Source organism: Terriglobia bacterium (genome assembly GCA_020072845.1).
In the GTDB taxonomy this organism is placed as follows: domain Bacteria; phylum Acidobacteriota; class Terriglobia; order Terriglobales; family Acidobacteriaceae; genus JAIQGF01.
The window spans coordinates 401,192-458,018 of record JAIQGF010000011.1 but is presented as its reverse complement, the minus strand read 5'-3'; the positions used below and the strand labels follow the sequence as shown (position 1 = coordinate 458,018).

47 protein-coding genes and 3 tRNA genes are annotated in these 56,827 nt (G+C 61.7%); 29 read left to right on the top strand and 21 right to left on the bottom strand.

Annotation, left to right across the window (positions count from 1 at the left end):
• The first annotated feature begins 295 nt into the window (after nt 1-295).
• Nucleotides 296-877, top strand: a complete 582-nt coding sequence (locus LAN70_13590; GenBank protein MBZ5512184.1) for a hypothetical protein — start codon at nt 296-298, stop codon at nt 875-877.
• Here LAN70_13590 and LAN70_13585 read toward each other — a convergent pair.
• Both LAN70_13585 and chrA read right to left on the bottom strand, forming a co-directional pair.
• Nucleotides 874-1,785: an RHS repeat-associated core domain-containing protein gene (locus tag LAN70_13585; GenBank protein ID MBZ5512183.1), complete on the bottom strand. Its 912-nt coding sequence runs from the start codon at nt 1,783-1,785 to the stop codon at nt 874-876. The two genes, LAN70_13590 and LAN70_13585, sit on opposite strands and share 4 nt — an antisense overlap.
• 494 nt (nt 1,786-2,279) lie before the next feature.
• A complete protein-coding gene (chrA, locus tag LAN70_13580; GenBank protein ID MBZ5512182.1) occupies nt 2,280-3,440 on the bottom strand; it encodes a chromate efflux transporter in 1,161 nt (386 codons plus the stop codon).
• Nucleotides 3,441-3,982: 542 nt separating this feature from the next.
• Here chrA and LAN70_13575 point away from each other — a divergent pair.
• The 10 genes from LAN70_13575 (at nt 3,983) to LAN70_13530 (ending at nt 14,107) form a co-directional block, all read left to right on the top strand.
• Nucleotides 3,983-4,654 (top strand): glycine cleavage system protein H, encoded by a 672-nt coding sequence (locus LAN70_13575; GenBank protein MBZ5512181.1) that lies wholly within the window; start codon nt 3,983-3,985, stop codon nt 4,652-4,654.
• Nucleotides 4,655-5,099: 445 nt separating this feature from the next.
• Nucleotides 5,100-5,576, top strand: a complete 477-nt coding sequence (locus LAN70_13570) for a hypothetical protein (protein MBZ5512180.1) — start codon at nt 5,100-5,102, stop codon at nt 5,574-5,576.
• A gap of 70 nt (nt 5,577-5,646) precedes the next feature.
• Complete coding sequence (locus LAN70_13565) at nt 5,647-6,120, top strand: hypothetical protein (protein ID MBZ5512179.1); 474 nt, start codon at nt 5,647-5,649, stop codon at nt 6,118-6,120.
• On the top strand, nt 6,104-7,432 hold the full coding sequence (locus tag LAN70_13560; GenBank protein MBZ5512178.1) for a 4-hydroxybutyrate CoA-transferase: 1,329 nt from the start codon (nt 6,104-6,106) through the stop codon (nt 7,430-7,432). Before LAN70_13565 ends, LAN70_13560 begins: the two co-directional genes overlap by 17 nt.
• Before the next feature lie 153 nt (nt 7,433-7,585).
• Nucleotides 7,586-7,855 carry a 4Fe-4S dicluster domain-containing protein gene (locus LAN70_13555; GenBank protein ID MBZ5512177.1) on the top strand — a complete coding sequence of 90 codons (270 nt, stop codon included), beginning with the start codon at nt 7,586-7,588 and terminating at the stop codon, nt 7,853-7,855.
• The gene (locus LAN70_13550) at nt 7,839-8,891 is read left to right on the top strand and encodes a 3-methyl-2-oxobutanoate dehydrogenase subunit VorB (GenBank protein MBZ5512176.1); all 1,053 of its coding nucleotides are present in this window, start codon (nt 7,839-7,841) and stop codon (nt 8,889-8,891) included. The genes LAN70_13555 and LAN70_13550 overlap by 17 nt, the downstream gene beginning before the upstream one ends.
• Nucleotides 8,892-8,973: 82 nt before the next feature.
• On the top strand, nt 8,974-10,422 hold the full coding sequence (locus LAN70_13545) for a 2-oxoacid:acceptor oxidoreductase family protein (GenBank protein ID MBZ5512175.1): 1,449 nt from the start codon (nt 8,974-8,976) through the stop codon (nt 10,420-10,422).
• A 108-nt stretch (nt 10,423-10,530) separates the two neighbouring features.
• Nucleotides 10,531-11,265, top strand: a complete 735-nt coding sequence (locus LAN70_13540) for a ZIP family metal transporter (GenBank protein MBZ5512174.1) — start codon at nt 10,531-10,533, stop codon at nt 11,263-11,265.
• A 150-nt stretch (nt 11,266-11,415) separates the two neighbouring features.
• The gene (locus LAN70_13535) at nt 11,416-13,212 is read left to right on the top strand and encodes a gamma-glutamyltransferase family protein (protein ID MBZ5512173.1); all 1,797 of its coding nucleotides are present in this window, start codon (nt 11,416-11,418) and stop codon (nt 13,210-13,212) included.
• Nucleotides 13,213-13,600: 388 nt separating this feature from the next.
• Nucleotides 13,601-14,107: a response regulator gene (locus LAN70_13530; GenBank protein ID MBZ5512172.1), complete on the top strand. Its 507-nt coding sequence runs from the start codon at nt 13,601-13,603 to the stop codon at nt 14,105-14,107.
• 109 nt (nt 14,108-14,216) lie between these two features.
• Here LAN70_13530 and LAN70_13525 read toward each other — a convergent pair whose 3' ends face one another.
• From LAN70_13525 to LAN70_13505, 5 genes are all read right to left on the bottom strand, one after another.
• The gene (locus tag LAN70_13525) at nt 14,217-14,798 is read right to left on the bottom strand and encodes a hypothetical protein (GenBank protein MBZ5512171.1); all 582 of its coding nucleotides are present in this window, start codon (nt 14,796-14,798) and stop codon (nt 14,217-14,219) included.
• A gap of 269 nt (nt 14,799-15,067) precedes the next feature.
• On the bottom strand, nt 15,068-16,147 hold the full coding sequence (locus tag LAN70_13520; protein ID MBZ5512170.1) for a serine protease: 1,080 nt from the start codon (nt 16,145-16,147) through the stop codon (nt 15,068-15,070).
• A 156-nt stretch (nt 16,148-16,303) separates the two neighbouring features.
• Nucleotides 16,304-18,199, bottom strand: a complete 1,896-nt coding sequence (locus LAN70_13515; protein MBZ5512169.1) for a Na+:solute symporter — start codon at nt 18,197-18,199, stop codon at nt 16,304-16,306.
• A gap of 162 nt (nt 18,200-18,361) precedes the next feature.
• Nucleotides 18,362-18,435, bottom strand: a tRNA-Cys gene (locus LAN70_13510).
• Between the two features lie 86 nt (nt 18,436-18,521).
• Nucleotides 18,522-18,596 (bottom strand) — tRNA-Gly (locus LAN70_13505).
• A 276-nt stretch (nt 18,597-18,872) separates the two neighbouring features.
• Here LAN70_13505 and LAN70_13500 point away from each other — a divergent pair.
• Nucleotides 18,873-18,947 (top strand) — tRNA-Cys (locus LAN70_13500).
• A 406-nt stretch (nt 18,948-19,353) separates the two neighbouring features.
• Here LAN70_13500 and LAN70_13495 read toward each other — a convergent pair.
• Entirely contained in the window at nt 19,354-19,584 is a 231-nt protein-coding gene (locus tag LAN70_13495) for a hypothetical protein (GenBank protein MBZ5512168.1), read from the bottom strand.
• Nucleotides 19,585-20,032: 448 nt separating this feature from the next.
• Between LAN70_13495 and LAN70_13490 the strand changes: the two genes are divergently transcribed.
• Entirely contained in the window at nt 20,033-20,836 is an 804-nt protein-coding gene (locus tag LAN70_13490; protein ID MBZ5512167.1) for a helix-turn-helix domain-containing protein, read from the top strand.
• On the opposite strand, the gene LAN70_13485 is transcribed toward LAN70_13490, so the two are convergent.
• On the bottom strand, nt 20,766-21,218 hold the full coding sequence (locus LAN70_13485) for a hypothetical protein (GenBank protein ID MBZ5512166.1): 453 nt from the start codon (nt 21,216-21,218) through the stop codon (nt 20,766-20,768). The two genes, LAN70_13490 and LAN70_13485, sit on opposite strands and share 71 nt — an antisense overlap.
• Nucleotides 21,219-21,426: 208 nt before the next feature.
• On the opposite strand from LAN70_13485, the gene LAN70_13480 reads away from it, so the two are divergent.
• Both LAN70_13480 and LAN70_13475 read left to right on the top strand, forming a co-directional pair.
• Entirely contained in the window at nt 21,427-22,236 is an 810-nt protein-coding gene (locus LAN70_13480) for a hypothetical protein (protein MBZ5512165.1), read from the top strand.
• Nucleotides 22,236-22,757, top strand: coding sequence for a hypothetical protein (locus LAN70_13475; GenBank protein ID MBZ5512164.1), 522 nt, complete (start codon nt 22,236-22,238; stop codon nt 22,755-22,757). The genes LAN70_13480 and LAN70_13475 overlap by 1 nt, the downstream gene beginning before the upstream one ends.
• A gap of 35 nt (nt 22,758-22,792) precedes the next feature.
• Here the strand turns inward: LAN70_13475 and LAN70_13470 are convergent, their stop codons facing one another.
• On the bottom strand, nt 22,793-24,412 hold the full coding sequence (locus LAN70_13470; GenBank protein MBZ5512163.1) for an FHA domain-containing protein: 1,620 nt from the start codon (nt 24,410-24,412) through the stop codon (nt 22,793-22,795).
• A 333-nt stretch (nt 24,413-24,745) separates the two neighbouring features.
• On the opposite strand from LAN70_13470, the gene LAN70_13465 reads away from it, so the two are divergent.
• Complete coding sequence (locus LAN70_13465) at nt 24,746-25,657, top strand: hypothetical protein (protein ID MBZ5512162.1); 912 nt, start codon at nt 24,746-24,748, stop codon at nt 25,655-25,657.
• Between the two features lie 2 nt (nt 25,658-25,659).
• Entirely contained in the window at nt 25,660-26,535 is an 876-nt protein-coding gene (locus LAN70_13460; protein MBZ5512161.1) for a DUF3365 domain-containing protein, read from the top strand.
• A gap of 37 nt (nt 26,536-26,572) precedes the next feature.
• On the opposite strand, the gene LAN70_13455 is transcribed toward LAN70_13460, so the two are convergent.
• From LAN70_13455 to LAN70_13445, 3 genes are all read right to left on the bottom strand, one after another.
• Nucleotides 26,573-29,827: a protein kinase gene (locus LAN70_13455; GenBank protein MBZ5512160.1), complete on the bottom strand. Its 3,255-nt coding sequence runs from the start codon at nt 29,825-29,827 to the stop codon at nt 26,573-26,575.
• Between the two features lie 338 nt (nt 29,828-30,165).
• A complete protein-coding gene (locus LAN70_13450) occupies nt 30,166-30,360 on the bottom strand; it encodes a hypothetical protein (protein MBZ5512159.1) in 195 nt (64 codons plus the stop codon).
• Nucleotides 30,361-30,495: 135 nt separating this feature from the next.
• The gene (locus tag LAN70_13445; GenBank protein ID MBZ5512158.1) at nt 30,496-30,846 is read right to left on the bottom strand and encodes an STAS domain-containing protein; all 351 of its coding nucleotides are present in this window, start codon (nt 30,844-30,846) and stop codon (nt 30,496-30,498) included.
• A 237-nt stretch (nt 30,847-31,083) separates the two neighbouring features.
• Here LAN70_13445 and LAN70_13440 point away from each other — a divergent pair, with 237 nt between their 5' ends.
• The 5 genes from LAN70_13440 (at nt 31,084) to LAN70_13420 (ending at nt 37,133) form a co-directional block, all read left to right on the top strand.
• Nucleotides 31,084-31,995, top strand: coding sequence for a fatty acid desaturase (locus LAN70_13440; protein MBZ5512157.1), 912 nt, complete (start codon nt 31,084-31,086; stop codon nt 31,993-31,995).
• 15 nt (nt 31,996-32,010) lie between these two features.
• Nucleotides 32,011-32,946, top strand: a complete 936-nt coding sequence (locus LAN70_13435) for a fatty acid desaturase (GenBank protein ID MBZ5512156.1) — start codon at nt 32,011-32,013, stop codon at nt 32,944-32,946.
• A gap of 2,004 nt (nt 32,947-34,950) precedes the next feature.
• Complete coding sequence (locus tag LAN70_13430; GenBank protein MBZ5512155.1) at nt 34,951-35,856, top strand: HAMP domain-containing histidine kinase; 906 nt, start codon at nt 34,951-34,953, stop codon at nt 35,854-35,856.
• Entirely contained in the window at nt 35,853-36,578 is a 726-nt protein-coding gene (locus LAN70_13425) for a response regulator transcription factor (protein MBZ5512154.1), read from the top strand. Before LAN70_13430 ends, LAN70_13425 begins: the two co-directional genes overlap by 4 nt.
• Before the next feature lie 12 nt (nt 36,579-36,590).
• Nucleotides 36,591-37,133: a DUF2393 family protein gene (locus tag LAN70_13420; protein ID MBZ5512153.1), complete on the top strand. Its 543-nt coding sequence runs from the start codon at nt 36,591-36,593 to the stop codon at nt 37,131-37,133.
• 503 nt (nt 37,134-37,636) lie between these two features.
• On the opposite strand, the gene trmFO is transcribed toward LAN70_13420, so the two are convergent.
• From trmFO to LAN70_13400, 4 genes are all read right to left on the bottom strand, one after another.
• Nucleotides 37,637-39,028 carry a methylenetetrahydrofolate--tRNA-(uracil(54)-C(5))-methyltransferase (FADH(2)-oxidizing) TrmFO gene (gene trmFO, locus LAN70_13415; protein ID MBZ5512152.1) on the bottom strand — a complete coding sequence of 464 codons (1,392 nt, stop codon included), beginning with the start codon at nt 39,026-39,028 and terminating at the stop codon, nt 37,637-37,639.
• A 30-nt stretch (nt 39,029-39,058) separates the two neighbouring features.
• Nucleotides 39,059-39,586 carry a GNAT family N-acetyltransferase gene (locus tag LAN70_13410; protein MBZ5512151.1) on the bottom strand — a complete coding sequence of 176 codons (528 nt, stop codon included), beginning with the start codon at nt 39,584-39,586 and terminating at the stop codon, nt 39,059-39,061.
• Nucleotides 39,587-39,725: 139 nt separating this feature from the next.
• Entirely contained in the window at nt 39,726-41,984 is a 2,259-nt protein-coding gene (locus tag LAN70_13405; GenBank protein MBZ5512150.1) for an APC family permease, read from the bottom strand.
• A gap of 393 nt (nt 41,985-42,377) precedes the next feature.
• On the bottom strand, nt 42,378-43,445 hold the full coding sequence (locus tag LAN70_13400) for an RDD family protein (protein ID MBZ5512149.1): 1,068 nt from the start codon (nt 43,443-43,445) through the stop codon (nt 42,378-42,380).
• 19 nt (nt 43,446-43,464) lie between these two features.
• On the opposite strand from LAN70_13400, the gene LAN70_13395 reads away from it, so the two are divergent.
• The 3 genes from LAN70_13395 to LAN70_13385 all read left to right on the top strand — a co-directional run bounded on the left by LAN70_13395 (nt 43,465) and on the right by LAN70_13385 (nt 46,581).
• Nucleotides 43,465-43,653: a hypothetical protein gene (locus tag LAN70_13395; GenBank protein ID MBZ5512148.1), complete on the top strand. Its 189-nt coding sequence runs from the start codon at nt 43,465-43,467 to the stop codon at nt 43,651-43,653.
• A complete protein-coding gene (gene lptD, locus LAN70_13390; protein MBZ5512147.1) occupies nt 43,653-46,199 on the top strand; it encodes an LPS assembly protein LptD in 2,547 nt (848 codons plus the stop codon). Before LAN70_13395 ends, lptD begins: the two co-directional genes overlap by 1 nt.
• Before the next feature lie 139 nt (nt 46,200-46,338).
• Entirely contained in the window at nt 46,339-46,581 is a 243-nt protein-coding gene (locus LAN70_13385) for a hypothetical protein (protein ID MBZ5512146.1), read from the top strand.
• Between the two features lie 70 nt (nt 46,582-46,651).
• Here the strand turns inward: LAN70_13385 and LAN70_13380 are convergent, their stop codons facing one another.
• A complete protein-coding gene (locus LAN70_13380) occupies nt 46,652-47,128 on the bottom strand; it encodes a hypothetical protein (protein ID MBZ5512145.1) in 477 nt (158 codons plus the stop codon).
• Nucleotides 47,129-49,213, bottom strand: a complete 2,085-nt coding sequence (ligA, locus tag LAN70_13375; protein MBZ5512144.1) for an NAD-dependent DNA ligase LigA — start codon at nt 49,211-49,213, stop codon at nt 47,129-47,131.
• Nucleotides 49,214-49,336: 123 nt separating this feature from the next.
• Between ligA and LAN70_13370 the strand changes: the two genes are divergently transcribed.
• The 4 genes from LAN70_13370 to LAN70_13355 all read left to right on the top strand — a co-directional run bounded on the left by LAN70_13370 (nt 49,337) and on the right by LAN70_13355 (nt 54,104).
• A complete protein-coding gene (locus LAN70_13370; GenBank protein MBZ5512143.1) occupies nt 49,337-50,335 on the top strand; it encodes a hypothetical protein in 999 nt (332 codons plus the stop codon).
• 11 nt (nt 50,336-50,346) lie between these two features.
• Nucleotides 50,347-51,096, top strand: coding sequence for a tetratricopeptide repeat protein (locus LAN70_13365; protein MBZ5512142.1), 750 nt, complete (start codon nt 50,347-50,349; stop codon nt 51,094-51,096).
• Between the two features lie 71 nt (nt 51,097-51,167).
• Nucleotides 51,168-53,408: a tRNA uridine-5-carboxymethylaminomethyl(34) synthesis enzyme MnmG gene (gene mnmG, locus LAN70_13360; protein MBZ5512141.1), complete on the top strand. Its 2,241-nt coding sequence runs from the start codon at nt 51,168-51,170 to the stop codon at nt 53,406-53,408.
• 42 nt (nt 53,409-53,450) lie between these two features.
• Nucleotides 53,451-54,104 carry a metal-dependent hydrolase gene (locus LAN70_13355; protein ID MBZ5512140.1) on the top strand — a complete coding sequence of 218 codons (654 nt, stop codon included), beginning with the start codon at nt 53,451-53,453 and terminating at the stop codon, nt 54,102-54,104.
• Nucleotides 54,105-54,107: 3 nt separating this feature from the next.
• On the opposite strand, the gene LAN70_13350 is transcribed toward LAN70_13355, so the two are convergent.
• Nucleotides 54,108-54,599, bottom strand: a complete 492-nt coding sequence (locus tag LAN70_13350) for a hypothetical protein (protein ID MBZ5512139.1) — start codon at nt 54,597-54,599, stop codon at nt 54,108-54,110.
• Between the two features lie 163 nt (nt 54,600-54,762).
• Complete coding sequence (locus tag LAN70_13345) at nt 54,763-56,826, bottom strand: hypothetical protein (protein MBZ5512138.1); 2,064 nt, start codon at nt 56,824-56,826, stop codon at nt 54,763-54,765.
• Nucleotide 56,827: the final 1 nt, after the last annotated feature.

Below are 56,827 nucleotides of genomic sequence, written 5' to 3'. Positions count from 1 at the left end.
CAACGACCGCAAGGTGATTCGTAACGTGGAATCTGCCAGCGTCTGCAGACCCTCAGCCACGACCATCACCACGGTGCTTGCGCACCGTACCGGATGGGTGCGCCTTGACAACGCCTTCGCTCTTATCGAGGGGCACCCACCTTTCCGGTGGGGTTAATGGCTCAAGGGTGAGCCACCCGCCCCGGATGCCGTCGCGAGTGCAAAACCGATCAGGGACAGGATGGAGGGCACAGTTCGCGGTTGCGTGCGACTGAACCAACGCACCCAGATCATCAGGGCGGGAAGGCCGACGTAGGTGCTGATTGCAAACAGCACCAACACGCCGACTCTCCCGTCAGTCTTCGTCGGAGCACGGACCGGGTTTTTGGTCCTTCAGCTTCGTAGGGCAATGTTTTTCAACAAAGAAGCCCTGGGGGTCTACGATCAAGTAGCGAATCCAAGCCGCGTCCTGAAAGATGGCCCACCCTTGAAACGTTTCTTGGAAAGGCGGGTAGTCTGTCCCGACCCACCACCAACTGGACTGGAAGACGGTTTCCGGGACCTTAGTGAAATGCCAGCGATGATCTCCACATTTCAACTCAAGCTGCAGGGCATCATTCCGGGGAAGTGCCCTTACTTCCGATGGGACCTGGAAGCCGGAAGCGAACTGGCCCTCCATGATGACTCGGCCCTCAACCTTCGCCCTCAGATGGAATTGCTCGCACGTGACTGCTTTCTCGCCCAGAGCGAATCTTACCTCGATTCGGTTGGGACCGGGGTCAGGCAGTTTCCTGCCTATTTCTGGCGGACGCCGCTGCGCCTCGGCCGTAGCCGTCACGAGCAGAAGAATAACCAGACTGACTATGCCTTTCATGTTCTTCGTGCTCCGAATCCTTAGTGGCAGTTGTTACCGTTCTCGCACCTAGGAAACGCGTTCAGCGGGACCCTTGCCTGCGTGCCGTTCTGATTATAGAAGCGCACCGTGTTGTCTCCCGCACCTGCGACGATATGCATGGCCCCAGGTGCGACCTCGTTGTCCTTGTTGACATTCTGAATATCCCCAGGCTTTCCGTTGTGCATGGTGGAGGGCTCTTGGTTGAAGTGCGTGCCTCCCATAACTACACTCGGGTCCGTTGTGCCGGCGGGATGCGTGTGCTCGATGATTATTGTGCCAGAATTGATAGTTAGGTTTATGTGCGCCTCGTCATCGCCAGGTCTGTAAGCTGGGCCGGGCGCAGCATTGTGCACACCGTTTGAGTCCACCGTGAATCCCTCTTCATGAAATCCTCCCTGTGTATCTGACCCCGTCCGTCCCAACGTCCTGCTAACTGAATCTTGAATCGCGTTGCCCACATGGCCCGAGATGTCGTACATCGGAATACCACTACCTGCCACATCGACAAGCGAATGATCGGAGCTGTAGCTCACCGCACTTGCGTTCTGAATTACGACTCGCCCATCGTTGACGCCGTCGGTGCCCAAGTGCCTACCGTTTGGGTCGTACCACTCTCCGTGCCCATCAGGATCGCCGGTTGTTGTCGGGTTGTTCTCAACGTAGCTGTAGAGATTCAAGCTCTGCGGATTGCCGAAGTTTGCATAGGGTACGGATGTTGGTTTGGCTGCCCAGTCGGGAGTCATAAAGCGACCCATCGAGGACGAGTAGTAGCGCGCGCCAAACTCGTCTAAGCCGCTCTCGCTATCCCGTTCTTTGCCGGTGAAGTGGCGTGGGCTCGGATCGCTTCCTGTGCAATTTTGCGCGTCGCCGAAAGGCAGATTCGTGCACCATTGGTGCAGGCCTCCATCCATTTGCGTGTGCGCGCGCTCGGTCCCCAACCAATCCGCATGGGTAAAGTAGGTGGTCGAGTCCGCGTACGTGCCAATATGGTGCCCGCCAGCGTAAATCTCGCCGCGAATCCACGATCCATCCGACGCGCTCAGCGTCGTTACGGCGCTGCCGCCGAGGTCGTACAGGTACTCCACGTTCTCTGTCCCGGTCCGCTTCACTCTGCGCCCCTGCGCGTCATAAACGTATGTGAAGCTGCCATTATCTCCCGAAACGATCCGGTTCTCGGCGTCGTAAACATAGGTATGCGTGCCGCCCGAAAGCAGGTTGCCCGCAGCATCGTAGCTGTAGCCGTCAATACGGTTGTTCTGCTGGGTGAAGCTGAATGTTGGCGTCGGGCACGAGCCGTTGTAGGCGTTTTGGTGCCAGCGGTTGCCGTAGCGGTCGTAGTCCCAACTGCATCCCCAGCCGGTGTTGGAGATCGCCGAAGAACTGTCGGACAGACCGATAGACCCTGTCAACGCTTCAGAACCAGCATCCCGAATATTCCTGCTGCCAGAATCAGCCACGCGGAGTTCAGACGCGTCCAGGTCAGGACGGCGAAGCTCACGAGAAAAATCAGGATGGCCGGCAGGTCGACGACGGCGGCCCGCCCGAGCTGAAGCGTGACCACCGCGATCAGCGCCACCGACCCGGCGATGACTCCGTCCAGGGCTGCGCCGGCAATGCGCGAGCGGCGCAGCACGCGCACCAGCGGCTCGCTGATCGCGACATAAACAAAGGCCGGGAGAAACATGGCAATCGTCGCCACCAGCGCGCCCAGCGGTCCCGCCAGGATGTAGCCGAGGAAGGTCGCGGCAGTGGAAATCGGACCCGGCGTCACCTGTCCGACGGCAATGGCGTCGAGCAATTGCGAGTTGGTCACCCAGTGCCAGCGGTCCACCAAGTCGGTGCGCAGGAAGGCGAACAGGACGTACCCGCTGCCGAACAGCACGGCGCCGACCTTCAGGAAATAGAAGAACAGCGGCGCCAGCCCGACCGCGGGAGCGGCGGCGGCTGGCGGCAGCAGAAGAAGAAGCCCGGCGCGCACATCGCGGATGGGGTGGCGCATGGCTTCCAACGCGGCGGCCACCAGCGCGGCGGCAGCCAGCAGCCCAAACGGGTGCGGGACGAAATACCCGACGACGGTAGCGGCAATGGCGATCGTCACCAGCACGGGCGTCTTGAGCGCCGTGACCGAGTAGCGCCACAGCGCGCGCGCGATGATGGCGACGATCACCGGCTTCACCGCATAAAGGAACGCGTTCATCTGCGGCAGGGCCCCGAAGCGCACATACGCCCAGGCGAGCGCGGTGACAAGAATGGCGGAAGGAACAATGAAGCAGGCCCCACCCAGGATGAGTCCGGCCCAGCCGCCTCGCACGTAACCGAGATAGATCGCCATTTCGGTGGAGTTCGGCCCGGGGAGGAGGTTGACGGCGCCGAGGAAATCGAGGAAGCGCTCGCGGGTGAGCCAGCGCCGGCGGTGGACGCACTCGTCTTCCATCATGGCGATGTGCGCGGGCGGCCCGCCGAACGCGGTGACGCCGATCTTCAGGAGCGCGAGCGCGACCTCGCGCAGAGGGTGGGGAGGCGGGATATCCGACTGCTTCGCCGTCGCGTTGTTACCTAACACCATTCCGAGAGAGCCCGGTTGCACGATCGCATGCGGACGATCACTGCAGGGTGTCCGGGCATGCTGGATTCTAACGGATGTTATCCCGTCTATAGCGATGTCGCCGGTGTCAAAGAGCGATCAGGCCACACTTCGCCGTTGACGCCGAGAACGTCGTTATAGACGGGATCACATTTATTTTCTGTGATTCGCAATGAATTACACGCTCGTGCTCTGCGTTGCGGAAGAATGCAACAGTCGCTGTAGAGGAAATCAGCAGGCGGCGGGACAAGCGTAAGTCATTGATTCGCCGTTACTGCTGGATGCGCGAAGGAGATTGTAGCCGAAATGGCCGCTGAAAAGCTCATCAAGGCGGCGTTGTAGAAATCATCAGCAGTAGTTCAATGCGCTCCCGTCCGCAGCGCGCAACTCATTCGTTTTACGGTACATAGACAAACGATGCGGAGGGTTCGGCAGGCCTGGTGTGTCGTGGCATGGCGATTGCCTTAATGAAAAGTGGCGAACGGCCCGTAGCGGAGCAAGAAAGGCCCGCCGGAGGCAAGCATATGACAGTCATCCTGGTTCTCTCGACCTTCATCATGTTCCTACTCATCGATCACTTCTTCAGCAAGAAGCCGGCGCTGCAGATTGCAGTGCAGCCGGCAGTAGCGCGCGAGATCGTGGCGCCGTTGCAGCCCAGCCTGGTAGGCGGGTTCAAGGTGCCGGACAACCTGCGCTATCACCCGGGACACACCTGGGCGCTGAGCGAGAGCCCGAGCCTGGTGCGGGTCGGGGTGGACGACTTCGCCAGCAAGCTGATGGGGAAGGTGGAGCGGCTGTCGCTCCCGCAGCGCGGGCAGTGGATCCGGCAGGGTCAGAAGCTGGCGAGCGTGTATCGCGACGGCGCCAAGGTGGACATGCTGTCGCCGATCGAGGGCAGCGTGGCGGACATCAACGATGCGCTGGTGCTGAAGCCGGAACTGGCGCGCCAGGACCCGTACGGCGAAGGCTGGCTGGTGACGGTGCAGTCGCCGGATGCGAAGACGAACTTCCGCAACCTGATGAGCGGGGCGCTGGCGCGGTGGTGGACGGAAGAAGCCGCCAGCCGGCTGCAGAAGCGGGTGCCGGCGGTGCTGGGCGCGCTGGCGCAGGACGGCGGCGTGGCCATGGACAACTTGACGGCACAGATGCCGGAGCAGAACTGGACCGAGCTGACGCGGGAATTCTTCTTGAGCTAGGGATGGAACGGGCCTTCGCCATGAGTTGCAAGTTCCCAGTCCCGAGTCCCGAATTGCGAGCCGAGGAGGCTCGCAATTTGTGTCTGGTGGGTGGTCGGCAATCGGTGATCGGTAGTCCCAGTAAGCAAGGGGGACGCCCCCGTCCCTTCGACAAGCTCAAGGCTGCCCCCCCCGGGCGCGGACTTGGGATCACGCCCATTTTGAGAAACACTGCAAGGACTGAAGATGACGATGTCTCGGGTCAGGGGCAGGGCCAAAAGTGAGCGTTGTCACGAGTACTTGTGATGAATATCACGGCCAAAAACGCGGTGTCAGCCCACACTTTGATGTTAAGGGATGTGGGCCCCAGAAACAGGAACGCTGGCACCCAAAATGAAAACCGTCTTGGTGAACCGGAAGGCAGCAGGTCCGCTCACCAGGCCTTTCTTGAAGCAAGGAGGCGGTTATGCTGCTGGCGTATCGCTTAGTCAGGCTGATTGAAACCCATGCCGACCGGCTGGCCAAGGGGCTGCTGGTCAAACTGCAGACTTCCAACAAGTGCCCCGACTTCACCAAGGTGCCGTCGCAGGAATTCGAGCAGCGAGTCTACGAATTGTACGACCACCTGGGCGAGTGGCTGTTGGGGAAAAAAGAAGAGGACATCGCGCGGCGCTACACCGAGATTGGGAAGCGGCGCCAGATGCAGGGTGTGCCGCTGAGCCAGTTGATGGAGGCCATCATGCTGACCCGCGAGCACCTGTGGGAGTACCTGAAACACGAAGCCAATATCGAGAAGCCGGTGGAAGTGTTCGGCGAGCTGGAAATGATGGAGCTGCTGGAACAGTTCTTCGACCGCGCCATGTACTACGCCGCGCTGGGGTACGAACAGGCGCAAGCCGCCGGCGAGTCGGCGCACAAGATGGAGCACGCGCTGTCCCGTTGATGGCCGGCGCACGCTGGAACACGGAGGCGGCGCAACGGCTGCTCTCCGGGGACGACGAAGGAGAGAAGTGATGTCGCTGGCAAAAAACCTGGTGCAACTGATTGAGAACCATTCCGACCGGCTGGCCGAAACCATGCTGATCAAACTGCAGAATTGCGAGAAGTGCGCCACCTTCAAGCGGGTGCCGCGCGAAGAATTTCGGCAACGGGTCTACGAAGTGTACGACCACCTGGGGGAATGGCTGCTGAGCAAGAAGGAAGAAGACGTGGCGCGCCGTTACGTCGAGATCGGCATGCAACGCGAGCGGCAGGGCGTGCTGCTGAGCGAGTTGATGTACGCCATCATCCTCACCCGGGAGCACCTGTGGGACTTCCTGAAGCACGAAGCGAACATCGAGAAGCCGAAGCAAGTGTTGGGCGAGCTGGAAATGATGGAGTTGCTGGAGCAGTTCTTCGACCGCGCGATGTACTACGCGGCCCAGGGTTACGAACAGTCCAGGGCAGCCAAAGAGGAAGCCGAGGTCGCACATGTCATGGTCCGTTAATTTCAAACGCAAGCTGATGAACGCGGGGGACGCGCTGCGCTGCGTCGAATCGGGGATGCGGGTGTACATCCACCCGGGATGCGCCGAGCCGGAAGTGCTGGTGGAAGCGCTGATGGAACGGGCCCCGTTTGTGCGCGACGTCGAGATCATCCACCTGATGACGATGGGAAGCGCGCCTTATGTCGCGCCGGAGATGGCGGGGCACTTCCGCCACAACGCCATGTTCATCGGGGGGAACGTGCGCGAGGCGGTCAACGACGGCCGCGCCGACTACACGCCGGTGTTCCTGAGCGAAATCGAGGGGCTGATCGACTGCGGCCAACTGCGGGTGGACGTGGCGCTGATCCAGGTCTCGCCGCCGGACCAGCATGGGTACTGCTCGCTGGGCGTGGGCGTGGACACCACCATGACGGCGGTGCGCTGCGCCAAATACTCCGTGGCGCAGGTCAACGACCAGATGCCGCGCACTTACGGCGACTGCTTTCTGCACATCGACCAGATCGATGCCTTCGTGGAAACGTCGCGCCCGCTGTGCGAGGCGCCGAAAGTCGAGATCACGCCCACGCACCGGGCGATCGCCAAGCACGTGGCAACGCTGATCGAGGATGGTTCGACGCTGCAAACCGGCATCGGCGGCATCCCCGACGCGGTGCTGGCCTACCTGACCGACCGCCAGGACCTGGGCGTGCACACCGAACTGGTGAGCGACGGAGTGATCGCGCTGATCGACTCGGGCGCCCTGACCGGCCGGCGCAAAACGCTGTTGCCGCGCAAGATCGTGGTGTCGTTCGTGCTGGGCAGCAAACGGCTGTTCGATTATGTCAACGAAAACCCGATTTTCGAATTCCGGCCGAATGCCTTCACTAATGACCCGATGCAGATCGCGCGCAACGACCAAATGATCGCCATCAACTCGGCGCTGCAGGTGGATTTGACGGGGCAGGTGTGCGCCGACTCCATCGGCACGCAGTTTTACAGCGGGATCGGCGGGCAGGTGGACTTCATCCGCGGGGCCTCGCGGTCCAAGGGCGGAAAGCCGATCATCGCGCTGCCGGCGACGGCGAAGGGTGATACCGTGTCGCGGATCACGCCCATGTTGGACCCGGGCGCGGGCGTGGTCACCTCGCGCGGCCTGACCAGGTACGTGGTGACCGAGTACGGCATCGCCTACCTGCACGGCAAGACGATCCGGCAGCGGGCTGAGGCGCTGATCTCGATTGCCCACCCGAAGTTCCGCAATTCGCTGTTCGAATACTGCGAGCGCACCAAGTGGCTGCACAGGAACCACGTGGCGCTGGCGGCGGTGACTTAGGCTTCGGGCTTCAGGAGTAAGCTGTCAGGACGCATTGAGTGATTTAGTGATTTGTGATTTAGCGATTGGCAGCGCCGCAGCGCCGCGGCGATGCGGCCCCATCGAAATCACTCCATCACAAATCACTAGATCAGCAGATTAACGGCGAGGTGAATGATGGCGGCTGTGTCGCGCGGCAAGGTGAAGATCAACATTGAAGAATGTAAGGGCTGCGGCTTGTGCGTGGATTCGTGCCCGCCGAAGTGCTTGTCGCTGGCGGCGGAGCTGAACGCCTACGGAGCGCATCCGGCGGCCTACGCCGGCGAGGGCTGCACCGGGTGCGGCATCTGCTTCTACTGCTGCCCGGAACCGGGCGCGATCACGGTGTACCGGATGCCGGCGCCTGCGCGCGCGGTGGAGGCCACCCATGCGGCATCTGTGTAAGGGCAACGTGGCGGTGGTCAAGGGCGCGGTGCTGGCGGGCTGCCGCGCCTATTACGGATATCCCATCACGCCGGCCAGCGAGATTGCCGAATACGCCGCGCTCTACATCCCGGAGGTCGGCGGGACCTTCGTGCAGGCGGAGAGCGAGGTCGCGTCCATCAACATGGTGTACGGGGCGGCTTCCGCGGGCGTGCGGGTGATGACCGCGTCCTCGGGACCGGGGCTGAGCCTGATGCAGGAGGGAATTTCCTACCTGTGCGGCTCCGAGCTGCCGTGCGTGATCGTGGACGTGGTGCGCGGTGGGCCGGGGTTGGGAAACATAGCGCCGGAGCAGAGCGATTACTTCGCCATGGTCAAGGGCGGCGGGCACGGAAATTATCACAACCTGGTGCTGGCGCCGGAGTCGGTTCAGGAGATGGCCGATTTGACGATGCTCGCCTTCGATCTCGCCGACCGCTATCGCAACCCGGTGATCGTGATGACCGACGGCTTTGTCGGGCAGATGATGGAGCCGATCGAGCTGGAAGAAATCGAGAGCACGGAGCGGGCAAAGCCGTGGGCGGTGAAGGGCACGCCGGAAACGCAGCACAACCTGATCTCATCCATCTATCTCGAGCCCGACGACCTGGAGAAACACGAGCGCAAGCTGGAACAGAAGTACAAGCTGGCGCAGCAGCTCGAGCCGCGGCATGAAACCTACCGCACTGACGACGCCGAGATCCTGGTAGTTGGATACGGGATCGTGTCCCGAGTGCTGCGCTCGGCGGTGGACGAGGCGCGTGCCCGCGGGGTCAGGGCGGGGTTGTTCCGTCCGATCACGCTGTGGCCGTTCCCCTCGCACGCGCTGCTGGAGACGGCGACGCGCTGCAAGACGGTGCTGACGGTAGAGATGAGCACCGGCCAGATGGTGGAGGACGTGAGGCTGGCGGTCAACGGCAAGGTGCCGGTCGAATTGTATTCGCGCATCGGCGGGAACGTGCCGTCGGTCGAGGAAGTACACGCGCGCATGCTGGAGTGCGTGGGAGCGGAAGTGTGAGAACAGTGGTCAGTGGTCAGTGGCTAGTGGTCAGTAAAAGCATTGCCGATTGTCGATTGCCGATTGAAGGCGGAGGCTAGCAGTGGCGGAATACGAGATTCTTCACGAGAAGTCGCCGGTCTTCTACGACCGCTATGATCGCAAGGGCGAACTGCAACACCAAACCCACTACTGCCCGGGCTGCGGGCACGGAGTGGCGCACAAGCTGATCGCCGAGGCGATTGAGCAACTGGGGCTGCAGGAGCGGACCATCTTTGTCAGCCCGGTGGGCTGCTCGGTCTTCGCCTACTACTACTTCAATACCGGCAACGTGCAGGCGGCGCACGGGCGGGCGCCGGCGGTGGCGACCGGCATCAAGCGCGCCTGCCCCGGCAAGATCGTGATCAGCTACCAGGGCGATGGCGACCTGGCGGCGATCGGAACGGCGGAGATCGTGCACGCCGCCAATCGCGGCGAGAAGATCACGGTGTTCTTCATCAACAACGCGATTTATGGGATGACCGGCGGGCAGATGGCGCCCACGACCATGGTGGGGCAGACCTCCACCACCAGCCCGTGGGGACGGCGCCCGTCGAACGAAGGCTTCCCCCTGCACGTTTCGGAATTACTGGCGACGCTGGAAGCGCCGGTGTACATCGAGCGGGTGGCGCTTTCCGACAACAAGAACATCATGCGGGCGCGCAAGGCGATCCGGAAGGCGCTGGAGTTGCAGCGCGATAACGCGGGATTTTCGCTGGTGGAAATCTTGTCACCGTGCCCGACGATCTGGAAACAGGACCCGGTGGAAGCCCGCAAGTTCGTGGCGGAAAAAATGATTCCGGTGTTTCCGCTGGGCGTGTTGCGCGACCGCAAAGTTGAGATCCCGAAGATCGACGTGCCGCAGAAGAGCGTCGCTGAAGCGCTGGAGCTGACAGAAGACGCAAGTCAGGGACCCGAGCCCCACCACCATGGCAAGGAGTGCACCATCAAGGTGGCCGGGTTCGGCGGCCAGGGCGTGCTGCTGCTGGGCGTCCTGCTGGCGGAGATGGGCATGCGCGAGCACATGGAGGTGAGCTGGCTGCCGTCATACGGGCCGGAGATGCGCTCGGGCAGCGCCCATTGTCACGTGTGCCTGTCGCAGGAGCGGATCGGATCGCCGCTGGTCACGCATCCGGAAGTGCTGGTGGCGATGACCGAGCAGTCGCTGCGCAAGTTCGCGCCCGCAGTGGCGCCCGGGGGACTGATCCTCTACAACCGCGACAGTCTCCCGGAAGATTTTGTGATCACGCACGCGCGGGTGGTCTGCGTGCCGGCGTCGGAGATTGCCGACCGGCTCGGGTCCGCAAAGGTGGCCAACGTGGTCATGCTGGGTGCGCTGCTGGAGGAAACCGAGTGCCTGTCGCCGGAGACCGCGATGGCGGTGATCGAGACGATGGTGAAAAAGCCGAACCTGGTGAAGATGAACGAAGAAGCGCTGCACGCCGGGCGGGTGTACATCGATCACCAGGTCAGGATCGGAGCCGTGAGCCAGCCGGATGGGTTTGCGTATTAGCTGTTAGCCATTAGCTATTAGCTATTAGCCATTAGCCAATGCGGAAGTAAGCCCGGCGAACAAAGCCGGGCGTTTTTGTCGAGGAGTGATTCTGAGGAATAGGGATTCATGAAAGCGGCGCTGGTAGCGAGTTTGCTGGCGGGCCTGGCGACGGGCCTGGGCGGCGTGATGATCGCGCTGCTGCCGCGCATTTCGCGCCGCCTGTACGACACCCTGCTGGGATTCTCGGCGGGGGTGATGCTGGCAGCCGGCTCGATCACGCTGCTGTGGCCGGCGCTGTCGCGCAAAGGGATCGTGCCGGCGGCACTGGGACTGCTGTGCGGTGCGTTGCTGGTGTACCTTCTGGAACTCGCCGTGCCACACTTGGAGCCGCACTTCGCGCCGCAAATCACCGGGCGCAGCAAACAGCTGGGAATACTGATGGCAGCGGCGCTCACGCTGCATCACGTGCCGGAAGGATTGGCCATCGGCGTCGCATTCGGTAGCGGGACGAAAGGCTTGGGCGCAATTGTGGCGATCGCGATCGCGCTGCAAAACATTCCCGAAGGATTGGCGGTGGCCATGCCGCTGCGCGCCGCCGGGTTCTCGCGAGCACGGGCGATCGCGTGGGCGTCGCTATCGGGATTGACCGAACCGCTGGCGGCCGCGGTGGGCGTGTGGTTCGCCAGCAAGCTCGACGGCATGCTGCCCTTCGGCATGGCGCTGGCGGCGGGTGCGATGATTTTTGTGGCGTCGGACCAGCTTATTCCGGAGAGCCACGCGCAGTCGGATTCGAAATCGCCGTCGCTGGGACTGATTTCCGGGTTCGTCCTGCTGGCAGTACTGACGAAGATCGCCTTCTAGCTCACATTCCAATTCACCACCGAGTCACCGAGGACACCGAGGGTCACCGAGAATTCTGTAGAAGTTTTCTCGGTGCGTCTCGGTGGTCCCGGTGTCTCGGTGGTAAAAGCGCATCGTGGTAAATTGAGATTTTTCTCAAGGAGTGGCGACATGACCGAGAAGGGCTCCTACACGCCGCACAGCTTTGTACCCACCACGCTGAAGCCGCAGGTGATGGGGCGGCGAGGCGTGGTGGTAGCGGGACATCCGCTGGTGGTCGAGGCCGGCATGCGCATGTTGCACCAGGGCGGCAACGCGGTGGATGCGGGCGTGGCGACGGTGTTCGCGGCCGGCGTGGTGGAGCAGGCCAGTTGCGGGCTGGGCGGCGAAGTTCCAATCCTGATCAAGCTCAAGGGCAAGCCGGTGGTGGCGGTCAACGGCACCGGCGTCGCGCCGGAACTGGCAACGGCGTCGTTCTATCTGAACCTGCCGGCCAACGACCCGCGCCGCGGGCCGTTTCCGGTGATGATCCAGGGACGCAACGGAATTATTCCCGCCTACGGGCCGCTGAGCGCGATCGTGCCAGGAATGATCGACGGGCTGCTGGTGGCGCTCGAGGAATTCGGCACGATGAGCTTCAGCGAGGTGATCGAGCCGGCGATCGAACTGGCGCAGGGATTTCCCGCCGACCAGCGCCTGGCCGGCACGCTGCAGCAGCACGAGCCGACGTACTCGAAGTGGAAGACGTCCGAGCGCGTGTACAAGCCGAAGGGGAAGGCAGTGGAACAGGGCGCGGTGTGGTCGCAGCCCGAGCTGGCAAAAACGCTGCAAGCCATGGCGGACGCGGAAAAAAAGGCCAAGCGGAGGAAGCGCGCGGCGGCGATTGATGCCGTGCGGGACTATTTCTATCGCGGGCCGATCGCGAAAAAGATCGCCAAGTACTGCGAGGAAGTGGGATGCCTGCTGCGCGAGCGCGATATCAATTCGTTTCGCGCGCAAGTCGAGCGTCCGCTGACCACCAGCTACCGCGGCGCAGACGTTTATAAGGTCAGCTACTGGAGCCAGAGCCCGGTGTTCCTGCAAAACCTGAACCTGCTGGAGGCCTTCGATCTGAGAAGCATGGGGCACAACTCGCCGCAGTACGTGCACACGGTGGTGGAGGCGATGAAGCTGGGGTACGCCGACCGCGACGCGTATTACGGCGACCCGCACGTCAGCAAAATTCCCGCGCAACTGATCTCGAAGGAATACGCGAATGTGCGGCGGGGGCTAATGAACGCGAAGCTGGCGTCGCCCGATCATCGCGTCGGCGATCCGCAGCGGATGAAGGCGGAGGCGCCGGCGGAGTTCGCCAAAGCCCGCTTGCGCATGCGCAACGCGGAGCATCAGGACACCACCTGCGTCAACGTGATGGATCAGGACGGAAACATGTTTTCGGCGACCCCGAGCGGCGCCTGGATTCCGGCGATGATGGCCGCCGACACCGGCATTCCGTTGACGCAGCGCGCGCAGGCATTTGTGCTCACGCCGGGACATCCCAACCAGATCGGGCCGCGCAAAAGGCCGCGCATCACGCTGACGCCGACCCTGGCGCTGAGAAACGGCAAGCCGTGGCTGGCATTTTCCACCCCCGGCGGCGACAGCCAGGACCAGACGCTGCTGCAAGTTTTCCTGAACGTGATGGAGTTTGGCATGCAGCCCCAGGAAGCGGTGGAGGCGCCGCGGTTCAACTCGGTGGCCATGTACAGCTCCTTCGACGACCACGGCGACAATCCGCTCGGCCTGCAGGTGGAGAGCCGCTTCCACGAATCAACGCTCGAAGAGCTGCGCGCGCTGGGTCACAAGCTGATCATGCAGGGCGACTGGCAAAACTCGAGTTCGCCAACCATGATCGAGTACGACACTCGTAGTAGAGTGATCAAGGCCGGGGCGGACGTGCGCGGGCACCGCTGGGCGGCGGGATGGTAGTTGCGAGTTCCGAGTGCCGAGTTGCATGCTTTAGCCACAGAGGTCACAGAGAAATAACAGGGCAGCATCACGAAGGAAACCTATCGGTCATCCAGCATTCCGGCTTGTCTGAGGTCACGCTTTCTCCGTCTCATGTTGCGATTTTCTTTGGCCTCAGTGTCCTCCGTGGCTAGCCCGCTTGCCGCCACAATTTTGCCAAATCAGGTAAAAATTCCCTGGAAGTTTCCCTCAGCCGCGCTCTAAGTAATTGAGCCTAATGCACCATTTATGTGGCACATGAGGTGCCATAGCACCCTATGTTCAATCGCTGCCCCCGTTCCCAGGGAGCAGTCTCCCCTCGGTTGGCGCGAATGCCGCTTTTGACGGGGCCCACGCCAAAGGAGATTACATGCGGCAACGGGAAGTCCTTTGCATTGACGATGATGAGCAGAGCTTGCAGGTGCGCAAGATTCTGCTCGAGACCTTCGATTTCCATGTGACCACCGCCAGCAGCGCGAAAGAAGGGCTGCGTTATTTCCGCTCGCACGACGTGGATGCGGTGGTGCTCGATTATGAAATGCCGGAAATGAACGGTGGCCAAGTGGCGCGGAAGATGAAAAACATGCGCGCCGATGTGCCGGTGCTGATCCTGACGGCATTGCCGTGGCTGCCGAAAGATGCGCCGCGCGAGTGCATCGACGTGTTCGTCACCAAGGGCGGGCCGACCGCGGATCTGGCACACCAGATCGAACAGATGATGGAGGCTGCGCCGGTGACGACCAGGGGCGGAGGCAGCATGCGGGTGGTGGGAGCGGTATCGGGCGTGATGGTGGAGAAGATGCGCGACCTGCTCGGCAAGCCCAAACCAGCGGGGTCGCCGAAGCCGCTGGCGCAGCAGCCGGCAAGAACTAACTAAGACAGTTTCAGTTTCGGGTTTCTAGTTTCTAGTTTTCAGGGTTTCAAAGATCATCTTGCGCTGCGCGGCGCCGGTGAGCTTTGAAACCCTGAAGCTTTTGTGATCACTTCTACTTCTGCTTCACCACCAGTTGGCTGTTCTCCACCCGCACCTCGCTGACGAAATCCGGGAGTTTCAGGCGCTCCTGCTGTTCCAGCATTTTCTTCTGTAGGGCGTCGTTGACCAGCGATACCGGCACCTTCAGGTCTCCCACTTTGAATTCCGTGGGCTCAAAAGTCGCATATCCGTTTTTCGATCCCAGATGGCCCGCCACGGTGACGTAAGTCTTCTTCCCGGCCACCTCGCTTACGAATTGGCCCCGGACTATGTCGCCTTCAAAACTGATAATCGGTTCGTCAACGTTAGCCATCTCAACGGCACTGGGCGCGACAGCAGCAGCGGTGTCTGCCGAGGGGGCGGCGAAGCCTGGGGCCTTGCCCTGCGCCGGCATTGCTCTTTCTGCCTGAGCGATGGCAGCCACAATTTCATCCGCCGTCAGGCGCACTTCAGACCCGGTTTGGCCTTGCGCCTGGGCCTGTTCCAACTGGCTCACTTTCGCTTGAAAGGATTGGGCGTTGGCGGCGATCGCAGCCGGTGACTGCGGCGGCGCCACCGGTTGCGGCTTCTTTAACGCAAGTACGAGGGCGGCCACTGCGATGAGCAGAGTCGCAATGCTCAAGATGCGGCCGAGCCGGATTTTCCCAGACCCGCCGGATTGTTCCCGAACAGCCATCTTCTTTCTCCGAACAGCGCTTCCCAGTATGCAAGCATTCCGGACCGGTTAATACGTGACAAAAGGGTGGGGACGTCTGGAGAGAAGTTGTTGGACTGCCTCCAGCATGAGCGCGGGCTGACACGGCAGGCCCGCGCCGTAACTAGTGATTGGCGATTTCACGCCAGCCAGAGAGACTCATGGCGGCGTTAGTTCGCCTTGGAGGCGGGTGCTACTCGACGAATTTTTGCCCAATTGCTGACCAGTTGCTTCGCTATCTTCCCGGCCGCGGAGTTCCCGTCGATGGCAGTAACCTTTCCTGAGTCAAGAACTAGTGAGGTTCTCGAATCGGCCACTGAATACGTGAAAGTGTACGTGAATGAGGGGCGGTCGATGGTGATGAGCAGGTCCGCAACACGCGGGTCTTTGACAAGCATTAGGCCAAGATTTTCGAAGTCCTTTTGCTGCACAAATTCACTTTCCAGTCTTGCAGGCGTGAAATACATGGTCCGGGTACTGATGCAGATTGTTTTTGCGGCACGAACAATCTCTTGCGGATTGGAGGAGGCAACGGCGGCGGACGACGGGGACTGTCGATTCGAGGGCAACTGTAATGCTGCGCCGCTCCCTAGTGCCAGGTTCACGTTCCCATCGGCCAGCCCGATTACGGCTTCGATGGGGACTGCGAATCCCACACCAGAAGCTGCTCCTCTGGTAATGATTCCGACGAGAGCACCTCCTGAATCGACGAGCGGCCCTCCGCTTGCGCCCCCACTTACTGGGGCGGTGAATTGCAATACTGTGAATCCCTGTCCCGCCCCCTTTATCTCATCGGCCAGCCTCGATGCCGCAAAAATACCTGCGCTGGCACTCCAAGCGAGGCCGTTGGAGTTGGAGACTACGTACGCGGCCCCACCGGGCTTAGCATCTGCACTCGACCCTACCGGCAGCGTCGGCAGGCCTGTGGCCGTAATCTTTAATGCTGCAACATCGCGGCGCTCATCGGCACCAAGTAACACAACTTGGTCGTAAACGTCACCCGTTCTCAAGCGTACTTGAACCTCTCGTGCCTCCTTGATTGCGTGATACGCCGTTAAGAACACACCGTTTGGTCGTACGATGACACCAGTGCTAATCGAACTGAGCCTTCCCCCTCCCTCGCCGGACAGGACGAGAACGGTGGCAGCACTGACGCGAGCAATAACCGCGGAGGGCTCAGAGGCCACCTGTGCGCTTGCAGTACAGGCAAACGAGAGAAAAACAATCATTGCGACAAGAATGCGATTCACGCCTGAGATTCTACTCTTAGTGAATCTGGCTTGTGCATGCGCCAAGGAGTTGAGTTAATGGATGCGGTGTCTGCTGCGGTCGGCGGGGTTTGGTCTCAGCACCAGTTGCGCGTTCTGCAGAACTTCAAGACAGAAGGCCGTGGCTGCTTTTTGCGATCATGCGGACCCTTGATCCTGTTCCGCTCCCCAACCGCGGCTCGACTGCTCTTTGTACAGCAGGAACGCGCACACCACTGAACTGATCAGCAGCGCAATGCCAAGTCCGGGCTGATTGAGAATCAGTTTTCCCAGGCCAAACAGCGCCAGGTAAACCATGGCGCAGCCCAGCAGCCACGCGATCAGGTTGCGGCCGAGGTCGCGATTGGCGGTAACGTCGGGCGTGAGGCGCGCGATCGGTCGCCAGCCGCGGACGTCGGGTCGAGTCTTGCGGTAGAAGGAAACCAGGACGCGCTCGGGTTCGGGTTTGGTCAGGAAAGTCACGACGATCCACGCCAGCGTGGTGATGATCGTCGTGGTCAGCGCGGTTTTCGCGAACACCACCGGGCCGCTGCCGACAAACAGAGATTCATTGCCGCTAACGCGCAGCCACAGACCCTTCCAATTCAGCAGCAGGCTGACGAGGAGCGAGGTAGCCATGGCGGAAATTTCGCTCCAGGCATTGATGCGCCACCAGTACCAGCGCAGCAGGTAAACCAGCCCGGTGCCGGCGCCGATTTCCAGCACCACCTGCCAGCCGCCGCCGATCGAGGTCAACTGCACCGAAACCCACGCCGAGGCGATCACCAAGAATACGGTGGCGAGACGGGAGGCGACTACGTAATGGCGCTCGGAGGCGTTGCGCTTGATGAAACGCCGGTAGAAATCGGCGACCAGGTAGGAAGCTCCCCAGTTCAGCTGCGTGGCCACGGTGGACATGAACGCGGCCAGGAACCCGGCGATGGCGATGCCGCGGAAGGCGTGCGGAAGGTGCTGATTGAGCACCATCATGTAGCCCTTCTCGGGTTCGGCGAGGCCGGGATACAGAACGACCACCGCCAGGCCGGTGACGATCCACGGCCACGGGCGCACGGCGTAGTGCGCGACATTGAACCAGAGGACGGAGAGCAGGCCATGGCGCTCGTCCTTGGCGCTGAAGATGCGCTGCGCGATATAGCCGCCACCACCGGGCTCGGCGCCCGGATACCAGAACGCCCACCACTGCAGCGCAATGTTCACCAGAAAAGTGATGACCGGGTACATCCAGATCACTTCGGCGGTCAGGCCGTGCGAAAAGTCGGGAAACAGAGCCGTGGGATTGGTGGAATTCGGCGTGGACGCCTGCATCGCGCGCAGGCGGGCGAGCATGACATCCATGCCGCCGATGGCATGCACCGCGTAATACGCCACCGCGATGACGATGGTCATCTTGAGGACAAACTGAAACAGGTCGGTCCAGAGCACGCCCCAAAGTCCGCCAAGCGCGACGTACAGTCCGGTAAACGGAATCAGGAAGAGCACGCAGATGGCGAGCGCGGCGCCGTCGGGGCCGGACCAGAGCGAGCCGAGGGGCGTGAGCGCGCGGCTCACCGAGTTCAGCAGCGGCGTGCCGCCCAGAGTGACGCTGACAATGGATGTCATCGCCTTGGTCACCCAGCCGAGGATGATGCAGTTCATCAGCAAGCCGAGATAGAGCGCGCGAAATCCGCGAAGAAAGGCGGCGGGACGTCCGCTGTAGCGAATCTCGGCGAATTGCACGTCGGTGAGCAGCCCGGAACGCCGCCACAGCCGGGCGAAGAGGAAGACAGTCATCATCCCGGAGAGCAGGAAGCTCCACCACAGCCAGTTGCCGCTGATGCCCTGGCGGTAGACCAGCCCGGTGACCACCAGCGGGGTGTCGGCGGCGAAGGTGGTGGCGACCATGGACGTGCCGGCGAGCCACCAATTCACGTTGCGCCCGGAGACGAAGTAGTCGTCCACGGTCTTGCCGGAGCGGCTGCGAAAGTAGAGTCCGAGCGCGAGGGTGATGCCGAGATAGGCGACGATGGCGGCCCAGTCGAGGAAGGTGAAGGTCATTGGTTTTGGGTTTTCGGTTCTCGATACAACGCGCTGGTGCGACAGTATGGCAGGTTTATGAGCAGGTCAGTAAGTCAGTTTTTCAGTTTGTCAGTAACGTGAGTACACCGGGCATCTTGACCTGGCGCCGAGGGACTTCGGTATGGAATTCAGGGTGGAAACTGGAGGCGCGGGCCGGAATCGAACCGGCGATGGAGGTTTTGCAGACCTCGGCCTTACCACTTGGCTACCGCGCCCCTGAACCTGCGATCCTAGATCCTGCGTCTACGGCGGGGTGCTCCATGCGCAAAACCCTCGCCAGCAGCGAGGGTCGGCGGAAAACTGGAGCGGGAGACGGGATTTGAACCCGCGACTTCGACCTTGGCAAGGTCGCACTCTACCGCTGAGTTACTCCCGCTCAACTTTTCAATTATAGCGAACCGCAGAAAACCGGGTCAACGCCGGTACCTCGGCCGGTGTGTCAGCATCTTGCTGTGCTCGGGATTTCGGCCTGCGGGAGGACACCTCGACTCCCGATCTGCCCACGCGTATTCTTGAAAGTACAACCCAGTGAGGGCGCGGTACCCAAGTTGAGCCGCTTTGCGAGCGTGAGCGACCCCGAGCGCAGCCGAGGGGGAGCGGGAGCCCGCAGGCGAAATCCTGAGCCGCACGGCGAAGGATCTGTCTTTGAGAGGGCGCGGTACCCAAGTGGTAAGGGAGAGGTCTGCAAAACCTTTATGCGTGAGTTCGATTCTCACCCGCGCCTCCAGTTTCTACCCTGAATTCCCTCGCACGAAAGATCCCTCGCTGCGCTCGGGATTTCGGCAGCGGGCTCTCCCCCTCGCTTCGCCACCCGCGCCTCCAGCCCACTGGCAGCCCGGTGTGCCAAATTCCGGGACTGCACGCCTTTCTTGTTCTAGAAATGGAACACAGCGGAACGATCGGCCAGGAGAGAATTGACCGGCCGTGGTCGCCTCGCCTCGAAGCCGCTGGGCATTAGACGTTGCGCGGTTATGCCGGACCGGCATGGTAGCGTGCGGCAGCGCTGCGGCGTTGGCAGCGCGCGGCGCAGCGTGGGCGGCGCGCCGCTTCAAGCTGTCGCGAGCGCAATGAGGGTGTTCCGGCGATTCGCCGTTGCATTCCGGTGCGTCCGCGCACTCAGGCCAACAAGCGCCTCACTCGTAGCCGGGATCGCTGCCTGTTGGCAAAGGCGGTGGTTGATCGAGTTCTTCTCGATCAAGTTCCCTGCACAGATGCAGCACCCTCGCCCCAGCCTGCCCAACGGCAGCATCCTTGCTGTCCTGAGGGACGGCGAACCCGAGCTCTTGCAATTGTTCCAAAGCCCGAATGGCGCGGTCGAGTGAGGCCCGTTGCTTGCGGAGAATTACCAGTGCGTTCTTGGCCACGATCTAGCCCTGCAACCTCACAGGAGATTACGGCCAGTTGCCGCACACTGCCGGACAAAACCAGAAGTTGTTCTGATTTTGGAACAACCGTCCTAGGCAGCCTTGGCGCGCCGCTTACGTTCCGCCCAGCGCTTCTTCATCATTTCCGACAGCCGCCTTCTGCCCTCAGGCGAGAGTCTCCTCCGCCGCGGTCTTCCGGGCGCCCGACCGCGCCGGCCTGGTTTCCCAGTGATTTGCTCAAGTGCGATGATGGCTTCATCGAGTCGCGCGCGTTCACTTCTCAATTGATCAAGAATCTTGCTAAGATCCAAAGTAGGCTCCTTTAAATTTTCCTGGGTGGGGAAATAGCTTAATACGAACGGGCGAGTTTTGAAAGAAATTGTGCGGTGTGGCAATTCCCTTGTAGAACCAAGCATACTATCGTCTAATAGGCCGCTCGGAGATGTCGATGAACGCCGGTCAGAGACTTAAAGCCGCTCGCGACAAACTTGGCTTGACCATTCGAGACGTGGAGGCCGCCAGCGTTCGCCTGGCTGCCAGGCATAAGAGTGAGGATTACACCATCCCTCTGAGCCGGCTCTCGGATATCGAGACCAAGGGCATCATCCCCAGCATCTTCAGGCTGTACACCTTATCCGTCATTTACCGCGTCCGTTTCGAGGAGCTGCTGTCATGGTACGGAGTTAACCTGGCCCAAACCGCCAATGATCTGAGCGTCTTCGACCCGCCGAAAACCCACCTCCTGCGCGCCACCATCGGTACCGCCAAAGTCGAGGTCCCGGTTCGCATGGACCCGGGCTTCGATATTCGGCGTACCACCAATCTCGGCCGCATGATCGACAAGTGGGGCGCCATCCCGTTCCTCTATTTACAGCAGCTCGCGGAATCCGCTTACACCTACGGGTACATCGGGATGGAGGATTTCACGATGTATCCCCTGTTGCTGCCGGGATCGTTCGTTCAGATCGATGAAACGAGGAACAAAGTCGCGGAGGGGATGTGGCGCTCGGAATATGAACGCCCCATTTACCTTGTCGAAACCAGGGATGGATTCACCTGCTGCTGGTGCGCCCTGAAGCAAAACCAGATCATGTTACAGCCGCATCCGCTGTCGCCGGTGCAACCGCGCATCTTAAAGGACCAGCAGGAGGCCGAGGTGCTCGGGCAAGTGGTGGGCGTCGCTATGCGGCTCTCTGATTGGGTTCCTTCGCCGCCTGCGAAAGCTGGGAAAGCGCCAAAAGAATTGAATTGAAGTGGCGCTTCGTTCCGCCGCTCATCTCGGGCGGCGTCAGCTTCTCTCCTTGTCCCCGCCAAGTCTCACTTCCCATCTCAAGATCTTGCGCGAACAGGGCCGGGAGGGGTGTGCGCAGCACTTCGAGCCAGGCCTCTGCATGCGCTTGGGCGAGTGCTTCCGACGTACGGGTTGGGCCGAATGTCCTCGACATTCCCCAGTGGCAGTAATCGCCGGCATCGTCACGCAGGCTTCCGAGATAAACCAGCCTGGCGAGTAAGCCTGGCAACGACGCCAGCGTCCTAACCACAAAATCCTCGTAAGCCGACAAAAAAGTCATACGTGTTCTAAGTTCGGAACATAGATCAAATTCCATTAAGAACAGGCCGATGGCGAAAAACACGGCACCTTCCACGGTGCGAACAGCGCAATGGAGGCTGCACCGTGAAATGCTGGATCAAGTTTGTCGCCGCTGTACTCCTTCTGTCAACAACTAGTCTAATCAACCCGCCCCCTCTCAAGGACTCGGACCCGGTTCCGCTGTGTGATCCGTCGACCCAGATCTGCAAGCCGCCCATTCTGGTACCTCCCGTATGATGACCAGAAATGTCTTGAACACCGACGGCGCGGGAGATATGCTGCCCCGCCGTCGGTATATGAACGCGCAGACACTCCTGAATTACTTGCTGTGGATTGCTCCGCAAGCGTTGCTGGCAATTCTGGTAACGCGTATGGTACGCAATCGAATTGCGGCCCAAACGCCGGTGTTCTTTGCTTATCTTCTCTTTTCGATCGCCAAGTTTCTCCTTCGTTTCGGTTTATACCACCTGATGGGCGGAGCGTCGTTCGAATATTTTTGTGTGTACTGGTCGCTCGCACTGATCGATGCCATGTTTGTTCTGCTGGTGATTCACGAAATTTACATCCTTGGGTTGGGCGCTTACGAGGGCCTGACGATGTTTGCCTCCATTCTTTTCAAGTGGTCGGCGGCGCTTCTGGTGCTGGTCGGTGCGGTCGCGGCAGCCTCCGCGCCGGGTTCCGATCTGAGTCGCCTCGCTGCGGGTATTGTGACCCTGGATCGTAGCGCGACCATTGTTCAACTCGGCCTGATTACTCTGCTCTTCGTCGCGACCTCATCCTTATGGCTGGTATGGCAGCGGCAGCTGTTCGGTATCGCAGCCGGCATGGCGGTTATCATCAGTATCGAAGTGGTTGCGTTGGCACTTTCCACCCGGTATGGAATTATCTTCGCCAATACCTATGGCTGGGTGAAAAGTGTTGCATACTTGTGTGGCGTACTCATCTGGACGATTCATTTCCTGCGCCGCGAGGTTTCCGTCCCGTTCACCGTGTACGGCGACGACCTCCGGCTGCAGGAGTGGAATACAGCTCTTACTAAGCTGCTGAGCAGGCGTGGATAATGTTTTTAATTGGCATTGTTCTTGCTTCCATTGCTTCACTGGTGATCGTATGGTGGGCGGTGCGCGGAAACATACGACCGGTCCACGACATCGAAGAAGTGCGCAAGTTTCTTCAGCCCATCGACCTGCAGTCGTTTCAGAATCTCATCGATCCTGCACAAGACATGTACTTGCGCCGGCGCCTGACGGGAAGAGCGTTTCGGATGGTGCAGCGTGCCCGGCGGGTCGCGGCCGCCGAATACCTCTGGCGCCTCGCGCAAAACGCCGGCATCCTGGTTCGGGCGGGTCAGTGCGCGAGAACGGCAGCCAACGCTCAAGTAGCTTCGGCGGGGCGAAGTCTGGCTTCCGTCGCTGTGATGACGCGCGTGTTGGCGCTGCTGGCGCTGGCAAGACTTTCCCTCGGTATCGCATTTCCCCAGACGACAGCGCGATGCAAACCGATCCTGGATCAGTATGACGTCATGACCACGATGTACATGCGCCTCGGACTCCTATGGCGTTCCCAACGCCCGGCTGCATAGTCGAGGTGCGCCAGCCGGGAGGTTGCGCCCGGCGATCAGCGTCCGGCGGCTGAACTGGCGCCACTCTGGTCGCGCCGCCGGGGCTTCAGGCCAAGAACGCGATAGGCGGCCAAATCGCCTTCGTGTTTGGTGGCAATCTTGGTGGCTTCCGCTTCCACCAGCCGCCAGACGCGCTCATGCAGATCAGGACTGATCAGAATCTGCTCGCCGGCGGCGCCGGCGGTATAGCGCGCCGTTCGGTTCACGACGTCGCCAATGACGGTAAATTCCATGCGGTCGGCGGTACCAACAAATCCCTGGACCACCTCTCCGCAGTGGACGCCGATGCCGACCTGGCAGATGCGCGCGCCCCGGGCGCCGCGGGTGTCATTCAACCACGCCAGTACGGCCTGCATCTCCAGGGCGGCTCTGACCGCGTGTTCATGATGCGCCGGATCCGGCTCCGGGCTTCCAAAGACGGCCAGGATCGCGTCGCCCATGAACTTGTCGATCATTCCATGGTTGGCGAAGATCACGGGAACGAGGTAGCCGAAGTACTCGTTCAAGGTCCCCAGGATTTCGTCCGGCTGCATCTGCGAGGACATGATGGTGAACCCGCGGATATCGGAGCAAAGCAGGGTCACTTCGCGGCGTTCGCCGCCGAGTTGCAACTGGCCGCGATGCGCCAGCAGCCGCTCGGCAAGGGCGGGTGAGAACTGGCGCAACAGATTGGCCTTGACGGCGGATTCGCGGCGCAGCGTTTCCTGCAGATCGTGGTTGGCCACCGTCATGGCGGCATACTGTGCCATCATCACCATCAGGCGCAGGTCGTCCTCGGTGAAGACCGCGTCCAGCTTGTGACTATCCGCACAGATCACTCCCAGCGCTTCCTCCTGCCAAACCAGCGGAGCATACATCCCGACTGCGATCGGCCCTTCCAGGAGGGTCCCGCTGAGGTCGCCCGCGGCGCTTCGTTTCCAGATGAAGGCCTTGCGGCTCTCCACGGCGCGGCGAGCCAGCGTCTCGCTCACCGAGCAGAACCTGTCAGAGTGAAACGCCTTGAGCAACAAGGCATCCGTCTTCGCATCCCGCAGCACCAGCCCAACGCTGGTGGCGTTGGGAAGCAGCTCGACCAGGCGGTCGACGATGACGCGCAGCAGAGCTTCCCGATCCGTCTTGCCCGCCAATTGCAAGGGAACGTCGCAGATCACCTTCAGGCGCCGCGCCGCCTCCTCGCCGACCACCTCGACCGGCACCGCATTGAGCAAGTTCGCGCTCACGTCGCGGGCAATCGCCACCTCGGCCTGCCGGGCGTCGGGGAGAAGGATGGATCCCTGTTCCAGGTATTTGGTTCGCGAGGGCGCGTCCGGCGGCCCCGACAGTCCGATCCGCAGTGTGGTATTGCCGGCGACGATCACATCGCCGATGCGGAGTTGGTGTTTCCCTCCGCCCTTGATCTCCAGACCATTGAGGCGAGTCCCCCACTTGCTGTTGAGGTCTTCGATCCAGTAGAAGCCGCCCTCTTCCCAGATTCGACCGTGCGACCGGGAGACTTTCTTGTCGGGAAAAAGGTTAAGGACGGCTTCCGACTGTTCCTCGGTTCGTCCGAACACGACGTCCGGTTCCCGAGTTTCCCAGGTTTTCTCGGTATCGCGATAGCAGGTTACGATTCTCATGAATTCAACGACAAGCCGCCGTCAACGAAAGCGGCGCACTACGAGCCTGGGTCGCAAACTTTGCAGTTTCCATGGGAGAGTACGAGAAATCGCGCCTTTCGATCAACTAATTCGGGGGTGCACAAGCAGGGTCGCATCGCGGAGTGCAACGATCTGCATTCTCATCCACGGCAGGCACGGTAGCAAAATGACGCTTGACACGCCGCACCCACCTTGTGGAAAATGCGCCGCAAGTCTGCTCAGTACGCACACCTACAATCCATCCTGGCGTTCGGGGTTAGGCCAGTTTGGATGCGGTGATGCGGTTGCCCTTCCCACGTAATGGGGTTCCAAATGAAGCGTGTGCTCGCATTGTTGGCGCTGTTTTTGTCGTTCCCGCTGTCCGCCCGCACACAAGAGGCCGGCACCCTTACCTTCGTGGAAGGTGCGCTGCGGGTGATCCGAGGCACGACTGTCCTGCAAGCAGTGGAAGGCATGCGATTTCGCCCGGGCGACATCTTTGAAAGCGCCGATCCCGGATTTGCGCAATTGGAGTTCCCCGGGGGCGCCATCGTGGCGCTTGGCTCATCGAGCCGCCTCTTCCTGTTAAGCGACCGGGCAGGGCGCGGCCCGGAGAAGACGGGAGGGGCCACCCCGGCGGTGGAACTGGTCTTGCTCAGCGGTTGGTTGAAAGGCGAAATCAACCCCAATGCCGGGGCGTACCGTTATGCCACGCCGGCGCTGGCAGCTACCTCCAGGGACGGCTCGGTCGTGCTGCATGCCGCGGCCGTCACCGAAATCTACGTCGAGTCCGGATCAGCCGCGATCGGCGTGGTCAACCCGGACGGCAATTTGGGCAGTTCGAGCAGCACCAAGGCAGGACAGTTTTTCTCCCGGCGCGCCGGCAAGAGTGTGACCACCAGCCCGCGCCCCGACCCCAGCTTCGTCAATGCCATGCCACGCCCGTTTCGAGACACGCTGCCCTCGCGTCTGCCCCGTTTTGCCGGCAAGCGACCGGCCGAGCCCCGGCGCGACCATGAGGTCACCTATCCCGAAATCCAACCGTGGCTCACGACTGGACATGCCTGGCGCCGCGGGTTTGTCCAGCGCTTTGAGCCGCGCCTGCACGACGCCGAATTCCGCAAGGGCATTGAAGCTCACCTGGGCGAACATCCCGAGTGGGACCGCATTCTGCACCCCGAGAAGTACGAGCCAAAAACGCCGCCGCCGGCTGACAACCCCAAGTCGCAACCTGGCAGGGAATGAACATGAAACTGATCATCAAATTCAACCTCGTACTGCTGCTTGTTTTCGCCATCGGCTTCGTGGTGGTGGGTTACTTCAGCAACCGCCTGCTACAGCGCAACGCCAAACAGGAAATCCTGGAGAACGCGCGCATCATGATGGAAGCCGCGCTGGCGGTTCGTGCCTACACCAGCAACCAGATCAAGCCGCTGCTGGATACGCAGCTCAAGTATTCGTTCCTGCCGCAATCCGTGCCGGCCTACTCGGCCAACGAGTACTTCAATCAACTGCGCAAGACGTTTCCTGATTACTCCTACAAAGAGGCGACCCTGAATCCCACCAATCCGGTCAACCGGGCGACCGACTGGGAAGCCGACATCATTCGCTATTTCCGCCAGACGCCCACCCAGACGGAAGAAGTCGGCGAACGCGATACACCCAACGGCAGGGTGCTGTACATAGCCCGCGCCTTGAAACTCAAGGATGCGAAATGCCTGGCCTGTCACGACACGCCCGAGTTAGCCCCTCGGACGCTGATCGAGCGCTATGGCAGCGCCAACGGCTTCGGCTGGAAACTGAATGACGTGATCACCGCGCAGATTGTGTCGGCGCCCATGCAATTGCCGGTGCAGCGCGCACGGACTGCCTTCACCGGATTCATGGTTTCGGTGGCGGCGGTCTTCACGGCCATCTTCCTGGCGCTCAACGCCATGCTCGTCCTGCTGGTCACGCGCCCGGTACAACGGTTGTCCCACATCGCCGACGAGGTCAGCCTGGGCAACATGGATGCGCCCAAGTTCCAGTTGTCCGGCAACGATGAAATCGCCAAGTTGTCGCAATCATTCGGCCGCATGCGCAAGAGCATGGCCGAGGCGCTCAAGATGTTGGAAACCCCGTAACTGTCCGAAGCAGGGATGGCGGGGAGCTGGGCGGCGGCTACGAACGCTCGGGCGCGCCGGCATCGCGCAGGAAGCGCGCACGATCGGCTTCCGTCTCCACATGTTGGGCGAGGAGCAGGTGAAGCGCGCGCGCGCTGTCGGCGCGCGGCGCCGTCCTTTTGGCCAAAACGCCCGCGATGGGGCCCACGTAACGCGCCAGGATGGCGGCGGCGCGGTCGATGACCTCGCGCGGAAGCGCAGTTTGAGGGGCGGGCGCAGCGCTGCGTGCCACGGGCTCGGCGGGCGATTCGCTCTTGAACTGAGCCCGGCTTTCAACTCTTCCCGCGAGAAATGTCTTCCGGTCTTCTTCTCGTTCCAGATTCTCGGCCAACAGCGCGTACAGCTCTTCGGCATTTCTCGCCCGTAATGCAGCCTTCCTGACGACGATCTTGGCGACGGGTCCCAGATAGGCAGCGAGCTGCTTCTCGACGACGTCCAGAATTGGTTCGCTTTGCCCAGCGACACCCTCACCGGCCGGAGCGCTTACCGGGACCGCTTCTGCAAGCGGTTGCATTGCCTGAGGAGCGCCCGCCCCCGCGGCATCCCCTTCGCCAGCCACGGGCGGGCCCTCGAGGAGGGCGTATTCCCGGGCGGGGGCTGCCGGTTCCGCTGCAACGTTGGTCAAAGGAGAGGCGGCGGCCGCTTTCCGGGCGGCCTCCAGGGCATCGGCGACCTGGTACAGACGAGGATCGAGAGCATGGAAATCGCCACTCCTGGCCATTTCGTCCAGGGTCGTCGCGGCTTTCTCGATTTTTCCGCCTTGAATCAGAGTTCGGATGGTTTCCAGTTGTTCTTGTTGGCGCCTCTTTTTTTCGCGCGCCTCGTACTCGACCTCGGCGGACGCCAGTAACTGGTTCACGTCGGTATCCGGACCGAGCGTGGTCAGCGCCTCGCGGGCCATCTCTTTGGCTTCGCTCAGCTCGCCACGGTTGATCTTGACCTTGATGTCCCGGACACGCCTCTCGATCAGTTTGCGGACGACTTCCTTCTTTTCGCGGGCCTGCGCTTGTTCCAGTAAAGCCGTGAATTGGGTATTACCCGGAAAGGCTTCGAGCGCGCTTTGAGCGGCCGCGGCGGCCTCCGGAAAACGATTGGCGTTCAGGTGTGCCTGGATTTCATCCAGGGCGGCCCGGAATCGCAACCCACTTTCGATTTGCGCCTGTTGTTTGCGGGCAAACTCCACGACCCGCATCAGGGCGGCATCCCCCGGGAACTGTTGCAGAAGGTTCTCGGCCCGGGTCACCACGTCGGGGTAGGCCCTTTCGCCGACAAGTTTCTTCAGAACCTCCCATTCGCGCCGAAGAATCTCGAACGAGGCCTGCTTTTCCTGTTCCCGCTGCACCAGGGTGCGGAGCTTCAGGACTGCCGAGTCCTTGGGATCGGTTGCCAGCACGGCGTCCAGCAGCGCCAGGGCATCGGCAAAGCGCTGCGCGGCCAGCAGTCTCCGCGCTGCGGCAACCTTGTCCTTCTTGCCGTGCTCGGCCTGATCCTCGCGCGCCGCCGCCAGCAAGCGGGTAATCTCGTCGTCGTCGACAAACTGCTGTTGCAGCGACACCAGGAGCGCGATGCATTCCTCGTGCTGCTGGGCGGCCAGCAGCTTGCGCGCGTCCGCCAGCCGGCGCTCTTTTTGCTGTTCGGCCTCTTCGGCGCGCGCTGCGTCCAACAGCCTCCGGATTTCCTCATCGCCAGGAAATTCCGCCTGGAGCTGCGCCAGTGCCGTGGCGCATTCCTCATACTGCTGCAGCGCCAGCAAGTTGCGCCCTTGCGATAACCTTTCCTGCTTGTTCTGCTCGGCTTGTTCCTCGCGCGCCGTCTCCAGCAGTCTCTCGATCTCTTCCTCGCCGGCAAAATCTTTCTGCAGCTCAGTGAGCACGGCGATGCACTCCTGGTAATTCTGCTGCGTCCAGTAAGCGCGCGCCTGCTGCATACCTTCCAGCAGCCGGGCTTGCCTCTGCCGGCGCTCCTGTTCGTCCAGGACCTGCTGCCGCAGCCCGGGCAGCTCGCGATTGGAAGGATCCGCTTCCGCTACCTTGGCCAGCAGTGCGTCCGCTTCGTCCGGCAGCCCCTCCGCGAGATGTTGTTTGGCCAGGTCCAGCCACTCGTTGATCGTTTGGGCGCGTCGAATCCGGTCCTGCACTTCGCGCTGGAGTGCCTTCGCGATTTCGAAGGAAGAATCCAACGCCAGGGCATTGCCGGCTTCGGTATCGGCTTCCTGAAGCCTGCCCTCCTGGAGGAGCGCGCGGGCCTTTTCGACACGCTCCTGCACCTGCGGGCGAACCGACATCCGCCGGAGCTCCACATTGACCTTCTCGGACAGCACCCTGACCTGCAGGTTGGTCGGGTCGACCCGCAGGGCTTGGCGCAACAGGTCTCGTGCTTGCGCGAATTCTCCCTGTTCGACGAGTTCCCGGCCTTGCGCGAGCAACTCGGCCACGTTCTCCGCCTGCAGCCGCCGGCAGATCGGGTCCAACTCAAGGAGCAGATCCTCCATGGACAAGAAGCGCTCCGCGTCGGATTTCCGCAAGGTCTTGTGCACCACCGCCTCGAGATCCGCGGGACAATGCGGCGCCGCCTCGCGCAGGGGAAGATGTTCTTGCTCGCAAATGCTCCTCATGAGCGCGGCGGGAGTTTCTTCGCAAAAGGGACGCCGGGACGCGATCAGTTCGTACAGCAGCACGCCAAAAGACCAGATATCGGACCGTTCGTTGGCGTGCTCGCCGTGAAACAGCTCGGGCGCCATATAGGAAAACGTGCCGATCAGCATGCCGGTCTGCGTCTTGGAGCTTTCCAGGACGCGGGCGATGCCGAAATCCACCACCTTGACAATCCCGTCTTTGTTGACCATCACGTTGCCGGGCTTGATGTCGCGGTGGATGATGCCGCGCTTGTGGGCGTAGTCGAAGGCGCGGCATGCCTGCACGGCGTACACCAGCTTCAGCGACAGGGGAACGGGAACGCGGCTGACGATGACGTCGTCGAGGGTTTGCCCGTCCACCAATTCCATGGCAATGAATGGGGTGCCATCTTGATCGCCCATGTCGAAGATGGTGACGATGTTGGGATGTTGCAGAGAACCGGCTGACTGGGCCTCGCGATAGAAGCGCTGCAGCAGGGCAGGATTGCCGGCGACGCTGTTGGTCATCGTTTTCAGGGCCACCATGCGGCTGATGATGGGATCCCGGGCGCGGTACACGATCCCGAAGGCGCCCCGTCCGAGTTCCCCCAGCAGCTCGTATTTGCCCAGATTACCCACGCGACACCCCAGCGAGCCCTGAAATCCACCGTGCTGGAAACGCGCGATGAAAGACAGTTATCCCGCTCATACGGTCCGATTGGGACCGTTTGGATCCGAAAAGTTGCTGTCTTGCAAACAGAATGAACGCTGGTATGAAGCGAACAAAACCCGAACGGAACTTCCCCCACAGCCATCCACGAGCACTCAAATAGTCCCAAAAACCATGCGGGCTGTCAACCAAAAGACCGCGACACTGCCGGCCGGGGCGCAGGCACACCACCCCGCTGGGCGGCTTGGGACCACCACCAGGGCTCGATGTCTGGTTGGTCAGGTAATAGCCTGGTTCGTTACTGCGATCACTGTTCTTGGGAGATCTTGGGCACACCTACAGAGATAAACGTGTATTGCCGGAGGCGGTCCAATTCTGAATTCTCCGCCAACCGGATTACGCGGTTGAGAAGTTCGTCGGCCTCTTCCTTGCGCATGTGATTCGTGGCTGCCCAGAATTTCGGCGGATGAAACCAAATCCGTTGGTCGGCATTGGCGGTCACAGAATCCTCCCTGAGGGGAACTTAAAACAGTCAATTATCCTACAAGTCAAGCCCGCACGGAGCCTGCGGCGCATCTTTTAACATGGCAGTAACAATTGAAGACCTGCGCCAAATTGCCCGGCCAGGCACGAATCTTCACTTTCCGGCGGCTTGTTCGGCTTCTGTCACGCTGGAAAAAATCGGAAAGAACTGTTCCACGTTGGCGACGCGCAGGGATGTGCGGACGCGCTCCGTGACTCCCACCAACGACAAGGTTTTGCCCGCATTCTGGTGCGAGACGTAGCCGTTCACCAGGCTGCCGATTCCCGCCGAGTCGATGTACGGCACGCCCGAAAGATCGATGATCAGGCTGGCGGCGTGGTCTGCCCGGACAAGGTTTTGGAACTCGAAGAAGTTCGAGAGGGTCAGCGGTCCATCCAGCTTGAGCACCCGACGGCCGGTGGTTGCACTGGGTAGGGTAGCAATGCGCAGCGGGAGATCGGGCATCCCTGAATTGTAGTGACCACATTTCCACCGCATTGTTAAAAACTTGTTAAAACGGCGCCGAGTCTGCCGCCGCACCGCATCCCGGGTTGAGGTCCGCACTCGCCGCGGCGGTGTTGGGGCACCAGCAGCGCCAGCCCCCGAATCGAGGTATTACACAAGTATTACAAAGCCGCGCCGCGCCGCTTGATACCTTCAATGCAAGGCAATAATCTCCACGGTTTCTTGAGGATGGCATAGATGAGCATTGGTGTGCGTGACCGCACGTTTCGTGAGCCCATTAGTTTCCTGACCACCTTTTTCATGGCGGCCTTCCACGTTGGCGCAATTGCTGCGCTGTTCATGTTCACCTGGAAAGGGCTGGCGGTGGCGGCGGTGTTGTGGTGGATGACGGGAAGCCTGGGCATCGGGATGGGCTACCACCGTCTGCTGACGCATCGCGGCTACAAGTGCCCGAAATGGGTGGAGTACTTCCTGACCACCTGCGGGGCGCTGGCGCTGGAAGGCGGACCGATGTTCTGGGTGGCGACCCACCGCGTCCATCATCAGAACTCGGACCAGGAGGGCGATCCGCACTCGCCGCGCGACGGCGGCTTCTGGTCGCACATGGGCTGGATCCTCACCGGCCGAGCCATCCATAACAACTCCGACGCCAACCTGCCCTACGTCCCCGACCTCCGGAAGGACAAATTCCACACCTGGATCAGCCAGTGGCACTGGGTTCCGATGGTCGTGCTCGGAGTGATCCTTCTCGCCGTGGGCGGCGTGAGCGTCTTGATGTGGGGAATTTTTTTCCGCACCGTCATGGGCCTGCACGCCACGTGGCTGGTGAATTCAGCGACGCACATGTGGGGACGCCAGCGTTTCCTGACCGGCGACACGTCGAAGAACAGCTTCTGGGTGGCCATGCTGACCTGGGGCGAAGGCTGGCACAACAATCACCACGCGCACGCGCAATCCGCGCGTCACGGGCTTGCCTGGTATGAGTTCGACATCAACTGGTACGGGATCTGCGCCCTGCGCACGCTCGGGTTGGCGTGGGACATCAAGCTGCCGCGGTTTATGACCGACGCGCAAACGACAGCCAAGCACATGCCCAAACAGACTCCGGCGGTCGAGAAAGAATTGCTGCCGGTCACATCCGGCGACTAGGAGAATTCCACTTTCATGAGAATGGTCGCACGTGACCGCACATTTACGCAGCCGCTGAACTGGACGATCGCATTCTTTCTCGGCCTTTGCCACGTCGGCGCCGTGGCCGCGTTGTTCTTCTTCACCTGGCAAGGGCTGGCGCTGTTCTTGTTTCTGTGGTGGCTGTCGGGGAGTCTTGGCATTGGCATGGGCTACCACCGCCTGCTCACCCACCGCGGCTACAAGTGTCCGAAGTGGGTGGAATATTTCCTGACGGTCTGCGCGACCCTATGTTTGCAAGGCGGACCAATCGGCTGGGTGGCGACGCATCGCATCCATCACCAGAACTCCGACCAGGAAGGCGATCCCCATACTCCCCACGACGGCGGTTTCTGGGCGCACATGGGATGGATCATCACCGGCGCGGCGAATCACAACCGGACCACCGAACTGCTGCCTTATGTTCCCGACCTGCGTAAAGACAAATTTCACCTCTGGATCAGCAAGTGGCATTGGGTGCCGCTGGCTGCCTTGGCAGCGGCTGTACTGCTGGTCGGCGGTCTGACGTTCGGATGGGCGGTGGGATGGTCGTGCCTGCTGTGGGGGATTTTCCTGCACATCGTTGTCGGCTCGCACGCCACCTACTTCGTGAATTCAGCCACCCACATGTGGGGCTCACAGCGTTTTCAGACTGGCGACGATTCCACCAACAACTTCTGGATTGCCATGATCACCTGGGGCGAAGGCTGGCACAACAACCATCATGCCCACCCGCAATCGGCGCGCCACGGCCTGGCCTGGTATGAATTCGACTTGAACTGGTACGGAATTTCGGTGCTGCGCATGCTCGGCCTGGCTTGGGATGTCAAGCTGCCGAAGCTCAAGACCGACGAGCAGCCGCAACCGTCACCATCGCAGCCCGCAGAGGCCCCTGTTGCTCACGACCTGGCGCAAGCCGCTTCCGGAGACTAGACAGCCAGATCGGTGGTAGGACTTTGTTCTGGACCCGAATCGGTGGTTCCCTCTTGGTCCTGGAAAGCCATCATGGAACCGGTCTGGGGCGCGGTTGAGGACGACCAGGTCGTTTAGGGAGGGCCCGTTCCCATTTGACCAGATATGTGGCCTTGAATGTCGTGGGGCTGCTTCCACCCACAGCAGATATGCTTACCTCCGCGCAGTCTCCATTAGCGAAGAACGTATGCGTAAGCGCGCTGCTGCTTGTGAATCGTGGATCCACGATTTCTTGGATTAATGGAGCAAGTTGAGTCACAGGGCCAGTGCGCGGCGATCGAGGGTCTGACAACCCCTCGGGGCAGATGCGCATTGCCGAATTTTGCGTCTGCCATGCGCGAGCGCAAACACTCATGGGCACCGCAACCGTTCTGCCACCCCAATACTCATATCCAGTTACCTCAGGCGGCTGGGTTCGGGTTGGCACAGGAAGTCTGGAAATGGAGTCGATGGGGTGAAGCTCGAGATAGCCCTCGTGACCGAGGAATCCTGCCTGCGACCAGCACCCGCTGCCATTGTCCGGTGGATGTCCTCCATCTTGCCACAGGGTACCCCCAACCTGAACGTAATCGCCGATTTTGAGTGGTCCAGCACCATCCGGGCTTTCTGGGTCAAACGGCCACCAGGTAGATGCTGCATCTGTAGTAAAGTCGCCAACCTGCCTGTTATAGAGGACTTCCTTCTCTACCCAGCCGCTAGGATGTGCCCCTCGCGCGTTATAAAGATTGTAAAAAACTTGGCCGCATAAGCCAAAAGGCAAGGAGCTACACCATTTCTTGCTGCCAGTTTCGTGCCAGGCGTTGAGTTCTATATGCAGGGTGCGCGGAAATACGGCATCAAATAACCACAAAGTATTGATCGTCGCGGTGTTCCCGGTTATTAGCGGGATCCTCCTGGTGGCCTGAGTCCGTGGGTTTCCGGGCAGACTTGCAGACAAAAGTCGATCCTGCATAGGCTGCGGAACTGGGATCCACGAAGGGTAGGCTGCCTCTACGGGAACGTCCGGATCCACCACTATGTTGAATATCAGATCCTCAACGCCCCTCTCGCGCACGTGGTTCACATATGGGACCTCCTGTATCCAGCCCCGGACTATCACGCCGCCCCGTAGGACAATAGATTCAGAGGGCTTATTGTTATTCGCTTCAAACTCCGCGCCAATCTTACCGTAGCACTGTCCTGGATCACAGAAGAAGACCTGACTTGGAAGTTGGCCGAACGCTGCAGTTGAGTAACAACAAAGAGCAATACCAACACAACAAAGTCTGCAAATGAGTCTTGTCATGTCTCTCCTCCACTAATTGGTGCTTCCATACTGTTAGCGAAGAACGGCCTGGAGGGTCGCTCGCCAGCAATGCATTTCAGTAGACTTGAGGTGGCTCCTTCGGCGCTGTGAATATGTCGTGGTCTTCAGGCCGCATGAATACTGCTGTGTCCGTGATCATAAGCGCAACCAGTCCGAGTTCAACAAGGAAATTCTGGCTTAAACCGCTCAAGTATGTTTCTTCCCGGCTAATCGACTGTAGGATTCGCTTATGCCGCAGAGCGGCCCCACACCATACACCCACCGGGACAGAAGCCAAGCTGCGAAAAGACTGATGATCGCGACGTACAGATGTGAAGAGCTAGTGATCAAAATGAAGTGGTCCGCCACAGTGAGATTTCGGGGAAAGTACGGAATATCAAAGATTGCCACAGCAGTGAATAAGAAGCTGACGATACGGGAAAGCGGGGCCCATAGAGCCCTGATTTCGCGCCCAGCGACCAAAGGAGGAGTACCGCGATGGCCACGGCCGCAATGTGGGAGTAAGCGAGGACCTCCCGGAGAGACGGTTTCACGTTTTCTCCTTTTCGCGGGTACGCGGTGCATTGTGTACTGCCGCAACTTCTCACATGCCAGCCATTCCAACCGGCGTGACGGAGGTCTTTTTCCGATCCGCGGTCCATCCACTACAATGTGGGCGAATGCGCATCGCCAGCCGCACCAAGACAATCGCCTTCTTCATTACCCTGGGCGTATGCCTCATCGGCGTGGCGATCGCGCTCAACGTCAGTTGGATCGTCCTGAAATGGCGCGAAGTTGGCGCCCTCGTCCTGGGAATCATTTTGTTCGCTTTCATTATCGCCGGCGTCGTCTTGAATACCGTCTTTCTGGTCCGCGAGATCCGCCGCAACGAGCAACAGGACAGCTTCCTGAACGCCGTCACGCACGAGTTGAAGACTCCGGTCACCTCCATCCGCCTGTACCTGCAGACCCTACAGCGGCGAGAGTTGGGCGACCTTGAACGCCGCGATTTTTACCGCATCATGCTGGAGGATACCGACCGCCTCCTGGGCACGGTGGAGCAGGTGCTCAAGGCTGGGGAGGCGCGCCACGGCACCGGCGAGAGCCATCGCGAAGCCATGGATCTGTGTGGCGTTGTCAGGGACTCGGTCGAAGTGGCCCACCTGCGCCATCAACTCCCGCCGGGTGCGCTAAGACTGGGCAACGTGCCTGCCGGCAGCATCGAGGTGATCGCCAACCGCGAGGAACTGCGCACCGTGCTGGCCAATCTTCTGGACAACGCGGTGAAGTACACGGGCACGGAAAAGGATATCGTCGTGGATGTGCTGACCCCCGACATCGACACCGCCGTGCTGCGTGTGCGCGACAATGGCGTCGGTATTCCGCGTTCCGAGCTGAAGCGTATTTTCAAGCGCTTCTACCGCATCCCCATGCAGGTGACCAGCGCAATCAGGGGAACCGGGTTGGGGTTGTTCATCGTGCGTTCCATCGTGCAACGTCACGGTGGAGAGGTGATCGCCGAAAGCGCAGGCGAGGGGCGCGGCAGCACCTTCAGTATCCGCCTCCCCAGGGTATATCGCACATGAGCCGAATCCTCATCGTCGAAGACGAACCCCACCTGGCCCAGGGGCTGCGCTTCAACCTGGAAGCCGAAGGGCACGCGGTGGAAATCGTCGAAAGCGGCGAGGGCGCGCTCCGGCTCCTGCTGGAGGATAAGAAGACCTTCGACGCCGTCATCCTCGACATCATGTTACCCGGCAAGGATGGGTTCACCGTGGCGCGCGAGCTGCGCGATGCGGAGAATTTCGTTCCTTTGCTGATGCTGACCGCCCGCGGCCGCCCCGAAGACGTGCTCAAAGGTTTCGAAGCCGGTGCCGACGATTATTTGCCGAAGCCGTTCAATCTTGACATCCTGCAGGCTCGCATCCGAAGCCTGCTGCGGCGCAAAGAGTGGCTGCAAGCCGCCGACAACGGGGAAAACGCGAAGCCCCGTGAGCCGGATGTTTTCAGGTTCGGCGATATCGTGGTTGATTTTGGCAAACTTCAGATTAATTCCGGCAAGCGCGTCTTCCAGCTGACCATGATGGAAGGCGACCTGTTGCGCTACCTGATCCAGAACAGCGGCCGCCCCGTTTCGCGCAAGGCGATGTTGGAGAACGTCTGGGATCTGAGCGAAGAGACGGAAACGCGCGCCATCGATAATTTTATCGTCCGCCTTCGCCGCTACATCGAAAAAGAGCCCGCCAAGCCCCGTCATCTGATCACGGTTCGCGGGCTGGGCTACCGGTTTGTGCCCGCTCCGGACTGAAGTTTGCATTTGGTGCCGCGCGCAAGCGACAATCCTTCGCGTATGGGCACAGGGGGCGTTTTCTCGCAGCCGCATGTCGAGCCAGAGGGACGGCGCTGGCTGCCGGTGGCGATTGGCGCGGTGATTATTGTCGTCGCGGTGGCGGCGATATGGATCTTCGGCCGGCCGGCCAAGCGGCCCGCGGCAGCCGCGATTGATCCCTACGCCGAGTACCTGCTCATCTCGGAGCTGAAGCTGAGCGCGGCGACCAACTTTGTCGGCGTCAGCGTCAGCTACCTCGACGGGAAGATTGCCAATGCCGGCAGCAAGACCGTGACCGGAGTGACCGTCGAGGTGGTCTTCCGCAATTCCCTGGGACAGATCGTCCAGCGCGAGACCCTGCCGCTGATGCTCTACCACACCGGGCTGGCAGGCATTCCCGACGTCGCCCCGCTCAGCGCCGCCCCGCTCACGCCCAACCAGACCCGCGACTTCCGGCTGACCTTCGAACACATCTCGGCAGACTGGGACCAGGGATACCCGGAGCTGCGGTTTGTGCGAATCCAGACGCAGTAAAACTCACCACGGAGACACCGAGGCACGGAGAAATGCAGCATTAAGAAGTCAGAATGCGCGATGACCGCAGACGCAGCCATTCTTCACCGGGGCCGGTGGTGCAATCTTTGTTCCGAGGAGAAGGCAAATGAAGCTCATAACCCGTGGATGGGTTTCAGCAAGGCGTAACATCCCGTTTTACTTAGGCTGGTTCGTCGTTGTAGTCCTTATCGGATGGACGCTTAGCGGTCCGTCTGAGCCTGTAACGACGCATGAGATCGTGTGGTTCATCATCCTGTTTTTCGGCCCTCCGATCCTCATCGGCACTGTTCAGATACTTCTGGCGTGGAACCGAGGGAGCCTGTATGTTAGGCGGTCAGGGCGACCGAGGCGGTCAGCCGACCGGGAGAAAAGCAAGTAGCCGCCGCGACTCGGCTACTGCTCGTGTAGCTCGGCAATTACCAATTCCAACATATCTCCAGTGGCCGGTGGGAGCCTCTGTAACTTGCTGAGGTGACCTCGAATCATCGTTGGGGGTTCATCCCGACGAGGGTCGGGCCCAAGGGGGTAGGAGATTCGGCGCGCTGCGGTAGAAATCGCTTCTCGACTTCATGCAGCCAGGTATCCAGCTCCGCCAGGGCGCGTTCGCATTGCAGGCGGTGACGGACGGCGCGGTCGCGGACTTTCTTTTCCAGCGACGGCAATAAATCGAAGGTGATATTGCCGGGCTGGAAGTCGCGCGCGTCGCTTTGCGTAAGGTAGTTCACCAGCGAACCCAACGCAGTCGGACGCGGCGGGGGCAGCGGATCGGCGCCGCGCGCCAGCGCGCCAGCGTGCAAGCCGGCCAGCAATCCCATGGCAATGGATTCGACGTAGCCTTCCACGCCTGAAATCTGTCCGGCGAAAAGCACCCTCGGGTGCGCCTTCATCTGCAGCGCCGGGGTAAGCAGCGCGGGCGCGTTCAGGTAGGTATTGCGGTGGATTTGCCCGTACCGCAGGAAACGGGCGTTTTCCAAGCCGGGGATCAGGCGGAAGACGCGGTCCTGCTCGGGAAAGCGCAAATGGTTCTGAAACCCGACGATGTTGTAGGAGTCGGCGCGCAGGTTTTCCTGGCGCAACTGCACCACGGCGTAGGAGCGTTGTCCGGTGCGCGGGTCGGCCAGGCCAACCGGTTTCATGGGGCCGAAGCGCAGCGTGTCGCGGCCACGGCGCGCAATCTCCTCGATCGGCAGGCAGGCTTCGAAATAGTTTAGCTTTTCCCAGTCGTGGCCCTCGACCGACTCGGCCGCGATGAGCGCGTCGTAGAAGCGGTCGTACTCCTCGCGCGACATGGGGCAATTGATGTAGTCAGCGGAGCCTTTGCCGTAGCGGGCGGCGAGATACACGCGCGACCGGTCAATCGAGTCGGCGTCAACAATGGGGCTGATCGAGTCATAAAAGAACAGGTGATCGCTGCCGCTGAGGCGGGCGATCTCGCGCGCCAGGGCGTCCGACGTCAGCGGGCCGGTGGCAACAATGGTCACGCCGGCGTTTTCGTCAACCGTAGTGACTTCCTCGCGGATGATCTTGATGTGCGGGTGGTGGGAGACGGCCTCGGTGACCTGCGCCGCGAAGAGGGCGCGGTCCACCGCGAGGGCGTGCCCGGCGGGGACGGCGGCATGCCGCGCGATCTCCATGAGCAGCGAGTCGGCGCGCCGCATTTCCTCCTTGAGCAGCCAGGGCGCGGTGAATTCCGAATTCGACTTGAGCGAGTTGGAGCAGACCAACTCCGCGAAATCGGCGGTCCGATGCGCGGGCGTGGTCCGTCGCGGGCGCATCTCGTAAAGCTCGACCTCGATGCCGCGGCGGGCACACTGCCACGCCGCCTCGCATCCGGCGAGACCGGCCCCGATGATTCTTACTCGCTGTTCGGGCATAAGAGCCTCAACCACGAAGGACACCAAGGATCACGAAGTGATAACTTTCCCTTTGTGTTCCTTCGTGTCCTCCGTGGTTAGATCGTTTTCTGCGAGTTTCTTCAGCGCATCCCCATCCACGCGCATGGTGAGCCACTCGGACAATTTCTTGGCGCCGAGAGCCTCGTAGAAATCAATGGACGGCTGGTTCCAGTCGAGCACCTGCCATTGGAAGCGGCCGCAGTTTTCCTTGACGGCAATTTTCGCCAGATGCACCAGCAGAGCCTTGCCGATGCCGCGTCCGCGAAACCCCGGCCGCACGAACAGGTCCTCCAGGTACAGCCCCGGACGTCCCTGCCAGGTGGAGTAGTTGTAGAAAAAGAGCGCGAAGCCTGCCGGTTGGCGTTCCCAGTCGGCAATGACAACTCGAAACTTCGGCGCCGCGCCCCAGCCGTCGCGCAGCAAGTCCTCGCGACGCGCGACGGCCTGCTCGGGCGCGCGCTCGTATTCGGCCAATTCGCGAATCAACGCCAGGATCAGAGGAATGTCCTCAGGAGTGGCCGGGCGAAGGGAAAGCATGGCGGTATTATACGGAGGCTTCAGGCTTCGGGCGGCAGGCTTCAGGCGGCAGGTTTTAGGTTTTCGGTCTTAAGGTCTTAGGCCGGCATGCGAAGCCCCGCCACCTAAGACCTGAAACCCAAAACCTGAGACCCGATTGTCAGCTATCCGTTGGCGCTCCCGGGGCGCCGCCGGAGCGTTTCTCCATTTCCTGGCGCAGCAGGGCGAGCAGGCGGTCGCGATCGGGGCCGGTCAACTCGCGCTCCAGTTCCTTCAACGCCAGGCCGACCACGTCGTAGTGGTGCAGGCCGGAATAGCCGGCATCGCCGGTAAGCTGCAGCCAGAGCTGGTGCATGAGCGCCAAGTCCTCATCCCGCAGGCGTGGCGCGTGCGGGCCGAGCAGGTATTCCTTGCGGCTGCCGTCGGGCGCGACGATCTCCACGGTGGCGCGCGGCTTGGGCTCGGGCAGGCGCTCCCAGGCGTCGCCAATCAGCTTGGCCTGCTGGTCGGCGGTGAGCCTGGTGGACAGGCCGCAGACGATTTTCGATGCTTCCAGCCGCTGCGCCGTCAGCATGATGGTGTCGAAGACGTCGGTGCCGGGCACTACCAGCAGCGACACCGGCTTGCCCTCTTTTTCCGCGACGGCAACCACCCGCGAGAACAGCTCCTGCTCATAGGTATCGAAGATCTCCTTGGCCTCGTACATGCGGTTGCCGCTGAAGGAGTGTTCGCGCGGGGAGAGGCGCGCGGTCATGACCACGACGTCCTGCTTGGGGGTGTCGGTGCGGCGCAGGATGTCGCGCAGGTAATAGAGGCTGGGATCGCGAACCGGGACGAGCACGTTGCCGGGGCGGACGCGGACTTGCTGGTTATCGAGTTCGGGATCGGCAAAGACGCGGAACTGCTCGAGCACCCCGTGCCTGCCCTTCTGCTGGCGGAGTGTGTGGCGCTCGCTGAAGGTGAAAATGCCAAAAAACACCAGCGAGAAGGCGATTCCGGCGATGGTCGCCTCCTGCTTGGTAAACAGGTTGACGATGGCCGTGGCAAACAGCACCAGCGCAATGCCAACCAGGCCCAAAGGCACTTCGTGTCCGCCAATGCGTAGGTTGCCGGGCACCTTCCACTCGCGGTTCTCCGGCTCGGTATAGCGGAGTACGAGGACAGCCAGCGCCTTGAACGCGAAGCTCCAGATCACGCCGAAAGCGTAGAGCGCGGCCAGCAGGTACACGTTGCCGCGGCTGATAATGATGGTCAGGATCTGGAGGCCGACCACCATGTTGATCAGGCGGAAGCTGGTGCCGTAGCGCTTTTGCGGGCGCTGGAACCAGGGCATCAGGACGCCGTCTTCGGCCAGGCGGTTGAGCACGCCGTTGGCGCCGACGATCGCGGTGTTCACAGCGCCCGACAGGATGAGCGCTCCAACCAGCACCACGAAGCCGTGGAAGATCAGCTTGGGCAGCTCGGGCCCCGCCAGGTAAATGGCGATGCCGCCGATGAGGTTGGCGAAAAAGTTAGGACGGACATCGTCGGGGATGATCATGACCGCGAAGAACGAAACCAGGCCGGTGAACAGCAGGCTGTACAGGAAGATGACCAGCCCGGCGCGTTCCAGGTTCTTGAGCTTGGGACTCTCGATTTCGCGGTTGACCTGGGCGAGCGTTTCCTCGCCGCTCATGGCGAGCACGGAGTGCCCGAAGCCGACCAGCAGGATAATCAGGGTAATGCTCTGCGCCCACGTGCCGCGCAACCAGCCCCAGGTTTCCGTGTCCAACTTGAAATTGGCGTGCGACGGCAGCGGCGGCAGGTGCGAGCCGCGGCTGATGATGGTGATCAGCGACCACGCAATCAAAATCACCACCATGACGGTGGTGATTTTCATGATCTGCATGGCTTTGTCGCTGGACTCGTGCATCCCCTGGATGTTCTTCCACCAGAAATACGCGCAGACAATGACGGCAAAACCGGCGGCGAAGTAGTCCTGGTTGAATTTGACGCTGTGGCCGGCGTACTTGGCCAGGTCCTCAACAAAGCCCGCCAGGTACTGCCCGGCCGATACGGCGCTGATCGGGCCGGTCAGGATGTAGTCAAACAGCAGGGCCGAAACCGAGAACTTGGCCAGCGTGGGGCCGAGCGCTTCCTTGACCACGCGGTACACGCCGCCACGCACGAACATGCTGCTGGATTCGATATAGATGGCGCGCACGGCGTAGCTGAACAGCATCACCGCCAGGATGAACCAGGGCGCGCTCTTGCCGATCACCTTCTCCGCGTCGCCGCCGGCGTAATACGCGGACGAACCGAGGTCCGCCAGGACCACCGCCGCCACTCGCCAGAAGCTGATGAAGCTCAGCATCACCGTGGTGGCGATGAACACCGGAACCGCCGGGCGTTTGATCTTCGAATTCTCGGCTAGCGACATGAAATCGTGACTATCAGCTTCCTGGCGAATTCCTTGGTGCATTAGAAATCAAAATGGCGGATAAGGGAAACTGCAAGAGAGTTGCGCGGTGTGAGGCGCCGTGGGCGCGTGGACGCAATTTTCGATTGGCGATATTCGATTTGCAGACGGCATTGACCAGGCTTTAGCAGGCTGCTGAAAAACTCCGAGTGAAGCTCGTTTTGAAAGGGCGCGGCTTCAGCCGCGCCGCAAGAGCCCTTTATCACTGTCATTCCGAGGGGCTTCAGCCCCGAGGAATCTCATTTTCGTTCCACCTACGCGAGTTTTTCAGCAGCCTCTTAGATCACAATTCGGAAATCAAAAATGTGACCGTGCTCAATCGGCAATCGGCAATCGGAAATCGGAAATGGTTTTCTATCCCCCGGCCACCACGTAGGTTCTGGTGATGCGGTCGTGCCAGCAGAGTGTGTCCTCGTCGAGCAGGGCCCAGACCAGTCCGAGTCCGAGCGACAGGGTTGACAGCACCATGGCGACGCAGCGGCCGCGGCGGGCGTGGCGGCGCGCCGGCCCACCGTCAAACGTGATCAACCGCAGGTGCGCCATCTGCATGCCCGGTGTGATGCCGGCATAGACCAGGAACAGGTATTCGTAGATTGCCCAGAAGACGCAGGATGCGGCCATGGCGAACAGGAACCCGGCTCTCGCCGGCGGCATCGGCACCCCCGCCTTGAGCACGATCACGACGAACACCGTCGCTCCCACCAACACGATCAAGGCGTCCAGCAGGCCGGCGAAGACGCGCTGCGACATGGGCGCGACCTGCAGGGGCAATTCGAATTCGACCGCCGGTTGCTCTTCTTCCGGCGCCACGCTGATATCCGAGAGCGGTGAGGCGGTATCGACCTCTTCCGGCGCTTCCAGGATGCGCGGGCGGTCCATGATCGGCTCCGCCAGTTCCTCGATGGACGGCGGCATCACCGGCAGCAACGCCTGGCGCGGAAACTCGATGATCTTGGATTCCTGAGCTTCCTCCACCTCCTGCACCCCGAGTCCTACCTCGCTGGTCTCATCGCCGGCCGGTTCCGCTCGGTACTCGGTACCAGGTACTCGGTACTCTTCTTCCCGGCTGCCGGAGAGTTCCCCAAGCGTCATCTCGCGGTTGACGGCACGCTCGAAATCCAGCGGCAGCGACCGTTCGCGAATGGGACGCCGCCGGCGCGCGCGGTAACTCTCCACCCGCGACGCCACTTCGTTTCTCCAGAATGCCCCTTCGTCCACGCCCCGATTCGCCTCCCGCGATTCCGCTCCGCCCTGCGCTCCTGCCAACTCGGTGCCCCGGATCTGCCCGTCTTCGGCATACGTGGGAGGCGCACTCGCCATCGCCGCCACCAGATTCCACTCCGGCTCGCGCTGCCGTTCGCGTGCCGTCCCCCCGGACGCGCGCACGTCTTCCAGGCTGGCGGAGAACCGCTCCTCGCTCAAGTCATATTCTTCGGGATCGATGAGGGAGGAAGCCGCGCCCGCGTGGGAACACGTACACCCTTCGCCGCACAAGGGACACGACATCGCCGGGTTGGAGAACGCCGAGAGCGGCGGAGTTCACTGGCCGGTTCCAACCTCCGCGCCCGACAATCTTTTCATCGCGCGGCTCGCGTGGTACCTTGCCTTTTCACCCGAGACCGACGGCTGATGACACTCCGCTCCCGAATCCTTACCACGGCAGTGCTGGTTTGTCATCTTCTGCTGCTGCCTCGGTTAGTAACCAGCGAGGCGCTTCCTCAACAAGTCCCCAGGCTCCAGTCGCCGGTCGCCGGCCAAGAACAGCAGCCGCCATCGACCGAGAGCCTGCCCCGAGCGCAGCGAGGGGACCGTCGACCGTCGACCGCAAAGCCCCATTTCGCCGGCCCCAACGAACCCGGCGAAGACGTCACCATCCAGGCGCTGCAGCAGGAAAAAGCGGGCGACACTTATCACCTGCGGGGCGACGTGGACATCCGCTTCCGCCGGTTTGTCCTGCGCGCCGACGACGTGACCTACGACACCGCGACCGGGGAAATCACCGCCACCGGGCACGTCGTTTTCGATGGCGGTCCCCACGATGAGCATCTCGAAGCGGACCGCGCCACCTACAACGTTCATGCCGACAGCGGGAAGTTTCACGATGTCCGCGGCACCACCGGCGCTCGCTTTCGCGGCAAACAGGTGATTCTGACTTCCTCGAACCCTTTCTTCTTCACCGGGTCGCTGGTGGAGAAAACCGGCCCCGACCACTTTGTGGTGCACCATGGCGTGGTCACTTCGTGCCAGCTTCCGCATCCCAAGTGGACCTTCGAGGCGCAGAAAATCACGGTGGATGTGGGCGAGGAAGCCCGCATGTACCACAGCACCTTCCGCCTGGGCGGCATCCCGATTTTCTATTTTCCCTACGTCCAGCATCCGGTGGACCGGTTGGGCAGGCAAACCGGGTTCCTGATTCCCACCATCGGGCAATCGTCCACTAAGGGCACGCTTCTGGGCGAAGGAATCTATTGGGCGATCAACCGCGAAATGGACGCCACCATCGGCGCCGAGTACTTCTCGCACCGTGGGTGGTCGCAGCATGGCAGCTTCCGCGCCCGCCCCACCGACAACTCCTTCTTCAACGTCAATTATTTCGGCGTGCTCGACCGCGGTATTGGCACGCCCAAGGTGGACCAGGGGGGCGAGGAAGTTCGCGCCAACGGAGAAATCCAGTTGCCGCACGGCTTCCGCGCCGTCGCCGACATTGATTACCTCAGTTCGTTCGTGTTCCGGCTGGCCTTTTCCGAGACCTTCACCCTGGCCGTGAATTCCGAAGTCCGCTCCAACGCGTTTCTCTCCAAGGCGTACAACGGGTACTTCTTCAATCTCGATTTCGCGCGCTACCAGAACTTTGAAAGCACCACGAGCGGCGACCTGGTGACCATCCTGCACGCCCCCGCCCTCGATCTGTCGAGCGTGGACCATCAGCTTGGGCGCTCGCCTTTTTTCTGGTCCTACGATGCGGCGGTGCAGGGCGTGTCGCGGCGCGAGCCGCAGTTCGTGACCGCGCCGCTGGTCGGGCGGGTGGACGTCGAGCCACGCCTGGCGATGCCGCTGGTCGCCGGCGGATGGAGCTTCCGGCCCGAGATCGCGCTGCGCGACACCTACTACACGCAGCGGCTGGCAACCTCCGGCGTGCCCACCAGCGGCATCGGCGCCATCCTGGACGACGATGTCAACCGGCGCGCCGTCGAAACCTCGCTCGAGATACGCCCGCCCTCGCTGTCGCGCATCTTTCAGAAAACGGTGAAGGATCACGTCCTCAAGCACACCATCGAGCCGCGCATTGTCTATCGCTACGTCGCGGGCGTCGACAACCTGCCGGCCATCATCCGCTTCGACGCGCGCGACATCCTCAGCAATACCAACGAGCTCGAGTACGGCATCATTCACCGCTTGTACGCCAAAGGCACGAAGTCCACCGAGTGCACCAACGCCGCCGAGCAGCCCGAGCAGGCGCCGCTGGCGGTGCCGCTGCCCGCCGCCCCGGAAGTGAATCCGCGGAAAACTGTGGCCGCCGCGCGAGGCTGCCAGCCGGGCCCGCCGGTGTCGCGCGAGGTATTGAGCTGGGAAATTGCGCAGAAATATTTCTTCGATCCGACCTTCGACGACGCGCTCGTCCCCGGCCGGCGCAACGTGCTGACCACGACCGCGGAATTCACCGGGATCGCCTTCCTCACCGACCCGCGCCGCTTTTCGCCGGTGATTTCCCGGCTGCGCGCCTACCCCGGCCGCGCCACCGAGGTCGAGTGGAAGCTCGACTACGACACCAAGAAGGGATTCATCAACGCCAGCACCACCCTGGTGACGCACCGCTTCGCCGATTTCTTCATCGCCGGAAGCCACGCCTACCTCAACGTGCCGGGAGAAATATTCGGTTCCACAACCGTCGCCGGGCCCGCCAAGTTCAACCAGTTTCGCTGGCTGGTCGGATACGGCCATCCCAACAAGCGCGGCATCAGCGCCGCCGCCAATGTCGGATTCGACATCAACACCGGGTTCCTGCAGTACTCGGCGTTCCAGAGCAGCTACAACTGGGATTGCTGCGGCGTCAGCTTCGAATACCGGCGCTTCGCGCTGGGGTCGGTGCGCAATGAAAACCAGTTCCGCTTTTCGTTGTCGCTCACCAATGTCGGGACCTTCGGTACACTGCGGCGCCAGGAAAGACTGTTCTGATTTGTGATTGAGTGATTTGCGCTTGCGATTGAGCGAGTAGGTGATTCACCGCAAGAATCACAACATGATTTCTTGTATCGTCCCACGATGCTTAATTTCGGCCAAGAATGCCCGGAAACCGCGGTATAATGCATGTCATATGGCGAGAGGCTGGGAATCGAAATCCGTTGAAGCGCAAATTGAAGAAAAATCAGAAGCGATAACCAAAGCGGTAAAGACCCGGACAGCCGATCAAGTCCAGCACATCATGGAAAAAAGAACCCTGGAGCTGGCCCGCGCCAAGGTCGCGCATGAGCTGGCATCGAGCCAGAACCCGCGCTACGCGCAAATGCTGCAGCGGTCTCTGTCGGAGCTGGACAAAAAAATCGCGGCGATTGACTAACGCCGCGCTCGATTCAATCACGTTCTTCGCGCCTTCACTGACGACTGAAGACTGACGACTGAAGCCTGTCCTAAGCCAGCTTTCTATCCAGCAGGTCGGCGCCCTCCTCGGTGCTACGGTAGGTCACGGTCACGCGCCCGCCGACCGGGAACTGGTCGCGCACGTCGCCCTTAAAGACCAGCATGCGCGGGCTGGCGCCGTCGCGCAGCGTCACCAGGCAGCGGTTGGTTTGCCCGATGCCCGACTCGTAATACGCCACAGTCTCCACCACGCCCGATTCCCTCACCTCGCCGGTGGGCATCACCACGTAGGTGCGCCCGGCACTGACAGCCACCATGCCCGGCTCACGGCTCTTGCCCAGCAGAGGGATGGGCAGGCCGCGGTCGCGCAACTCCAGCAGCACGTTGATGCCGAAGATCCCCGAGATGGTCAGCAGGATCAGCGACATGAAAAGGTTGTCAACCGTCAGTTCGGGGTTGACGTAAATCAGCCCTGCGATGCCGAGCAGCGGCAGCACGGCCAGGATCATTGACAGCAACAGCAGCATTTACCCCACCCCCAGAAGATCTTCCAGGCCCTTCTCGTTGATCACATTTACCCCGAGTTCGCGTGCTTTGTCCAGCTTCGAGCCCGGTTCGGCGCCGGCGACAACATAATCGGTCTTCTTGCTGACCGAGCCGGCCACCTTGCCGCCCGCATCCTCGATGAGTTTCTTGGCCGCGTCCCGGGTGTATTTTTCCAGCGTTCCCGTGAGCACAAACGTCTTGCCGGCGAGCTTGGTTCCGCGTTCCTTTTTCTTGCCCTTGAATTGCAGGCCGGCCTTGCGCAGGCGCTCCACCAGTTCGCGGTTTTTCGGCTCGACAAAAAATTCCCGGATGCTGGCGGCGATTCGCGGCCCGACTTCCTCGACTTCCTCCAGCTTTTCGATCGCCTCGGCCTCGTCGGGCAACGTGGCCGCGGTGATTAGATCGTCGAGCGACCCAAAATGCTGCGCCAGAAATTCGGCCGTACGCTCGCCGACGAAGCGGATGCCCAGGCCATAGATCACGCGCTCCAGCGGCAGCTTCTTGGACGCTTCAATCTCGTTGAGCACGTTCTGCGCCGACTTGTCGCCCATGCGCTCCAAGCCGAGCAGCTTGTCCTTGTCGAGGTCGTAAATGTCGGCCACGCTGCGCACCAGGCCGCGGTCCACCAGTTGATTCACCAGCGCATCGCCCATGCCCTCGATGTTCATCACCCCGCGCGACGCGAAGTGCAAGATGCTCTCCCGCAGCTTGGCGGGACAATTGGCGTTCACGCAGCGGTGGTCGGCCTCGCCCTCGACGCGCACTACGTGGCCGTCGCATTCCGGGCAGCGCTCCGGCATCTGAAACTTCTTGCGTCCCCTCGGGTGGTCCTTGTCTTCCACCACCTTGACCACTTTGGGGATCACGTCGCCGCCGCGTTCCACCTGCACCCAGTCGCCGATCTTCACTCCCAGCCGTTCGATCTCGTCCATGTTGTGCAGCGTGGCGCGGCTGACGGTCGTTCCCCCGATCGGCACCGGCTGCAGCCAGGCCACGGGAGTCAGCTTGCCGGTGCGGCCGACCTGCACCTTGATGTCCTCGATTTTCGTCACCCCGGCGCGCGCGGCGTACTTGTAGGCGATGGCCCAGCGCGGCGCCTTGCCGGTGAAGCCGAGTTCGTTCCACAGCGCGAGGCGATTGACCTTCACCACGATGCCGTCAATCTCGTAGGGCAGCGAATCGCGCTTCTCTTCCCACTCGCGGATGAATTCCCAGACTTCATCAATGTTTTTCGCCAGCTTGCGCTTCGGGTTCACCTTGAAGCCGGCGGCGCTCAGTGCCTCCAGATCTTCCCAATGCTCCTTGCCGTAGGCGCGGCCGTTCACCAGCAGGAAGTAGGCGTAGAAGTCGAGCCGCCGCAGCGCGGTGACATTGGGATCGAGCACGCGCACCGCGCCCGCCCCGGCATTGCGCGGGTTGGCGAACCTGGCCAGCCCCTGGCGCTCGCGCTCTTCATTCATGCGCTCGAACGCCTTGCGCGGCAGGATGACCTCGCCCCGGACCTCGAACTCCGCCGGCAGCTTGTGTGGCCCGGGTCTCTGACCCGGGTTTACCACCAGCGGCACCGAGCGGATGGTGCGCACGTTTTCCGTGACGTCTTCGCCGATCGAGCCGTCGCCGCGCGTGATGGCTCGCTGCAATCGCGAATTTTGTGGCCCACGCGCGTGCGCGTTTTCCGCGGCATAGCGCAGCGCCATGCTGAGGCCATCCATTTTCAACTCGCAGACATAGTCGATGTTCTGCTGCTCGCTGAGTTCATGGACGCGCCGCTCCCAATCGCGCAGCTCCTGCTCGTTGTAGGCATTGTCGAGCGAGAGCATGGGCGAGGAGTGTTCCACCTTGACGAAGCCCTCGCGCGGCTTGCCGCCCACGCGCTGCGTCGGCGAATCGAGCGTAATCAACTCCGGGTGCTCCGCCTCGAGCTTCTTCAGCTCGTTGACCAGGCGGTCGTATTCGGCGTCGCTGATCTCGGGAGCGTCGAGCACGTAGTAGCGGTGCTCGTGGTAGCGGATCTCTGCGCGCAAAGCCTCGATTTTTTGCTGCACCGTTTTGGCGGCGGTGGCCATAGTTCGATTATAGAGTCCCGCGGCATCAGCTCCGCACGCCCGAGCGCCAATGACTTGGTGTGCCTTCGTGTCCTTTGTGGTTTATCTTCCTCCGTGCCCTCTGTGGTTAACTAAGGCCTCCCGGTGAAACGCGCCCTGCTGCTCTATAACCCGGAATCCGGCCGGCGGCGACGCCACCGCCTCGCCGACGTGCAGGCTGCCGCCGCGGCCTTGCAGACAGCCGGTGTGGAACCCATCGTGGAACCGACCAGCGCACCGGGCAGCGCCGCCGTGCAGGCGCGCGCAGCGATTGGCCGCGGGTGCGACGCAGTCATCGTCTGCGGCGGCGACGGCAGCGTGCACGAGGTCCTCCCCGCGGTGGTTGGAACCCCGGTCGCGCTCGGCGTTATTCCGCTCGGCACCGGCAACGGCCTGGCGCACGATCTTGGCCTGCCGTTCGATCCCGCGCAAGCGGCGCGCCTGCTGGCCTCCGCCGGCACGCGGCCCACGATCTTGCTGCGGGTCGAGTCCACGCGCCCCGGCGGCGCCCGCGATTCCCGCTCCTGCATCGTCGGGGCGGGGGTCGGCGCCGACGCCTACATGGTTTACCGCCTCACGCTGCGGTTCAAGGAGCGCTGGGGCATGGCCGCGTATTACACCGAATCCACGCGCCAGTGGCTGACGCACGATTTCCCGCTGTTCACCGCCGAGTTCCGCCACCACGGCGGCGAGTGGCGGCGCGAACAGGTCTCGCAGGTGCTGGCGGTCCGCATCACTTCCTTCGGCGGCCTGCTCGACAAACTCGCGCCCGGCGCCGCGCTCACTCGTCCCGACTTTCAGTTGGTCCTGTTTAAGACCCGCAGCCGCCTCTCGTTCCTGCGCTACATGATCGGCGTGTGGAGCGGCCACCCGTACTCGGGCTCCGAGATCGAGATTGTGCCCTCTACTGAGTGTCGTTGTCTGCCGTTAGTCCAACCCATCAGCCGTCGACCGTCGACCGTCGGCCGTCAACTGCCGCCTCGTATTTACGCCGAAGCCGACGGCGAGTTGCTGGGCACGCTGCCGGTTTCGTTCTCCATGTCGAAGGAGACCGTGAACCTGCTCGTTCCCGCCACCGCGCCCGCCGCAACTGCTGTGCTATAGTCCCGCCCGGCATGTGGAAAATTTACGCGTTTGCGCCGCTGCTCCTGACGGTTTTCGCGCTGGTGCATTTCTTCAAGCGCGGCAGCGGTAATTACCTGTGGGTGTTCCTCATCCTCTTTCTCCCAACTATCGGCCCGATCGTTTACATCATCGTCGAGGTCCTGCCGGAGCTGCGCGCCGGCCACGCTTCTTCCGGCTGGATGGTGAAAAGGAAGCGCATCAGGGAACTGGAAGCGGCCGTGCTCGACAACCCTTCCGCCGGCAACTACGAGGAACTCGCCGACCTTCACCTCCAGGACCGGAACTACGCGCGCGCCCGCGAGTGCTTCGATCGCGCCATTTCTTCCCGCACCGACCTGCCCGATCCCTTCTATGGCCGCGCGATTTGCTCTTTGCACCTGGGCGACATGCAGAAGGCGGTCCCCGATCTGGAAGCAGTCCTTGCGACAGACCGCAAGCACGACTACGGCCGGGCCATGGGACTGCTCGCGTTTTGTTACGCGCAGACCGGCCAGGCGGACGCGGCGGAAAAACTGTTCCGGGAGGCGCTGACGACCTCCACGCTTTCGGAAACTCAATTTCGCTTCGCCGAGTTCCTCGCGGCGCAGGGCAAGTCCGACGAGGCGCGCGAATGGGCGCAGCGCGTCGTCAACAAGCGCGCCACCCTTTCCGGCCCGCTCCGCCGCGCCGACGCGCACTGGATTCGCCAGGCCAATTCGCTGCTCAAGCAACTCAGCGTCTCGCCCGCCGCGCGCCGTTGAAGCGATCGGCCATCGACCAAAGCCTGCCCCGAGCGTAGCCGAGGGGACCATCGACTCGTTACAATGAATGTGTGGGGATTTCGGAACAATACGATGTGGTCGTGGTCGGCGCCGGGCATGCCGGTTGTGAGGCCGCGATGGCCGCCGCGCGCATGGGCCTGAAGACCGCCCTGTTCACGCTCAACCTCGACCTGATCGCGCAGATGTCCTGCAATCCCGCGGTGGGCGGCATCGCCAAGGGCCACCTGGTGCGTGAAGTGGACGCGCTCGGCGGCATCATGGGCGAGGTTACCGACGCCGTCGGCATCCAGTTCCGTCTGCTCAACACCTCGCGCGGGCCGGCCGTTTGGTCGCCGCGCGCGCAATGCGACAAGCAGCAGTACCGCTTGCAGATGCGCCAGGTGCTGGAATCGCAGCCTAATTTGAAAATCAAGCAAGCGGAAGTGGTCGATCTGATTGTCGACGGTCCACGGTCGACGGTCGACGGTAACAACTCCGATCCGGACGGCCGTCAGCCGTCGACAGTCGACCGTCGACGCTGTTCCGGCATCGTTCTCCGGGATGGCAGAACAGTCGGTGCGGAGGCTGTGGTCATCACCACCGGCACGTTTCTCAATGGTCTGATCCACTGCGGCGAGCAGCAGATTCCCGCCGGACGCAGCGGCGAACCACCCTCGGTTCTGCTGGGCGAGAACATCAAGAAGCTCGGCCTGCGGGGCTGCCGGCTGAAGACCGGCACGCCGCCGCGCCTCGACGGCCGCACCATTGACTGGTCGCGCTTCCAGGCGCAGCCCGGCGATCCCGACCCCACGCCCTTCAGCTTCCGCACCCGCCGCGTCACCAACGCCGGCCGCCAGGTGCCGTGCTACATCGCGTTCACCACCGAGGAGACCCACCGCGTCATCCGCGAGAACGTCCATCGCTCGCCCATGTACAGCGGCCAGATCAAATCTATCGGACCACGATATTGTCCTTCGATTGAGGACAAGATCGTCAAGTTCCCCGACAAGCCGACGCACCAGCTTTTCCTCGAGCCCGAGGGCCTGAACACGCACGAGATTTACGTCAATGGCATGGCCACCTCGCTGCCCTACGAGGTGCAGGCCGCTATCCTCAAGACCATCCCCGGGCTCGATCAGGCCGACATGCTGCGCCCCGGCTACGCCATCGAGTACGACGCCATCGATCCCACCGAACTGGAGCGCACGCTCGAAACCAAGCAGATCGCGCGCCTCTATCTCGCCGGGCAAATCAACGGCACCAGCGGCTACGAAGAAGCGGCGTGTCAGGGGATCATGGCCGGGATCAACGCGGCGCTGGCGGTGAAGGCGGAGCCGCCGCTGGTTCTGGATCGCACCGAAGCCTACACCGCCATCCTGATTGACGACCTCATCAGCAAGGGCACCAACGAGCCCTACCGCATGTTTACCTCGCGCGCCGAGTTTCGCCTCCACCTGCGCATTGATAATGCCGACCGCCGCCTCACCGCCTACGGCCGCCGCGTCGGCCTGATCTCCGACCAAGCCTGGCTGGCGTATGTCGCGAAGCAGGAACGCATGACGACGCTGAAGGAAGTGCTGGAGAAGACGAAGCTGAACGGTGAAATGCTGGAGATGATCGAGAGGTCGACAGTCGACGGTCGACAGTCGGCGGCCGACGTGGTTGAAGATGCAGACACCGAATCAACCGGCTGTCATCCCGAGCGAGAGCCTGCCCTGAGCGAGTCGAAGGGGCGCACGCCCGAGTCGAGGGACCCCTACACGCTCGATCTCTCGGCCAACCTCGGCGCTCCTCTTGCACAATTGCTGAAGCGCCCCGAGGTCACCATCGAAAAGCTGACCGACACCTTGCGCAATCTTCTTCCCGATTTCTTCACCCGAGCGGCCGTCGACCGTCGACCGCCGACCGTCGACTTTCCGGGCACTGACGATTGCCTGCTCGTGCGTCAAATTCCCGCCTTCCGCGCGCGTCCCACACCGCCGGCCCCCAACGCTCTCCCGGCGGAAGTCCGTAACGAGCTCAAGTCGGTGGAAACCGAAATCAAATACGCCGGCTACCTGGGCCAGCAGCAGAAGGCGATCGAGCGCTTGAAGAAGGCCGAGCAGCGCACCATTCCGGACTGGTTCAATTACGGCTCGGTCAGCGGCCTCTCCCGCGAGATGAAGGAAAAGCTGCAGCGCGTGCGCCCGCGTACCATCGGACAGGCTGGCCGCATTCCAGGGGTCACGCCGGCGGCGGTGTCGCTGATTAACGTGTACATCGAAATTCAGGCGCGCCGCGCACAACAGGCTCCCACTCTTTCGTCGGACTAGGTACTCCCACGCTGAAACTAAAGCTCTATACTGAAACTGTTCATGTTCATCGGACATTTTGCCGTCGGCTTCGCCGCGAAAAAGTTCGCGCCGCGCGCCAACCTGGCCGCGCTGCTGGCGGCGGCGCTGTTTCCCGACATTCTGTGGCCAGTCTTCGTGCTCGCCGGATGGGAGCAGGCCCGCATTGACCCCGGCAACACGCGCTTCACGCCGCTGGACTTTGTCCGTTATCCCTGGTCGCACAGTTTGCTGATGGCGGTGGTCTGGGCGACGGCTTTCGCGCTGGTCTTTTACGGCATCACGCATTACCGGCGAGGCACCGTTGTCATCTGGATTGGCGTCGTCAGCCACTGGGTACTGGATTGGATCAGCCATCGTCCCGACATGCCGCTTTACCCCGGCGGCCCGAAACTTGGGCTCGGACTCTGGAACTCAATTCCGGGGACGATGATCGTGGAAGTGGCGATGTTCGCCGCCGGCGTCTATCTGTACGCGCACGCCACGCGGGCCTTTCACCTCAGCGGCCGCTATCTGTTGGTGGCTTTTGTGGGATTGCTGCTGGTTCTGTACGTCGCCGACCGCTACAGCCCGCCACCGCCGAGCGTGGCCGCGATTGCCTGGACCGGCATCGCCGCGGCCGTCATTTTCCTGCCGTGGTCATGGTGGATTGACCGGCACCGCACGAGTCACTGGTGAGGACTATCCGGCCGAGCCTCGCGCCAGCGCTTCGTATTCTTTGTCCGCCCCCGGCGACACCAGCACCCACAGCGTGTAGACCCCGAGCGCGGTTCCGAACGGAATATTGATCAGCGAAATCACGCCGAGCACGATCGCCAGGATGCGACCCCAATCCTGGCGCTGGAGCAGGCCGAGACCCGCCGCGATCCCCGCCGCTGCCTTACACAGCAGCACGACTGCGATGGCCGACAGCAGCGGCCGGATAAACATGGGCGGCCCTCCATGCATGGAGGGGAGTCCCAAGGGCCCGAAAATCGTGCGCGCCACGATCATCAAAATGACGCCACCAAGCAGCGACAGCGCCGAGTACGCAATCCACAGAATTCCCAGCAGATGGGCATGGCGCGCCACGCGCCCGCTTCCTGCCACCACCGGCCCGATCACCTGTTTACTGCAGCGCGTACAGTAGGCCTGTCCGGGCTGCAGCGCCGCGCCGCACGCATCACAAAACATTCGCCAAGCCCTCCCCTCGGCTTCACCACCAGATACGCGCCCACGGTTCCAAAAGTTCCGTCATCAAGCCGACGTACGCATCCGTAGCCATCAACATGGATCGGAGAAAGTGAGGTCCGATCCGTGTTCATCCGTGGAAATCCGTGGTTCAGTTTTTCCGTAGCTATTCGCGAATTTTCCCCAGCGCGCGCTCCGTCGCTTGCAGCAGCGCCTCCGGCCCGACCGGTTTTCCCGTCGCATGCACCATCCACAAGTCGGGCGCGACGCTGCCGAAACTCGCCATGCGCTCAAATTCCGGCCCAATTTTGCCCGCCTTCTTGATCTGCTCTTCGATCTGGAAGGCGATCATGTGCCCGATCGGATAATCGGGCAGGTAGAGGAAGTAATCGATCATGTGCGAGTACACGCCCAGCAGCACCACATCGCGCTTCTTGAATATCGGCGCGTAGTACTGGTTCCATGTGTCCTTGGCCATCTGCACCGTGGCCTCGCGCAGCTCCGCCGGAGTGGCATTGGGATGGTCGTACATCCAGTGCCACGCAGCCATGTCCACCAGCGCCACGCCGGCAATCTCGTACGTGCCCCAGAAGTCGTTGAGCGTGCGCATCGCCTCATCTTGCGCGCTCGGCGCTTGCAGGCCCAGCAACTCCAGGTCGCGCGCCTGAAAGACAAACGCCAGCGCCTCGGTGAATGCCGTGTTGGGCACGCCCGAGAGCAGCCACTGGTCAACGTCCTTCATGGAAAACGTCTGCTCGACGTTGTGCCCCATCTCATGCACCGCGATGTTGAAGCCCTTGTAGTTCATGCCCGACTTCTCGATGCGCGTGCGCAGGTGGACTTTGGCGTCGCGCATGGCGGCGCCCATGGCGTGCCCGGAGCCGCGCGCCGGGTCCACGATAATATTTTGCGCGACGTATTGCGCGCGCTCCGGAGAAAATCCCAGTTTCACCAGCAAATTCGGAATGTCTTTGCGATACGCCTCCGCCGTCGGGTACCGCTGGCGCACGATCTCATCGAGTTGCGCCTCGGCGTATTCCGACTTCGGCCGGAACCCCGAGTACCACACGTCGAACGGCTCCAGCGGCCGCCCCAGCCGCTTCTCGATCAGCGCCGCGACTTTCGGCACGAGCGGCGAGCTGACGATCTCCACCAGCATCTGGCGCACGCGCGCTTCCGGGATTTCGCGGTTCTCGTCGAAACGGCGCGCCATCAGCGTTGGCGCCGTCGGCGAATACGGATCCATCTTGCGCGCCGCGAAGTACGTCTTCTGCAGCGTCGCGTAGCGCGTGTCCGGCTCGCGCTGGTTACTTGTGTGGCTCGGGTCTGTGTGGCTCGGGTCTCCGACCCGAGTGGGCTTGAAGTCGCTGTCCTTCACCGCCGCCGGCTTCACCTCGTTGGTCCACGGATTCCAGTCCACCTGCGGATTGTTGACGACGGCCTCCGGAATGGTCTGCGTCACGATCCGCTCAAGCACCTGCTGTACCGTGCGCTGCCGCGCCAACCCGTTCTGCGCAGCGTCATAATCCGCCTTGATTTCGTCTCTCAAATTCCAGTGTGACAGCAACCGCATCCCTTTCGGAAAAAGTCTCACTTCACTCTTGTCATTCCGAGCCGCAGGCGAGGAATCCGCTTTTGCCGTCGACTGTCGACCATCGACCGTCGACTGCTCCCCCACCACGTGGTACATCCAGATGTTGTACTCGGAAACGTAGTGATCGGCTTCGGCCTGCGCCTGCGCAATCGCCTGGTTCACCTCCGCCGGCACGCGCTTGGAGAACCGCTGCGCCAGCCGCGCCTCCGCCCACTGGCGCCGCGTCCAATGCTGCCCCTGGCTCAGCCGCTGGTCGAGGGTGGTCAGCGGAAAATTCAGCAGCACCACGAACGCCAGCTTGTTGCGAAACATGTCGTCGGTGACATGCGCTCCGGCATCGAACCCGGCGAAAGTTTCGTCCAGCGGCAGCATCGGCCCCAGGTCCAGATCGGCCTGGGTACGCATCTCGCGCCCGATCTCCTGCAGGTGACCTTCGAGCTGCTCCATCAGTCTCTCGAAGCGCGCGAATGTGGTATCGAGCGTTGCCTGGTCACCGGCAAAGTTGGCCCGCACGAACGCCTCGAACGCCGCCTGATCTCCATCTTCCGTCCGCCAGAACTCGCCCACCTGCTTCAGCCCGCGACGCGTCCGCTCGCGCTGCCCTTGGCCATACTTGGCGGCCAGTTCGCTTTCCATC

Excerpts from the sequence above, each read along its gene's own strand:
- LAN70_13405 (MBZ5512150.1), bottom strand. The coding sequence starts at position 41,984 with ATGTCGCTAGCCGAGAATTCGAAGATCAAACGCCCGGCGGTTCCGGTG.
- LAN70_13570 (MBZ5512180.1), top strand. The coding sequence starts at position 5,100 with ATGCTGCTGGCGTATCGCTTAGTCAGGCTGATTGAAACCCATGCCGAC.
- LAN70_13465 (MBZ5512162.1), top strand. The coding sequence starts at position 24,746 with ATGAAGCGTGTGCTCGCATTGTTGGCGCTGTTTTTGTCGTTCCCGCTG.
- LAN70_13355 (MBZ5512140.1), top strand. The coding sequence starts at position 53,451 with ATGTTCATCGGACATTTTGCCGTCGGCTTCGCCGCGAAAAAGTTCGCG.
- LAN70_13395 (MBZ5512148.1), top strand. The coding sequence starts at position 43,465 with ATGAGGGAGGAAGCCGCGCCCGCGTGGGAACACGTACACCCTTCGCCG.
- LAN70_13445 (MBZ5512158.1), bottom strand. The coding sequence starts at position 30,846 with ATGCCCGATCTCCCGCTGCGCATTGCTACCCTACCCAGTGCAACCACC.
- LAN70_13530 (MBZ5512172.1), top strand. The coding sequence starts at position 13,601 with ATGCGGCAACGGGAAGTCCTTTGCATTGACGATGATGAGCAGAGCTTG.
- LAN70_13345 (MBZ5512138.1), bottom strand. The coding sequence starts at position 56,826 with ATGGAAAGCGAACTGGCCGCCAAGTATGGCCAAGGGCAGCGCGAGCGG.
- LAN70_13410 (MBZ5512151.1), bottom strand. The coding sequence starts at position 39,586 with ATGCTTTCCCTTCGCCCGGCCACTCCTGAGGACATTCCTCTGATCCTG.
- LAN70_13440 (MBZ5512157.1), top strand. The coding sequence starts at position 31,084 with ATGAGCATTGGTGTGCGTGACCGCACGTTTCGTGAGCCCATTAGTTTC.
- LAN70_13490 (MBZ5512167.1), top strand. The coding sequence starts at position 20,033 with ATGAACGCCGGTCAGAGACTTAAAGCCGCTCGCGACAAACTTGGCTTG.
- LAN70_13535 (MBZ5512173.1), top strand. The coding sequence starts at position 11,416 with ATGACCGAGAAGGGCTCCTACACGCCGCACAGCTTTGTACCCACCACG.
- LAN70_13565 (MBZ5512179.1), top strand. The coding sequence starts at position 5,647 with ATGTCGCTGGCAAAAAACCTGGTGCAACTGATTGAGAACCATTCCGAC.
- LAN70_13350 (MBZ5512139.1), bottom strand. The coding sequence starts at position 54,599 with ATGTTTTGTGATGCGTGCGGCGCGGCGCTGCAGCCCGGACAGGCCTAC.
- LAN70_13515 (MBZ5512169.1), bottom strand. The coding sequence starts at position 18,199 with ATGACCTTCACCTTCCTCGACTGGGCCGCCATCGTCGCCTATCTCGGC.
- LAN70_13460 (MBZ5512161.1), top strand. The coding sequence starts at position 25,660 with ATGAAACTGATCATCAAATTCAACCTCGTACTGCTGCTTGTTTTCGCC.
- trmFO (MBZ5512152.1), bottom strand. The coding sequence starts at position 39,028 with ATGCCCGAACAGCGAGTAAGAATCATCGGGGCCGGTCTCGCCGGATGC.
- LAN70_13575 (MBZ5512181.1), top strand. The coding sequence starts at position 3,983 with ATGACAGTCATCCTGGTTCTCTCGACCTTCATCATGTTCCTACTCATC.
- LAN70_13550 (MBZ5512176.1), top strand. The coding sequence starts at position 7,839 with ATGCGGCATCTGTGTAAGGGCAACGTGGCGGTGGTCAAGGGCGCGGTG.
- chrA (MBZ5512182.1), bottom strand. The coding sequence starts at position 3,440 with ATGGTGTTAGGTAACAACGCGACGGCGAAGCAGTCGGATATCCCGCCT.
- LAN70_13385 (MBZ5512146.1), top strand. The coding sequence starts at position 46,339 with ATGGCGAGAGGCTGGGAATCGAAATCCGTTGAAGCGCAAATTGAAGAA.
- LAN70_13435 (MBZ5512156.1), top strand. The coding sequence starts at position 32,011 with ATGAGAATGGTCGCACGTGACCGCACATTTACGCAGCCGCTGAACTGG.
- LAN70_13555 (MBZ5512177.1), top strand. The coding sequence starts at position 7,586 with ATGATGGCGGCTGTGTCGCGCGGCAAGGTGAAGATCAACATTGAAGAA.
- LAN70_13475 (MBZ5512164.1), top strand. The coding sequence starts at position 22,236 with ATGTTTTTAATTGGCATTGTTCTTGCTTCCATTGCTTCACTGGTGATC.
- lptD (MBZ5512147.1), top strand. The coding sequence starts at position 43,653 with ATGACACTCCGCTCCCGAATCCTTACCACGGCAGTGCTGGTTTGTCAT.
- LAN70_13470 (MBZ5512163.1), bottom strand. The coding sequence starts at position 24,412 with ATGAGAATCGTAACCTGCTATCGCGATACCGAGAAAACCTGGGAAACT.
- LAN70_13585 (MBZ5512183.1), bottom strand. The coding sequence starts at position 1,785 with ATGGATGGAGGCCTGCACCAATGGTGCACGAATCTGCCTTTCGGCGAC.
- ligA (MBZ5512144.1), bottom strand. The coding sequence starts at position 49,213 with ATGGCCACCGCCGCCAAAACGGTGCAGCAAAAAATCGAGGCTTTGCGC.
- LAN70_13560 (MBZ5512178.1), top strand. The coding sequence starts at position 6,104 with ATGTCATGGTCCGTTAATTTCAAACGCAAGCTGATGAACGCGGGGGAC.
- LAN70_13430 (MBZ5512155.1), top strand. The coding sequence starts at position 34,951 with ATGCGCATCGCCAGCCGCACCAAGACAATCGCCTTCTTCATTACCCTG.
- LAN70_13425 (MBZ5512154.1), top strand. The coding sequence starts at position 35,853 with ATGAGCCGAATCCTCATCGTCGAAGACGAACCCCACCTGGCCCAGGGG.
- LAN70_13540 (MBZ5512174.1), top strand. The coding sequence starts at position 10,531 with ATGAAAGCGGCGCTGGTAGCGAGTTTGCTGGCGGGCCTGGCGACGGGC.
- LAN70_13365 (MBZ5512142.1), top strand. The coding sequence starts at position 50,347 with ATGTGGAAAATTTACGCGTTTGCGCCGCTGCTCCTGACGGTTTTCGCG.
- LAN70_13380 (MBZ5512145.1), bottom strand. The coding sequence starts at position 47,128 with ATGCTGCTGTTGCTGTCAATGATCCTGGCCGTGCTGCCGCTGCTCGGC.